This is a genomic window from Rhizobium sp. BR 315 (genome assembly GCF_050577975.1).
Lineage (GTDB): Bacteria > Pseudomonadota > Alphaproteobacteria > Rhizobiales > Rhizobiaceae > Rhizobium > Rhizobium miluonense.
Genome location: NZ_JARWKZ010000037.1, coordinates 1 through 56,263 on the forward strand (window position 1 = coordinate 1; position 56,263 = coordinate 56,263).

Here is a 56,263-nt window from a genome sequence, read left to right on the forward strand (position 1 = left end):
GATGCGAAAGCGTCGATGCACCGCAGAACATCCGTTCGGCACCATCAAACGGATGATGGCAGGCGGACGTTTCCTGACCAGAAACCTCAAGGGCACCAGAACCGAAATGGCCCTCTCGGTGCTCGCCTACAACATCAGGCGCACCATAAACATAACATCAAAACCCGCATAGACCCAGAAACCAAAAGAGGCCCCGGTCAAACCGGAGCCTCCAAACGTTTCCACACAGGCTGCCGAGAGCCGCCCTTCGTCAATTCCGGATGTCGGATTGAACAGTCGCAATAAGGCTAAGGCCTTATCACATCATGTCCATGCCGCCACTTCAGGCCGCTTGGCGGCCTGAAGCACTAAAAGTGCATGGGCGAAGCTTTATGGACATTCCTGTGATTAGGCCRTTGRCCTATCACATCATGTCCATGCCGCCCATGCCGCCCATGCCGCCCGGCATGCCGCCAGGAGCGTCCTTCTTCGGCAGCTCGGCGATCATGGCTTCGGTGGTGATCAGCAGCGAAGCAACCGAAGCTGCGTCCTGGAGAGCCGTGCGAACGACCTTGACCGGGTCGACGATGCCCATGGCGATCATGTCGCCGTAGACGCCCGTCTGAGCGTTATAGCCGAAGTTGTCTTCGTTCTTGTCGAGGATCTTGCCAACAACGATGGAGGCTTCGTCACCAGCGTTTTCAGCGATCTGGCGGCAAGGAGCCTGCAGAGCGCGGCGAACGATGTTGACGCCGGCTTCCTGATCGTCGTTTTCACCCTTGACGGTGATCTTGACGGAGGAGCGCAGCAGAGCCGTGCCGCCGCCCGGTACGATGCCTTCCTGAACAGCAGCGCGCGTCGCGTTGAGAGCGTCGTCGATGCGGTCCTTCTTTTCCTTGACTTCAACTTCCGTCGAGCCGCCAACGCGGATAACGGCAACGCCGCCAGCGAGCTTGGCAAGACGTTCCTGCAGCTTTTCGCGGTCGTAGTCAGAGGTGGTTTCTTCGATCTGAGCCTTGATCTGGGCAACGCGGCCTTCGATGTCGGACTTCTGGCCAGCGCCGTCGACGATCGTGGTGTTTTCCTTGGAGATCGAAACCTTCTTGGAACGGCCGAGCATGTCGAGCGTAACCGACTCGAGCTTGATGCCGAGGTCTTCGGAGATGACAGTGCCGCCCGTCAGGATGGCGATGTCTTCCAGCATGGCCTTGCGGCGATCGCCGAAGCCCGGAGCCTTGACAGCAGCGATCTTCAGGCCGCCGCGCAGCTTGTTGACGACGAGCGTAGCAAGAGCTTCGCCTTCGACGTCTTCAGCGATGATGAGGAGCGGCTTGCCGGTCTGAACGACGGCTTCGAGAACCGGGAGCATGGCCTGCAGGTTCGAGAGCTTCTTCTCGTGCAGGAGGATGAACGCGTCTTCGAGATCGGCGATCATCTTTTCCGGGTTGGTCACGAAGTAGGGGCTGAGGTAGCCGCGGTCGAACTGCATGCCTTCGACGACTTCGAGTTCGGTTTCGGCGGTCTTGGCTTCTTCAACCGTGATAACGCCTTCGTTGCCGACCTTCTGCATGGCTTCAGCAATATCGAGACCGATCTGCTTTTCGCCGTTTGCCGAGATCGTGCCGACCTGAGCGACTTCTTCCGACGTGTTGATCTTCTTAGCCTTGGCCTGGAGATCCTTGACGACTTCAGCAACGGCGAGATCGATGCCGCGCTTCAGGTCCATCGGGTTCATGCCGGCTGCAACTGCCTTGGCGCCTTCGCGAACGATGGCCTGGGCGAGAACGGTTGCAGTCGTGGTGCCGTCGCCGGCGATGTCGTTGGTCTTCGAAGCAACTTCGCGGACCATCTGGGCGCCCATGTTTTCGAACTTGTCTTCGAGTTCGATTTCCTTGGCGACGGTGACGCCGTCCTTGGTGATGCGCGGAGCGCCGAAGGACTTGTCGATAACGACGTTACGACCCTTCGGGCCGAGCGTTACCTTGACTGCGTCGGCGAGGATATCGACGCCACGAAGCATCTTTTCGCGGGCGTTGCGGCCGAATTTTACTTCTTTAGCTGCCATGTCTAAAAACTCCTGAATTCGCATTGTCCGGGTTTATGGCCCGTCAGCTGTATCGGAAAAGGGAAAACCGGCTGGATTAGCCGATGATGCCCATGATGTCGGCTTCCTTCATGATGAGAAGGTCTTCGCCGTCAAGCTTGACTTCGGTGCCCGACCACTTGCCGAACAGGATGCGGTCGCCAGCCTTGACGTCGAGCGGGATGACCTTGCCGGATTCATCACGAACGCCGGAACCGACGGCGACGATTTCGCCTTCCTGCGGCTTTTCCTTGGCGGTATCGGGAATGATGATACCACCCTTGGTCTTTGCTTCGGACTCAACGCGACGAACGACGACGCGGTCATGAAGGGGGCGGAAATTGGTGCTTGCCATTGTCTAATCCCTCGATCAAATGACATTCACGGATCAGCGGGGATCCGTATGGACTTTGTTAGCACTCAGCATTGGCGAGTGCTAGCGACCGTGATTTAGGGGTGGCTACAGGGCGAGTCAAGAACAGCACTGTGAAATTTTTGCGGCGCCGTTCGGCTTGTTTCGAGGATGATTAACGGCCAAGGCCACCCTGCATAGCATGCCGTTGCAAAGACTCTCCCGTTCTGATCTCGTGCAGAAGGATGTGGCAACGCCCTTTCTCGCTCGTTCCGCCGAGGTTTCCGCCCCGTCGTTTTCGCTGATTGCCGGCGCTGCTTTCGCTTGTCCCTCGAGCCTTGTGCGGCGCAAAAACCTTGTGTGCCGCTCTTGTAATTTGCCGGCCGGTTTGCGATGTCAGCCCGTGATTTATTTGATGCGAGGACGGCATGGGCAAACGGATCGAAAGCTTTCGCGACATCGGCGGACTTTATGACGTTGCGCTCTGCGATGTCTGGGGCGTGCTTCACAACGGCGTCACCGCCTACAAGGAAGCCTCGATCGCGCTCGAAGCTGCCCGCGCCGAAGGGCTGACCGTCGTCCTCATCACTAATTCCCCGCGCGTCGCTCCCAAGGTGGTCGAGCAATTGCGGGCGATCGGTGTTCCCGACAGCGTCTACGACCGCATCATCACCTCGGGCGACGTAACGCGCAAGCTGATCGCCGAAGGCCCGAAGAAGGTATTTCTCCTCGGCCCCGAGCGGGATATTGGTATCCTTGAAGGACTCGATGTGCAACGTGTCGACGTCGGCGAGGCCGAAAGCATTGTCTGCACCGGCTTTTTCGATGACGAGACGGAGACGCCGGACGACTATACGGACATGCTGATGGCGTGGTCCGCCCGCGAGGTGCCGCTCATCTGCGCCAATCCGGATCTCGTGGTCGAGCGCGGCCATCGGATGATCCCATGCGCTGGCGCCATGGCCGCCTATTACGAGCGCCTCGGCGGCCGGACGCGGATTGCTGGCAAGCCGCATCAGCCGATTTATGAGGCGGCACTCGCAGCAGCCCGCGAGGTGAAGAGCGAATTCCCGCTGTCGCGCGTCGTCGCCATCGGCGACGGCATGCCGACCGACGTGCGCGGCGCGCTCGATTACGGTCTCGATCTTCTTTATATCAGCCATGGCATCCACGCCCGCGAATATGTTGTCGACGGGCACACCGACGAAGCTGCACTCGGCGCGTTCCTTGCGCGCGAGCAGGCATCGCCGAAGTGGTGGATGCCGCGCCTTGCCTGAGGAGAGTGGCAGACGATGACCGTTTTCCATCGCAATGAGACGCGCGAACCGCTTCCAGACGCTCTCAAGGGCGGGGTCGTCGCCATCGGCAATTTTGACGGCGTGCATCGCGGCCATCAATCGGTGCTCAATCGCGCGCTGGAGATTGCCAGAGAGCGCGGCGTTCCGGCCCTGGTGCTGACCTTCGAACCGCATCCGCGCACAGTGTTCAAGCCGGATCATCCGGTCTTCCGCCTGACGCCGGCGCCGCTGAAGGCCCGCCTGCTGGAAGCTCTCGGCTTCAACGCCGTCATAGAATATCCGTTCGACCGCGCCTTCTCCCAGCGCTCCGCTGATGAGTTCGTCCATTCGATCCTCATCGATTGGCTGCACGCCTCCGAAGTCGTCACCGGTTTCGATTTCCATTTTGGTCACGACCGTCAGGGCGGCCCGGCCTTCCTGATGAATGCCGGCAGCCACAACGGCTTCGGCGTGACGCTCATCGACGCTTTCCGCGACGAAAATACCGAGGTCATCTCATCGAGCCGTATTCGCACGCTTTTGGCCGAAGGGGAGGTGGCCCAGGTCGCCGGTTTGCTCGGCTATCGCTATACCGTTGAAGCTCCCATCATCGGTGGCGAGAAGCTCGGCCGCACGCTCGGCTTCCCGACGGCCAACATGCAGCTTCCGCCGGAAATATCGCTGAAGGCCGGCATTTATGCCGTCAGGTTCCGTGCAGCCGATGGCGTCATTCGCGACGCCGTCGCGAGCTATGGCCGCCGTCCGACGGTGACCGACAACGGTGCGCCGTTGCTCGAGACCTTCGTCTTCGATTTCAGCGGCGATCTCTACGGCCAAAACTGTTCGGTTTCCTTCTTCGGCTATCTTCGCCCCGAACTGAAGTTCGATGGCCTGGATCCGCTGGTCGCGCAGATCCGCAAGGATGAGGACGAGGCGCGTACATTGCTCGCTGGCGTCCGGCCGCTCGGCGACCTCGATCGGGTCATCGCCTTTAGCTGATTTCATCCAGCAATCGCGCGCGGAGATTGCGGCAGTGCGGTATCTTTTTGCCTTGAGCGGGTAGGCAGATACTGCAATGCTCGTGCTGTAGGGCGCGAGTCGCCGCGCCCGTTTTCCGAAAGGCGCACGGGATGGATAAACGTTTCGGAACGGCGGCCTGCTGGCTGCTCGTCATTCCATATATCGGCTTGCTTTGGGTCCCCTTCTATAACGGTCACGATCCGGTCCTGCTCGGGTTTCCCTTCTTCTATTGGTATCAGCTCGCCTGGGTGCCGGTCACGGCCACCCTGACGTGGATCGCCTATCGGAGCATGCGCAATGATGACTGAGATCGATACGACCGCACTCGCCGTCTTCATCTTCTTTTTGGCGCTCGTGACCGTCATGGGCTTTGTAGCCGCCCGTTGGCGCAGGCCGAAGACCCTTGCCCATATCGACGAATGGGGCCTTGGCGGACGCACCTTCGGCACCTGGATCACCTGGTTCCTCGTCGGCGGCGACTTCTATACCGCCTATACCGTGATCGCCGTCCCGGCCCTTGTCTACACGGTCGGTGCCTATGGCTTTTTCGCGCTGCCTTATACGATCGTCGTCTATCCCTTCGTCTTCATGGTCATGCCGCTTCTGTGGAGGCGCGCGAAGGATCATGGCTACGTTACGGCGGGCGATATCGTGCACGGCCAATACGGCTCGCGTGCGCTCGAATTGGCAGTTGCGCTCACCGGTGTCATCGCCACCATGCCCTACATCGCTTTGCAACTCGTCGGCATGACGGTGGTGTTCAAGGCCCTGGGGCTTCATGGAGAATTGCCGCTTGCCGTCGCTTTCATCATCCTGGCGCTCTACACCTATTCGGCAGGTCTTCGTGCCCCGGCGCTGATCGCCTTCGTCAAGGATATCATGATCTATATCGTGGTGATCGCCGCCATTGCGCTCATTCCGGCGAAGCTTGGTGGCTACGCCAATGTCTTTGCAGCGGCCGATGCGGATTTCAAAGCCAAGGGGGCGGGCAGCTTGCTGCTCGGCGGCAACCAGTACGTCGCTTATGCGACTCTGGCGCTCGGCTCGGCGCTTGCGGCATTCATGTATCCGCATACGCTCACCGGCATCTTCGCCTCCAACAGCGGCAACACCATTCGCAAGAATGCCGTGCTGCTGCCGGCCTATACGCTGCTGCTCGGTCTGTTGGCTCTGCTCGGCTATATGGGCCACGCGGCAAATCTGAAGCTGGACAGCCCGAATGATGTCGTTCCGGCGCTGTTCCAGACATTGTTCCCAAGCTGGTTTGCGGGCTTCGCCTTCGCAGCCATCGCCATCGGCGCCCTCGTTCCCGCCGCTGTGATGAGCATCGGCGCCGCCAATCTCTTCACCCGTAATTTCTGGAAGGCTTACATCGATCCGCAGGTTTCCGATGCTGGCGAGGCAAAGGTCGCCAAGATGACCTCGCTCGTCGTCAAGGTCGGCGCGCTTCTCGTCATCATTTTCTTGCCGACGCAATTCGCGCTCGATCTCCAGCTTCTGGGCGGGATCTGGATACTGCAGACCCTGCCGGCTCTGGTCTTCGGCCTCTATACCAAATGGTTCCGCGCGCCTGCGCTGCTTGCCGGCTGGTTCGTCGGCTTCTTCGGCGGCACCTATCTCGTCTGGGATGCCGGCTGGAAGCCGCTGCATATGGTTCCCCTCGGAGAAGCTGGTTTCACCGTCTATACGGGGCTGCTGGCGCTCGCAGCAAATATCGTTGTATCTGTAGTCCTCAACGCGGTCATGCCGGCTCGCGCGACGGCGCGCGCCTGATCCGAACAGTGCCCTATTGGCCGCGGGCGGAAACGTCCGCGGCCTTTCTATATGTCGCTGGCGTTGTTTCCTCTTCCTTTCCTTGGAAAAAACGCCTATGAACCGGCGGCTATGACCCAATTTCGGCTGAGCCTATCGATACGAATTATTGGCCCGGCCTTCCGCGCGCTTTGAGCTGCCGGAAGGTCCGGGTTTCCGGCGCCCGTTCCCAGGGTGCTTTCAGCCGCCGAAAATCCCCATATGGCTGCGCCAGATGAGGCGCAAGACGCCCGAGACACCGAGGCAATTGTCACGACTATGACCGATACCGCTGAAAAGATGGACTATTCCAAGACCCTTTACCTGCCGGAAACCGATTTTCCGATGCGCGCCGGATTGCCGCAGAAGGAGCCGGAGCTGGTAAAGCGCTGGCAGGAGATGGATCTCTATAAGAAACTGCGCGCTTCTGCTGCCGGCCGCGAAAAATTCGTCCTGCATGACGGCCCGCCCTACGCCAACGGTCACATCCACATCGGCCATGCGCTGAACAAAATCCTCAAGGACGTCATCACCCGCTCGTTCCAGATGCGCGGCTATGACAGCAACTATGTTCCCGGCTGGGATTGCCACGGCCTGCCGATCGAATGGAAGATCGAGGAAAAATACCGCGAGAAGGGCAAGAACAAGGACGAGGTTCCGGTGAACGAGTTTCGCCAGGAATGCCGCGACTTTGCCGCCGGCTGGATCAAGATCCAGTCCGAAGAGTTCAAGCGCCTCGGCATCACGGGCGATTTCGACAATCCCTATTTGACCATGAATTTTCATGCGGAATCCCGCATCGCCGGCGAACTGCTGAAGATCGCCCGCACCGGCCAGCTTTACCGTGGTTCGAAGCCCGTCATGTGGTCGGTGGTCGAGCGTACGGCTCTGGCTGAAGCCGAAGTCGAATATGCTGACGTCGACAGCGACATGATCTGGGTGAAATTCCCGGTGGCCGAAGGTTCGGCTCATCTTGCCGGCGCCTTCGTCGTCATCTGGACGACCACGCCTTGGACGATCCCCGGCAACCGGGCGATCGCTTATTCGTCGCGCGTGTCCTACGGGCTTTACGAAGTCACGGGAGCTGCCAATGACTTCGGTCCGCGCCCCGGCGAAAAGCTGATCTTCGCAGACAGGCTCGCCGAGGAATCTTTTGCCAAGGCAAAGCTCCAGTACAAGCGCCTCAGCGACGTGAGCGCAGCCGATATGGCTGCGGTCATCTGCGCCCATCCGCTGGCCTCGCTCGGCTATGATTTCAAGGTGCCGCTGCTCGACGGCGACCATGTCACCGACGATGCCGGCACGGGCTTCGTGCATACCGCACCCAGCCACGGCCGCGAGGACTTCGACGCCTGGATGTCGCATGCACGCCACCTCGAAGCGCGTGGCATCTCGTCCACCATCCCGTTCCCGGTCGATGATGCCGGCTTCTACACCGCCGATGCCCCTGGCTTCGAGGGTGGCCGCGTCATGGACGACAACGGTAAGAAGGGCAATGCCAACGATCTGGTCATCAAGGCTTTGATCGAGACGAACATGCTGTTTGCGCGCGGCAGGCTGAAGCATTCCTATCCGCATTCCTGGCGGTCGAAGAAACCGGTCATCTTCCGCAATACGCCGCAGTGGTTCGTCTACATGGACAAGGACTTTGCGGACGGCTCGACGCTGCGTTCGCGTGCCCTGAGGGCCATCGACGATACCCGCTTCGTACCCGCCGCCGGCCAGAACCGCCTGCGCGCCATGATCGAGCAGCGCCCGGATTGGGTTTTGTCGCGTCAGCGCGCCTGGGGCGTGCCGATCTGCATCTTCGTCGACGAGCACGGTAACATCCTGCAGGACGACGCTGTGAACGCCCGCATCCTCGAGGCTTTCGAGCAGGAAGGTGCCGATGCCTGGTTTGCCGAAGGCGCACGCGAGCGCTTCCTCGGTGAGAAGGCCAACGAGCCCTGGACGCAGGTCATGGATATCCTCGACGTGTGGTTCGATTCCGGTTCGACCCACTCCTTCACGCTCGAAGATCGTCCGGACCTGAAATGGCCGGCAGACGTCTATCTCGAAGGCTCCGACCAGCATCGCGGCTGGTTCCATTCGTCGCTGCTCGAAAGTGCCGCGACCCGTGGCCGCGCGCCATACGACACGGTCGTTACGCACGGCTTCACCATGGACGAGCAGGGCCGCAAGCAGTCGAAGTCGCTCGGCAACGTCGTCGCCCCGCAGGACGTGATGAAGGACGCCGGCGCCGATATCCTGCGCCTCTGGGTCATGACCACGGACTACTGGGAAGACCAGCGCCTCGGCAAGGCCATCATCCAGACCAATGTTGATGCCTATCGCAAGCTGCGCAACACCATCCGCTGGATGCTCGGCACGCTGGCGCACGACAAGGGCGAAGTGATCGCCTATGCCGACATGCCGGAGCTGGAGCGGCTGATGCTGCATCGCCTCGCCGAACTCGACGAGCTGGTGCGTGAAAGCTACGATGCCTTCGATTTCAAGCGCATTGCCCGCGCCCTCATTGATTTCGCCAATGTCGAGCTTTCGGCCTTCTATTTCGATGTCCGCAAGGATGCGCTCTATTGTGATGCCCCGTCGAGCCTGCGCCGCCGCGCCTCGCTCGCCGTCATCCGCACGATCTTCGATTGCATGGTGACGTGGCTGGCGCCGATGCTGCCCTTCACCACGGAAGAAGCGTGGTTGTCACGCAATCCGTCGGCAACCTCGGTTCATCTCGAGCAGTTCGTAACCGTTCCCACCGAATGGAAGAACGAAGCGCTGGCCGAGAAGTGGAAGAAGATCCGTGCCGTGCGCAGCGTCGTCACCGGCGCTTTGGAAATCGAACGCAAGGACAAGCGCATCGGCTCCTCGCTGGAAGCTGCCCCGGTCGTCTACATCGCCGATCCGGAGCTGCTGAAGGTGCTCGAAGGGCAGGATTTCTCGGAAATCTGCATCACGTCCGGCATTGCCATCGAGGGCGGCGAAGGCCCCGCCGACGCATTCCGTCTTGACGATGCCGCCAAGGTCAGCGTCCTGCCGAAGCTTGCCGAAGGCCGCAAATGCGCCCGCTCCTGGCGCATCACCACCGATGTCGGCTCGGACCCGGAATACCCGGATGTGTCGGCGCGTGACGCCTTGGCACTGCGCGAACTCGCGGCTGTAAACTGAAGAATATTACCGGGTGAATTGCCTTTGCGGCACTCATCCGGTAAAAGCTGCCTGAAAATGGCCTGATTTTTACGGCAGTTGCCGTCAAATGGGGTCCTGTTAAGTTTATTCCGGCATAGCTGGGAAGGGTTTTCATGAGAGCGATGCATAGCGTTCGTGTCGGCGTCAGCTTGACGGCACTTGTGATTGGCTGTGGCGTGATGTCCGGTTGCCTCAGCAGCCCGACTTACGGCACTGACAAGACGGCTGGCGTGCAGCTCCTGGACGATATCGGGGACATGGCTTCCATCTCGGCCGCAACGGCCAAGGACAAGGGCGTTAAGTATCCGAATCGCCCCGGTCTGGTTGTGGGGGGCGACAAGGACAATCTGACCGCGCCGCAGCAGTCGCTGGCAAGCAAGGACAATCCGGCTTGGTTGGAATCGCCTGAAGAGGCCCGCAAGCGTCTTGCCTCAGAAGCTGACCAGAAGAAAAACGACGTCAACTATCGCTCGCCGCTGGCTCAGGCCGATAGCGTCAAGAACCACATGACCGAAGCGCAGCAGACGGCGGCCTATCGCGCCGCGCGCCAGGATCAGGCAGGCACCTACATCGACCAGCGCCGTTATCTGATCGACCCGCCGCAGCAATATCGTCAGGTTTCCGATCAGGCAGCCCTCAACGACGTCGGCACCCCCGAATCGAAGAAGGAAAAGAAGCGCAAGAAGGATGCGGAAGCTGCGCAGCAGTCCACCAACAGCAGCTGGTGGAAGCCCTTCCAATAAGCAATTTGCAAAGCGGCAGCATCAACTGCTGCTTTTCAGTCTTCGGAGCGTTTCGCTTGAAAGAAATCTCTGAGGATGCCGGCGGATGCCGTTTCCCCGATGCCTGAGTAGACTTCCGGTGCGTGATGGCAGGTCGTTTGATTGTAAAAGCGCACGCCATTGTCGACAGCGCCGCCCTTTGGATCCTCGGCGCCGTAATAGAGGCGGCGGATGCGCGCAAAAGAAATGGCCGCGGCGCACATGGTGCAGGGCTCCAGCGTAACGTAGAGATCGGCACCGGTAAGACGCTCTTGCCCCAGTTCCTCACAGGCCAGGCGGATGGCGACGATTTCGGCATGGGCGGTAACGTCGTTGAGCTCGCGAGTGCGGTTGCCGGCCTTGGCGATGATGGTGTTGTCAAGCACGAGAACAGCGCCGATCGGCACTTCGCCACGCTTGCCGGCGCTGCGTGCTTCGGCCAAAGCAAGCTCCATGAAATGATTTGTAGCCGCCATTCAAGATTTTCCACTTAACCGCAGGGGCGCGACCTGATAGGAACACGCCTTAAAAATTCAGGCAAACAACAAATGACAATGGATGACAAGCCCAAGCGGCCTGGGCCGAAACCCTTTAGCGGCGACAAGAAGACGATAAAGCGCGATGGCGCGAAACCGGCAAAGGCCTCTGCCGCCGGTGTGGCGGATGAGGCGGCGGCCGGAGATGGAAAGGCCGAGCGTATTTCCAAGGTGATGGCACGCGCCGGCGTGGCTTCGCGCCGCGACATCGAGCGCATGATCATGGACGGCCGTGTCACGCTGAACGGCGTGCTGCTCGATACGCCCGTGGTCAACGTGACCCTTTCCGACAAGATTGAGGTCGATGGCGTGCCGATCCGCGGCATCGAACGCACGCGTCTGTGGCTCTATCACAAGCCGGCCGGTCTGGTGACCACCAATGCCGATCCGGAAGGGCGCCCGACCGTTTTCGACAATCTGCCGGAAGACCTGCCGCGTGTCATGTCGATTGGCCGCCTCGACATCAATACCGAAGGTCTGCTGCTGCTGACCAATGACGGTGGCCTGGCCCGCGTTCTCGAATTGCCGACGACCGGCTGGCTGCGCCGTTATCGCGTCCGCGCCCATGGCGAGATCGATCAGGAAGCGCTCGACAAGCTGAAGGAAGGCATTGCCGTCGACGGCGTGCTCTATGGCTCGATCGAAGCGACGCTCGACCGCACGCAGGGGTCCAACGTCTGGATCACCATGGGCCTGCGCGAAGGCAAGAACCGCGAAATCAAGAACGTGCTTGGTGCGCTTGGCCTTGAGGTCAATCGCCTGATCCGCATTTCCTACGGCCCGTTCCAGCTCGGCGAGCTGCCGGAAGGCCGTGTACTCGAGGTGCGCGGCCGCACGCTGCGCGATCAGCTCGGTCCGCGCCTGGTCGAAGATGCCAAGGCGAATTTTGACGCGCCGCTCTATAATGCTCCGGCTGTTGCCGATGCAGAAGAGGCGGAGGTGAAGCCTGTGCGCGCGGCCAAGGAGGAGCGCCCGCGTCGCGAGCGTCCCGAAGACAAGCGCGAGCGCGCCCTGAGCCGCCTGGACACCAAGCGTGACGACCGTCGAGATGAGGGGCGCCGCGAAGGCGGCCGCAAGGATGATGATCGGCCGAAGCATCAGCCGGTTGGCCCCCGCCGCAGCGCAAACGTCTGGATGGCGCCCGGCGCCCGTCCGCTCGGCGAAAAGGCAGCTGCAAAGGCTGCCAAGAATGCAAGGACCGCCACAAAGCGCGGCGAAACGGAGCGCCCGCAGCGCAGCGGCTTCGATCGCTCCGACGAAGGCCCTCGCGTCCGCATCAATCGCGTCGACGAAGGCGATGGCGAATGGATCCGTTCGAGCGAAGAAGCCCCGCGCAGATCGCGTGGCGATGACGAGGGCTTCGATCGCAAGCGCTCCCGCGGCGATCGCCCGCAAGGCGACCGGCCTGCTCGTGGGGATCGTCCGTCTGGCGATCGTCCCCGCGGTGATCGAGCGTTTAGCGATCGTCCGCGTGGCGAACGTGGCTCGCGTCCTGAGGGTGGTGATCGCCCTCGTGCGAAGTCCTTCCAGGGTGAAGCCCGTTCCGAACGCTCATTCGGGGATCGCCCGTCGCGCGGCGATCGGCCTTTCGGCGACAAACCGCACGGTGATCGTCCGTTTGGAGACAAGCCCCGTGGCGACCGGCGTCCGCGTGCCGAGGGAGACGAGCGTCCCCGCGGCAAATCTTTCGGCGGCGAACAGCGCTCCGAACGTCCTCGCGGCGATCGCCCGTTTGGGGATCGTCCACCCCGTGGCGACAGGCCCTTTGGTGATCGTCCGCAGGGCGAGCGCTCTTCCGGTGATCGGCCGGCCGGCAAACCATTCGGCAAAAAGCCGGGCGGCGGCAAATCCTTTGGCGGCAAGCCGGGTGGTAAGCCCGGCGGCTCGCGCGGCTTTGGCGGCAAGCCAGGTGGCGCAGGCCGTCCGTCCGGTGGCCCCGGTCGCGGTGGTCCCGGTCGTGGTGGCGCCGGCAGAGGCGGTCCCAAGGGTGGAAGGGGTTAACGCGCTGTGAGGATCGTCGGCGGTGAGTTTCGCGGTCGTTCGCTGGCAGCGCCGAAGTCGAACGACATTCGGCCGACGGCGGACCGCACGCGCGAAAGCCTGTTCAATATCCTGAACCATGCCTTTCCGGGATCGATCGACGGCACCCGGATGATGGACGTGTTCGCCGGCACCGGCGCGGTCGGGCTGGAAGCGGCCTCGCGCGGCTGCCGCCATGTGCTTTTCGTGGAAAGCAGCGTCGAGGGCAGGGGCCTTCTCTGGGAAAATATCGACGCGCTCGGCCTGCACGGCCGCACGCGCATGTTGCGGCGTGATGCGACCGATCTCGGCAGCGTCGGCAACCTCGAGCCTTTCGAGTTTCTCTTTGCCGATCCGCCCTATGGCAAAGGTCTGGGCGAAAAGGCTTTTGCGGCTGCCGCCGCCGGAGGCTGGCTGGTTCCTGGCGCTCTGGCGATCCTCGAAGAGCGTGCCGACGTGACTGTTTCCGTGCCGTCGGATTTCCTGTTTCTCGAAGTGCGCACCTTCGGCGACAGCAAGATGCATTTCTTCCGCTATCAGCCGCAAACGGCTTAACGGTGGAAGGAGAAGGATATGGGCGATTATGCTGATTTCGTCGGCAGCGACTATCCGCTTGCTGCCTCCAGCACGCCGAGCGTCGCAGTCGCTTTCGGCTGCGGCGGCGCCCGCGGTCTTGCCCATATCCATATCATAGAAGCTCTGGACGAACTCGGCATCCGCCCGGTTGCGATCGCAGGCGCCTCCATCGGCTCGATCATGGGTGCGGCCATGGCGGTCGGCATGAGCGGCGCCGAAATCCGCGATCATACGCTTGCAACCGTCGGCAATCGCCCCGCAGTGCTCAACAAGATCTGGAGCTTGCGGCCGATCAGCATGCGGAGCATCCGTTTCGGCCAGTTCAATCTCGAACGCATCCTGCGCACCTTCCTGCCGACCACATTTCCGGAGAATTTTTCGGAATTGCACATACCGCTGAAGGTGGTGACGACGGATTACTACGATCAGGCCGAGGTCGTGATCGAAAAGGGCGAGCTCTTTCCGGTGCTTGCCGCCTCCGCCGCCATTCCCGCCGTGTTCATGCCGGTCAGGCTCGGCGAGCGCGTGATGATCGACGGCGGCATCATGAACCCGGTCCCCTACGAGCATCTGGCCGGGCTTGCCGATATCATCATCGGCGTCGACGTCGTCGGCGGCCCTGAAGGTGGCGGCCGGCATATTCCCAATCGCATCGAAAGCCTGTTTGGTGCCGGTCAGCTGACGATGCAGTCCAACATCGCGCTGAAGCTGCGCCTGCAGGCGCCGCAGATCTTCCTGCGCCCGGCCGTCGGCCGCACCGGCGTCCTCGATTTCCTGAAGGCGCGCGATATTCTCGCCATGTCGGCCGGCGTCAAGGACGAGCTGAAATTCGCCCTCGACCGCGTTATCACGGCAAAGAACTGAGAACATTCAACCGGAGCCTTGCCTTTCGCCTTTCGCCCCGGCGCTGCGCAACCGATAGGGGCTAAGCCCGCTCCGGTTCCTCCTGCGGCAAGGCCACGAGATCGTCGGCATCGCTGTAGGTGTCGGCTGCGCGCTTCGGCTTGACCAGCGGTTCCGGCTTGACCGGACGCGAATAGAGCATGTCGGTTCCGGCCTGCAGCCCCTCGCTCACCTGCAGCACGAGCCGCTGCTCGTCACGCTTGCGGATATCCTCGCCGATGTCATAGGCTTCGGTCTCGCTGACGCCGAGCGCCTCCAGGGTGCGGCGGCCGAAGAGCAGGCCGGATTCCAGCGTTTCGCGCAGCTCGTAGTCGACGCCCTTGTGGCGCAGTTCGATCGAATGAACGCGGTCATACGAGCGGACGAAGATGCGCGCGTGCGGATAATCCGTCTGCACGAGCTCGACGATCTTGTCCGTCACCTCGCGCAGATGCGTGCTGACGACGACGATCTTCGCGCGATCGATACCGGCGGAGCGCAGCACGTCCTTGCGGGTGCCGTCGCCGAAATAGATGCGGAAACCGAAGCTTGATGCCTGGCGGATGCGGTCGGCGGAGAAGTCGATGACGGTCACGTCCCGTCCGCTGGCAAGCAGGATCTGCGCGGCGATCTGGCCGAAACGCGAGAAGCCGATCATCAGCACATCGGAGCCGGCGCCTTCGAAATCCTCGTCCAGCTCCTCCTGCGCATCACCTTTCACCAACCGCTTCGAGAGCGCCGAGCCAAGCGGCGTCAGCGCCATCGATAGCGTGACGATCGCGATCAGCATCGATGCCGTGCTGGCCGAAAACAGGCCGCCGCTGGCGCTGGCCGCACTGAACAAGACGAAGCCGAACTCCCCGCCTTGCGGCAGCAGTCCGGCAATGCGCACGGCGTCATTGTACGATGAGCCTGCCACGCGGCAGAGCGCATAGATGACGACAGCCTTGATGATCATCACGACCGGGACGGCGAGCAGGATCAGCAACCAGTTGTCCAGGATGACATCGAGCTTCAGCGACAGGCCGACGGCGATGAAGAAAATGGCGAGCAGCACGCCGCGGAAGGGCTCGATATCGGCTTCCAGCTCATGACGGTAAGAGGATTCTGCCAGCATCACGCCGGAAAGAAACGCGCCCATCGCCATTGAGAGGCCGGCAAGCTGCATCAAGGTCGCCGATCCCATGACGACGAACAGGGCGGCGGCAATCATCGCCTCGCGTGCGCCGGTGCGGGCGATCACCTGGAACAGCGGCGTCAACAGGTAGCGGCCGGCAATGACCATAGCCGCAACCGCACCGAGGGCGATGGCAAGGTCCGGCAAAGGATTTGAGGTTTCCTTCGCGCCGTCGAGAACGGTGATGAGCGCCAGCAGCGGCACGATGGCAAGATCCTGCAGCAGCAGCATGGAGAACGAGCGCTGGCCGTATTTCGTGTTGACGTCGCCTTGTTGCTCCAGGATCTGCATTGCAAAGGCCGTGGAGGAGAGCGCCAGGCCGAAACCGACGATGATGCTGCCCTTCCAGCCGGCAATATTGCCGAGATAGGCGGCAAGCGTCAGAGCCAAGCCGCTCAGGATGACCTGCGCCGTGCCGAGGCCGAAAATATCGCGCCGCATCTGCCAAAGCCGCGATGGCTTGAGCTCAAGGCCGATGATGAACAAGAGGAAGACGACGCCCAGTTCCGCAACCGCAAGCACGGCCTCGCTATCGCCGATGCCATGCAGGATCGGCCCGATCACGACGCCTGCCGCCAGGTAGCCGAGCACTGTGCCCAGGCCTAGCTTCTTGAAGATCGGCGCGGTGACGACAGTGCCTCCGAGCAGCATCAGGGTTTCGGTGAAGAGACTATTGGGGGCGGACATCGTCTGTTTCTTTCCGTAGAGCAGGCGGTATTGCGACACATGGCCATCGTAAACAACCAGGCGTGAAGGGATTAGAACAAGAATCGGCTTTGCCGCCCTTGATGCTTCATGTAGTGCACAATAAATGGAACGCGAAGGAAAGGCCAAATCATGACCTCAGAAATCGATTCCGCCACTCTGCTTTCCCGCGCCAGCCAGTTGATCGATCTCGCCCGGAAAGCCGGGGCGGATGCGGCCGATGCCGTCGTCGTGCGATCGCGCGCCCATTCCGTCAGCGTGCGCCTCGGCAAGGTCGAGGGCACCGAGTCCTCCGAGAGCGACGACTTCTCGCTCAGGGTCTTCGTCGGCAATCGCGTCGCCAGCGTTTCGGCCAATCCCGGCTTCGACCTGAACGCCCTTGCCGAGCGCGCCGTGGCCATGGCCAAGGTCTCGCCGGAGGATCCCTTTGCCTGTCTGGCCGATGAGGCGGATCTGGCCAAGAGCTACCCCGATCTCGAACTGTTCGACCCGACCGAGGTTTCCACGGAGCAGCTTCGCGAAGCGGCCTTGGCGACCGAAGCGGCAGCGCTCGCCATTTCCGGCGTCACCAATTCTTCCGGGGCCGGTGCTTCGGCCGGCATGGGCGGCCTGGTGCTCGTCACGTCGCATGGCTTTGCCGGCCACTATATGGGCTCGCGCTTCGGGCGCTCCGTCAGCGTGATTGCCGGCGAGGGCACCGGCATGGAGCGCGATTACGATTTTGACAGCCGCCTCTATTTCGCCGATCTGGACACGGCTGAGGAGATAGGGCGCCGCGCCGGCGAGCGTGTGGTCAAGCGCGTCAATCCGCGCCAGGTTCCGACAGACAAGAATGTCACCGTCGTTTTCGATCCGCGCGTCGCGCGCGGCTTCGTCGGCCATATCGCCGGCGCCATCAACGGTGCCTCCGTCGCCCGCAAGACCAGCTTCCTGCGCGACAAGATGGGGCAGCAGGTATTGAAGGCCGGGCTTTCGATCACCGACGATCCGTTGGTCGTGCGCGGTCCGGCTTCGCGCCCCTTCGATGGCGAAGGCGTGTCGGGCAAGCGGCTCGTCATGATCGAGGACGGCGTGCTGAAATCATGGTTCCTCTCCACCTCGGCGGCGCGCGAGATCGGCGGTGGCCTGAAGACCAACGGCCGCGGCGTGCGCGGCGGCACGGCCGTATCGCCATCCTCCACCAATCTGGCGCTGGAACCCGGCGATATATCCCCGGAAGAACTGATCCGCAGTGTCGGAACCGGCTTCTACGTCACCGAGCTGATCGGCCAGGGCGTCAACATGATCACTGGCGAATACAGCCGCGGCGCCACCGGTTTCTGGATCGAGAACGGCGAATTGACCTTCCCGGTTTCGGAGGTGACGATTGCCTCCAACCTGAAGGAGATGTTCATGCGCGTGACGCCGGCCAACGATATCGACCGCGATTTCGGCGTTGCCGCCCCGACGCTCGCTATCGAAGGCATGACGCTGGCCGGACGTTGAGGAACAAGCTGAGATTGGAAGTTGTGAATGAGCGATAGCCAGAAGGCCGGCCGGCCGAGCGATGTGGACCTGATTGTCGAGGCCGCGCTCGAGGCAGGCAGGATCGCTCTCGGCTTCTTCCGGCAATCGCCGGAGGTCTGGTGGAAGAACAACGGCCAGTCGCCCGTGAGCGCGGCCGATTTTGCCGCCAATGAAAGCCTGGCGGCCGCTCTGCGTTTGGCGCGGCCCGACTATGGCTGGCTTTCCGAGGAAACCGATGACGATGCCGAACGGTTGTCGCACGCGACCGTCTTCGTCGTCGATCCGATCGACGGCACCAGGGGCTTCCTCTCGGGATCGGATTTGTGGTGCGTCAGCGTCGCCGTCGTGACCGACGGCCGGCCGGTGGCAGGCGTCCTTTATGCCCCTGCGCTGGATGAACTCTTCGTCGCGACCGCTGGCGGCCAGGCGCTGAAGAACGGCAAGCCCATCAACGTGTCTCAAAGGCTTGGCGACGATCTTCAACGGCTGGCGACCGGCGAAGATATGCTCAAGGGGTTCGATCCCGACTTCCGCAAGACCGTCGAGCGGGTCAAACACATTCCTTCGCTCGCCTATCGCTTGGCCATGGTGGCGGATGGCAGGCTGGAGGCGACGCTCGTCAAGCGCAACTCGCACGACTGGGATCTCGCCGCTGCCGATCTCATTCTGGAGCGGGCAGGCGGAGCACTCGTGGACCTCTCGGGCGATGCCTTGCTCTATAATCGCCCGGAAGTCTCGCATGAGGAACTTTGCGGCGCCCCTGCATCGCAGCTTCCCGAATTTCTCCGCCAGCTTTCACACAGACGAGACGGTTGACCTTTCGGTCAAAATCCCTCAGATGAAGGGCGGAGGGGGACGACAGTAGAAAGAGACGAAAATGACTGATACCAGCGGCAAAAAGCAACTCCTGCACCTCGTCTTCGGCGGCGAGCTGGAAAGCCTCGAAGACGTCCAGTTTCGCAATCTCAGCGAACTCGACATCGTCGGCATGTATCCCGATTATGCGAGTGCACTGACGGCCTGGAAGTCCAAGGCGCAGCAAACCGTTGACAACGCCCACATGCGTTATTTCATCGTTCACCTGCATCGTTTGCTCGATCCGATGGAAAAAGCGGCGTCCTGAGCTGCCTAACACCGAAATTAGCGTTTGATATTCTCGTCCGGAGAGGCGTTCTCGCTTTAAAACCGGATATGAAGCAGTATCTTTGACACAATAAAAACGAAAAATCGGCCGTTTATTCGGCCGTTTGACAATCGGGATTTGGCATCGATGATGATCAGCTGGGATAGGAGTCGATCGAGATGAGCAGCCTCAGGGCGCGTCTTGCCTTGAGCGCCTATCGTCTTGGCGGCATCGCCCTTTATCCGTTTATCGGGCCGTATCTCGCCGTCCGGGCGGCGAAGGGCAAGGAAGATGGTGCGCGCAACCTGGAACGTTCCGGCTACGCGAGCGCCAACCGCCCGCAAGGACCGCTGATCTGGTTCCATGCCGCAAGCGTCGGCGAGACCTCGGCAGTCATTCCGCTGATCCGCGAAATCCGCCGCCGTGATATTCACGTCATCCTGACGACGGGCACGATCACCTCCGCCAAGGTGGCGCATGAGCGCCTCGGCGAAGAGGTGATCCATCAATACGTGCCGCTCGATCTCAAACCCGCTATCAAGCGCTTCCTGGAATACTGGCAGCCCGATTGCGCCATCTTCGCCGAATCCGAGATCTGGCCGACGACGATCACGGAGCTCGGCCGCCGTCGCATCCCGCAAATCCTCGTCAACGCCCGCATGTCGGATCGCTCCTTTGCCCGCTGGAGCAAGCATCCGTCGCTTGCCGAGGCGCTGTTCGAAAATCTTGCTTTGGTGGTCGCACAGTCAGATCTCGATGCTGAGCGTTTCCGCGATCTCGGCGCCGTGCAGGTGCTCAAGTCGGGCAACCTCAAAGTGGATACCGACGCGCCGTCTTATGACGCGCCGACGCTTGCCAGCTATATGAAGCAGATCGGCAATCGCAAGACTTGGGCCGCGGTTTCGACCTTCGAGGGCGAGGAGGGGGCTGCCGCCTCTGTCCACGCCATGCTCAAGGAGCATAACAGTCAGCTTACCATCATCGTGCCACGCCATCCCGATCGCTGTAACGCGATCGAGGCGATGCTCGTGGAGCAGGGCCTCAAGGTGGCCCGCCGAACCCGCAACGATATCCTGTCAGCGGATGTGGATGTCTTCCTCGGCGATACGATCGGCGAGATGGGGCTTTATCTGCGCATGACCGAAGTCGCCTTCATGGGCAAATCGCTGTTCAACGAGGGCGGCCAGAATCCGCTGGAGCCGGCAATGCTCGGCTGCGCGATCCTGACCGGCGGCCATGTCCAGAATTTCCGCGATGCCTATCAGGTGCTCGCCCGCCGCGGCAGCGCCCGCATGGTGCGCGATACCGAGATGCTGGCGCGGGGCGTGCATTATCTGCTGACCAACGACACGGCGCGGCGCACTATGATCGATGCCGGCTTCGTTGCCGTGCATGATATGCGCGGTGCACTGGCGGCAACCGTCAAGGGTTTGGAACCCTACATCAATCCGCTTTCGGTGAAGGCGCGGTTGATGCCGAAGACGATGGCAAACGGTTAAGAAGGAAAAGGCATGGCAGCGGTCAAGCTGGGAGCGATTGCGGGTATTCTTTTCGACAAGGACGGCACGCTGCTCGACTATGACGCGAGCTGGTTGCCGGTCAATCGCGAGCTGGCCAGAATTGCCGCCCAAGACGATCCCATTCTCGCCGATCATCTGCTTTCCGCCTGCGGCATGGATCCGATCACCGGTCACATCGTCCCCGACAGCCTGCTGGCGGCCGGCAATACCAGACAGATTTCCGAGGGCCTCGTGGCCGCCGGCTCGAAAGTGGCTGTTTCGGAGCTGGTAGGAAAGCTCGATGCACTCTTTGCGCACGCGGCGGATTTCTCCTCGCCGGTTACCGACCTCGCCTCTTTCTTTCAGAGATTGCATCAGCGAGGCTACAAACTCGGGGTGGCCTCGAGCGACAATGAACGCTCCATCCGCCAGACCGCCCGCCGCTTCGGCTTCATCGACTATCTCGATTATATCGCAGGCTACGACAGCGGTTTCGGCACCAAGCCGGAGCCGGGCATGGTACTCGGCTTCTATGCGGCAACCGGTCTTTCTCCGGCCCAGGTGGCCGTCGTCGGTGATAACAATCATGACCTCCATATGGGGCGCAATGCCGGCGTGGGCCTGACCGTCGGCGTGCTGACCGGTACCGGTTCGCGCGAGACGCTGACTGCCGCTTCCGACTATTGCCTCAACGATATTACGGAGCTGGAAAGCCTGCTCATGCCGGTCGCCCAGTTGGCGTAATCTTGGCAAAGGCTTGCTTTTTCACGCAATCTGCCCTTTCTTGCCGCCTTGCTGAAGTCGCAGGCGCGAGACGGGGTTAGAGTATGGTATCGGAAGCACCACCCTTCTGGTGGCGAAAACCGGATTGGCGTGCCTGGGGGCTCTCGCCCTTTTCCTTTCTTTATGGCCGCATTGCCGGACATCGCATGGCGCATGCCCGCCGCGCCTCCGTGCGGGTGCCGGTCATTTGCATCGGCAATTTCACTGTCGGCGGAGCCGGCAAGACGCCGACGGCGCTTGCTCTCGCCCAGGCTGCGAAAGCCAAGGGTCTGACACCGGGCTTTCTGAGCCGCGGTTATGGCGGCTCGCTCGATGTCACCACGATCGTCGATCCCGCACATCACCACGCAACGGCGGTCGGCGACGAACCGCTGCTGCTTGCCCGCGAGGCACTGACGGTCATCGCCCGTCGCCGTGCCGAAGGGGCAGAACGGCTCGTGCGTGAAGGCGCGAACCTCATCATTATGGATGACGGTTTCCAGAGCGCGCATCTCGCCATCGACTACGCCCTCGTGGTGATCGATGCCGGCCGAGGCATCGGCAACGGCTATCTCGTTCCCGCCGGCCCGGTGCGAGCGCCGCTGCGCACACAGCTTCTTTATGCCTCTGGCATATTGAAGGTCGGCGAGGGCATTGCGGCCGACCGCGTCGTGCGGCTGGCAGCGCGGGCCGGAAAGCCTTTCTTCACTGCCTCGGTCAAGGTACGTGGCCAAGAGGATCTGCGCGGCCAAAACGTCCTTGCCTTCGCCGGCATCGCCGACCCGAGCAAATTCTTCCGCACGGTTGAGGCGCTCGGGGCGAACATTGCGGTCACCCGCACTTTTGGAGATCACGAGCATCCGGGCGAGGATGAAGTGTCGGATATGCTCGACATCGCCTCCCGCGAAGGTCTGGAGATCGTCACCACATCAAAGGATTACGTCCGCTTGATCGGCCATCACGGCCGCGTCGACGAATTGCTGAGGCGTTGCAGGGTGATCGAGATCGATATGGTCTTCGAGGATCCGCAAGCGCCCGGCCTGATCATCGACAGGGCGATCGCAGCCGCCCGCGAGCGGCGTCTAGGCGAAGGAAGCAGCATAAAGACTGGCTAGAGCGCTATTGCCGTGCAATGCGGACGCGCGAAGAGAAATCAGCGCTTCTGATTGGGAAGCGCGCCGGCGCGCTTTTCGGCTTCGAGCGAGGAGATCACGTCGGCATAAGGCTCTTGGCGGGCGACGCTCCAGTAGCGCAGCTCATCCAGCGCGATGCGCTGGCCGGTCACGGCGCAAATGACATGAGAGCCGGGCATCAGGATCTGGAAATCGCCGTCGAGATAGCGAATTTTCGCCTCGCGGTTCCCATGTCCCTCGAAAAGATTCATATGCTGCCCGTCCTCGATCTCTGTCACCTGTTTGCCATACAGCGCCGGACGGGACTTTTCCAGAGCATTTCCCGGAAAAGTGCGCAGCGATTTTCCGTCTGGAATGCATGGAACACTCTACTCCCTTCGAAGCCGGCTGTCTTCAGCTGCGTCCGAAGAGCCGCTCGATGTCCGTGAGCTTCAGCTCTATATAGGTCGGCCGGCCGTGATTGCACTGGCCCGAACCCGGCGTTGCCTCCATCTGGCGCAGCAACGCGTTCATCTCCTCGGGCCGCAAGCGCCGTCCCGAGCGCACGGAACCGTGGCAGGCCATCGTCGCCGCGACATATTCGAGCTTGGCGGCAAGCCCGGAGGCCGTATCCCACTCCGCGATCTCGTCGGCCAACTGCCGGATCAGCCCTTGCGCATCGACCTCGCCGAGCAAGGCCGGCGTCTCGCGCACGGCAATCGCCCCGGGGCCAAAACGCTCGACGGCAAGACCGAGTTCGCCAAGCTCCTCTGCAAACACCATCAACCGGTCGCAATCCTCTTCCGGAAGATCGACGATCTCCGGGATCAGCAGGACCTGCGAGGACAGCCGTTTCGAGTGCAAGGCTTTACGCATCGCCTCAAATACCAGCCGCTCATGCGCAGCGTGCTGATCGACGATGACGAGGCCATTGTCCGTCTGGGCAACGATGTAATTCTCATGCAGCTGCGCCCGCGCGGCACCCAGCGGGAAGCCGGCCGCTTCTTCTGCCCGCACCGATTCAACCGGCGGGGTGGCTTCGGCGCGTGCTGTGGGCGTGATAAGTCCTTCAAAGGCAGCTTGAGACTTTTCTCCGAAACCATATCCTCCCGCGGGTGCGGGCCTCTCATAGGGGCGGGATGGCGAGGTCTCCTGCGTCCAGGGTGCAGCTGGTGGCGATGGCCGCCATCCCGGCTGGAAACCGGAACGGCCGGCGCTGAAGGCACGCAACATGCCATCCGCGCCTGTGGTCGCGGCGCGATCCCCCTCCCGTGCCAGGGCCTCGCGGACAGCGCCGATGATCAGGCCGCGCACGAGGCCGGGATCGCGGAAGCGTACGTCGGATTTCGCCGGATGCACGTTGACGTCAACCAGCGCGGGGTCGAGCGTCAGGGAGAGAACGGCGACCGGATAGCGGCCGGCGGGAATGGTTTCGGCATAGGCGCCGCGGATCGCCGACAGGATCTGCTTGTCTTGCACCGGCCTGCTGTTGACGAAAGCATATTGATGGGCCGAGTTGCCACGATTGAACGTGGGAACGCCGGCAAAGCCGGTGAGACTCACATCCTCGCGCACCGCGTCGAGCGCGATGGCATTGTCCTTGAAGTCGCTGCCGAGGATCTGCGCCATGCGGGCGAGATGATCGTCGCCGGTTGCCGGAAATTCCAGCGTCGAGCGGTCGCTGCCCGACAGCACGAAGCGCACCTGCGGGAAGGCGATTGCCATGCGCTTGACGACTTCGGTGATGGCAGCTGCTTCCGCCTTCTCGGTTTTCAGGAACTTAAGCCGGGCCGGCGTGGCGAAGAACAGGTCGCGCACCTCGACGATCGTGCCGGGATTGGCCGCTGCCGGACGCAGATGCAACACCTTGCCGCCGGCAATCGCAATCTCGGCGCCACCGGCGGCACCCGCCCTGCGGCTGGCGATCGACAGTTTCGACACGGAAGCGATGGAGGGCAGGGCCTCGCCGCGGAAGCCGAGCGTGCGGATATCGTCCAGCGTCTCGGAAATTTTCGAGGTGCAGTGTCGCCGGACCGCGAGCTCGAGGTCCGCTTCTTCCATGCCGGAGCCGTTGTCGCTCACCCGCAGCAGCGCCTTGCCGCCGCCGGCCGTCGCAATTTCGATGCGCGTCGCGCCGGCATCCAGCGCGTTTTCGATCAATTCCTTTGCGGCGCTCGCCGGGCGCTCGATGACTTCGCCGGCGGCGATCTGGTTGATCAGGGTTTCGGAAAGTTGCTTGATGGCCATGTTGTCATTCTCGTGGATTCGCGGCGGCGAGGGAAGAGGAAAGGCGGTCCGGCCGTTCTCATCCACGCGTTTCCACCCCGGACTTTGTTAAGGAATTTAATCAATGTTTAAGGGAATGATGACAGGTTGCGAGGCAATAAACTTGAAATGACTGCAGGTGGCGCGCCTCGTGCACGCTGAGGGCTCTTGATGGCAGGTTGGCGGCCATCAACTTCCACGAGCTAAGTTCCATCTGTTTCAAGTGCCCAGGCCAACATGATATTTTCATAAATTTGCCCTGCAGAGCGAGCGGCGCCCTGCCGATTTGCCATGCTGTGAAACTGGTTGAGTGTAGGAATCGAACGAATGACTGCCGAGATTGAGAAGGCAGCTTTGGCAATGATGACGGAAGATCTACCTTCCGGCAGCGTTCTGCACCCGATGTTCTTCGACGCTCTCTGTGACGGACTTTCCAGCGCCTTCTTTGCCTACGACAAGAACGATCTCCTGCTGTTTGCCAGCCGCCAGGTTCTGAACTTCTTTCCAATCCAGCCCGAGTTCCTGCAATCCTCGACGCGATTGCGCGATTTCCTGGGCGCGGTCTTCGATAGCGGTGTGCTGAGCCAGGGAAATCAAGGCAAATCTCCGGCCAACCGTGACGGCTGGATCTCGCAACGCATCGCCTCGCATTGGCGTGAGCGCGTCGAGATGACCGAACATTTCGTCGACGATCGTCGGATCCGCATCATCAATCGGCGGCTTTCGTCCGGGATCGGCTTCTGCATCCTCTCCGACGTCTCGGAAATGAAGAAGCGCGAAGAGCAGTGGCGCATCGACATGGAGCGGGTGCAGCTCACGGAAGATATTCTCGACAACTTGCCTTTCCCGCTTTTCGTCAAGGACCAGAACATGGTCTACGTCGCGGTCAACAGAGCATTTTGCGATAAATTCCAGACCGCGGCAGACGAGGTTCGCGGTCGCAAGGGCGTCGATCTGTTCTCTACTGACCTTGCCCATCGTTTCGACGAGAGCGACCGGCACGTCATCGACACCGGAGAGATGTCGATTTCGCGCCAGCGCCAGATCGCCCGTGATGGCGTCGAGCGCGATATCGTGACGCGCAAGCAACGCATCGGCAAGCCCGGCCGCTATTTCCTGGTCGGCACCATGCAGGACCTGCCGAAGGCCGGAGCCGATTTCGACGAGTTTGCGCTGGCGTCGCACATCAAGGAAAACGGCGACCGATCCTATCGGCGCGCCTATGTTCCGATGGCTGCCCTGCAGACCATTTCGCGTCGTCCCGCCGCGATGGAGACCTTCGCTCCGGAGAATTTCAGCGGTCGCAAGATTCTCGTCGTCACGTCAGATTTTGCCGCCGAGACGGCGGCGCTGAAGACTCTCGGCACATATGGTTTCGACGCCTGTGTCGTCCACGACGAGAACGAGGAGGCCGCGTTTCTGGATGTGGCAAGCGCCCACGACGTCAAGATCGATCTCGTCATCGTCGACAATCAGCTCGGCAAGCGCGGCATCGAGCTGGCGGAGCGGCAGAACGTGCCCGCCCTGTCGCTGGATGGCTCGCAGCTCACCACGGAGCTGCCGTTCCTGATCGCTCGCCATTTCAACCGCAATATTCGCGGCGAGCTCGGAGACGTCAAAGGAGCTGCGCTTGCGCAGGAGTGGCGGCACGGAAGCGGCGAAGACCGCCGCGTGCAGGTTGTGGTCGCCGAAGACAACGACATCAATCAGATCGTCTTCGCGCAGATCCTCGAAGGTCTCGGATATAGCCATGTCATTGCCGCCAGCGGCGATGACGCCGTGCGCCTCTGGCAGGAACATCGCCCCGAACTGATCCTGATGGACATCTCGTTGCCGGGCCTGAACGGGTTCGAGGCGGCAAGATTGATCCGAGGTGCGGAAAAGGGCAGCGGCTCGCATACGCCGATCATCGGCGTGCTCACCCAGGCCTTTGAGCGCGATCGCAACGAATGCGCCGATGCCGGCATGGACGATGTCATCCTGAAACCGGTCAGTCCGGATATTATCGAGACTGTATTCCAGAAATACATGCGCAATATCCGCAAGGTACAGAGCAGGTAGATGTTACGATGATACCACATTCGGCGGCGGGTTATTGTGGGCGTCGAATAACCGTCGTCTTGCCATCCTTTGTTAAGACTTCGCCTTCATGCTTTTTCCAGGGTGGAGAAAACATCGGAACCGAATATGAAATCGGCTGAAATGCTGCTTGGGCCAGTCAGTCAGGAATCGCAGGCCTTAGCTTATACCGATCCGCTGACGGGATTGGGCAATCGCCATCGCATGCGCGAACGCACGCGCCAGCTTTCGCTCGAGCGCGCCAGCGATCCCGCGCCCTTCACCGTCGGTATTGTCAATCTGGACTCCTTTAAACCGATCAACGATCTGTTCGGCGTCGAAGCCGGGGACGAAATCCTCTGTCAGGTTGCGCATCGCCTCAAGGCATGCATTCCGGATGGGGCGGCTGTAACCCGTCATGATGGCGACGAGTTCGCCTTCGTCCTGCCCCTGGTTTTCGAGCGTCTCGGCGCCGAGAAATTCGGGCAGATGATCCGCGAGGTGCTGTCGGCTCCCTATGATCTCGGCGATCGCAACGTTCGACTATCCGCCTCCTTCGGCTTCGCCATCCATCCCTTCGGAGGCGAGGAGTTCGACGATCTCCTGAAGAACGCCGAAACGGCACTCTACCGCTCCAAGCGCCGCGGCCGCGGCCAGATCACCGTCTATTCCCGCGAGATCGCCCAGGAGATGAAGCGGGCGACGCAGCTGGAGCAGGCGTTGCGAAATGCCATCATTTCCGACGCTATCGACGTGCATTTCCAGCCGATCGTTTCGCTCGCCAACAATATGGTACTCGGTTTCGAGGCTCTTGCCCGATGGAACGATCCCGATCTCGGCTTCGTTTCTCCTGCCGTCTTCGTGCCGCTCGCCGAGGAGCGCGGCTTCATCGACGCGCTGTCCGAAACGCTTCTGCGGAAGGCGGCGGAGGCGGCGCTCTCCTGGCCGCGCGAGCTTTTCCTGTCCTTCAACTTGTCTTCGGCACAGCTGATGGATCCCGGCACCAGCAGCAGCGTCCTTGCCATTCTCGCCCGCGTCGGCCTGGATCCGCATCGCCTCGAGCTCGAAATCACCGAAACCGCTGTAATGAGCTCGGCCGAAACCGCGCATCGTATCATCGCCGATCTTCGGGCTGCCGGAGTCCGCATTTCCCTCGACGATTTCGGCACCGGTCAATCGAGCCTTGGCCGTTTGCGCGAATTCATCTTCGACAAGGTGAAGATCGATCGGGCCTTCGTCTCCCGCATGAATTCCGACAGGGCCTCCGAGCACATCATCAAGGCTGTTCTTGCCATGTGCGAAGGGCTGGAGCTGCGCGTGGTCGCTGAAGGCATCGAAGAAAATTCGGAGGCCGCGAAGCTGAGGGCGCTCGGCTGCGCGATGGGGCAGGGCTACTATTTCGGCAAGCCGGCCGATAGCGCTGCGACGCTTCGCTATCTGCAAACACATTATTTCGAACTCGGCAGCGAGCGCGAGATCGCTTGAGGCGGCAAGCATGTCCAAAGAAAGCGGCGGCCGGAAAGGGTCGCCGCTTTCTTTTTGATCAGGCTAATCCTGTTACTTGCTGGTCGACGACGTCGTCATGTTGTCGGTCGCCGGCATGGTTGTCGTTCCCTCCAAACGCGCCGCCTTTTCCGAAGCCTGCATCATAAGCGTCTTGAACTCGGGCGCCGATTTCAGCGCGGCGGCCGTTTCCGTCGTCGTCAGCTTGATTGTACCATCCTGTGCATTCTGGGTGGCGTTGATCTTGCTGAACGGCACGGCGACATTCTTCTGGCCGAGGCCGAGGAAGCCACCGACGCCGACCACGGCTGCGACGACACCGCCCTGCTTCTGCAGGATCAGGTCGTTGATGCTGCCGATACTTTCATTCTGACCATTATAGACCGACTGGCCCATATAGGTCCTGGCACTGATCTGATCCGCGGACTGCGTGGTCAGATAGCCGCCCGCCTGCTCGGTGCCCGTTGAGCCTGTTGACGCAGCGGGAGCCTGAGCCTTGGTTTGCGGCGTTGGGCTATCCGGCTTTGCGGCGCCGGGCGTCGCCGGAGCGGATTGTGTCAGCGGCGCATTGCCGCTGTTGCCTGTGCCTCCGTTCGACGGCTGTTGCGCCTGTGCGAAAGCCATCGGCGAGAGCACGGATCCAGCGGCAAAGATTGCGCCTGCAGCGACGGAGGTGAAGAGTTTCCCAGTCATCGTGAACCTACCTTTCATTCTGATGGGCATGCCTAGTGACAGGCATGCATACCAGTGCGAGTGGATTTCCTGATTACTGACCATCATCGTACCGGTCGTAAGGCAAATGGCTCAGGGAAGCTTTGGTTCCGTCAAAAGTTGCAGAAAGTCGATGTCTCGAGGTTGCAAACGGGGATAATGTTATGAGAAAACAATGCGTTGATTTACCAATGCGGTCCGAAAGTTTAAACGCGTCAGCTGCGTCGAAATATGGCTGCGCCTATTTTTACGACATATAACCTGATCGCGGCGGCGCCATCCGCATAGCGGAAATCGCCTTCGCACCCGAGCGCGAAGGCGAAGGTCAATCAAAGCTTGTAGGGCGGATCGAAGACGCCCCGGACAGTCGGGCCGAGCTCCAGAAGCGCGCCGGCCTGTGGCTGCATGGAGCGCGCTTCGTCATCGAGCCCTTCCCAAGCGGTGGTCACCGCCAACCGGTCGGCATTCTTGCCGATGAAGGCGGGGCAGGAGGGCTGCATGGCAGGCACGCGATAGCGCTCGATGCGCAGTCCGTCCGGGCTGTATTTGTCGACGAAGCCGGATCCCCAGCGAGCATTCCAGATATAGCCGTCGGCATCGCAAACCGACCCATCGAGACCGCCCGGATCTTCCATACTGTCGACCATGACGATCGGCTCGCCCGCCGGAAGCCCGGTCTCCGGATCGACGAGGACGCGCATCAGCTGGCTGACGCGCGTGTCGGTAAAATAACCGATGGTGCCATCTGGTGAAAAGCAGATCGAGTTCGGGATGCTGATCTGATCGAAGATCTTGGTGACCTTGCCGCCGGCGACATGATAGATGGCGCCCGCCTGCATCTCGGCGCGCTTGCCCATGGTGCCGATCCAGAGCGAACCGGAAACATGCGTGCGTCCATCGTTGGAACGGTTTTCCGGCTTGTCGGCCTCGATTGCCGCATAGAAGCTCAATTCGCCGCTCGCGATGTCGCGGAGGAACAGGCCTTCTTCGGTGGCGATCATCTGCCGCTCCGCATCGACGCGGGCAAGCACGCTCGCCATCATCGGCAGCTCGTGGACCTGCTTCTTGCCGGTCGGCAGATGCAGCTCATGCAACTCTTTGCCGAGGATATTGAACCACCAGACAGTGTCCGTATCGGGATCGTAGGTCGGGCCTTCTCCAAGGACGGATGAGGTATTGCAGAGAATATTTCCCTGAAAATCATGAATATCGGTCATAGATCAGGCTCCTATGGCGGCGTCATAGGCGTAAATGGTGGTCTTGGCGCGTTCGGCAACCTCTGCGGCCGTCATTCCCGGCTTGTAAAGGCTGGTTCCCAAACCGAAGGCCAGGATGCCAGCTTTGGTGTAATCGGCGAAATTCTTGTCCGAAACGCCGCCGACTGCAGCGATAACAAGCTCCGGCGGCAGAACGGCGCGAATGGCTGTGATACCGGAAGCGCCGAGCACGCCGGCGGGGAAGAATTTCAGGCCGGTAGCGCCGGCACGGGCGGCCGAAAGCGCCTCGGTCGCGGTGAAGACACCGGGCATCGTCACCATGCCCTTGTCGCGCGCGCGGCTGATCACCGCGGGCTCGACATTCGGCGTCACCAGCAGCTTGCCGCCGGCGCCGTCCAGCCTGTCGACATCTTCCACAGTCAGCACCGTGCCTGCGCCGATCAGGCAACCGGCAGGCGCCATCTTGGCAGCGATTTTGATCGAGTGAAAAGCCTCGGGCGAATTCAACGGGATTTCGATGGCAGTGAAACCGGTTTCGATCAGCGCGCCGACGATATCGGCGGTTTCCTCTGGCTTGATGCCGCGGAGAATAGCAATCAGCGGGCGCTTCATGGGCGGAAAGGGGACACGGGTTGTCATCAGCTTTTGCTTTCGTTCTTGAGCCAGATCGCTTCGGCCGCAGCGGAAAGCCCGCGACGAACGGCAGCATCGGCGTCGATGGTCTGGTAGGGGAGGGACAGGCTGCGGAACGCTTCTTCATAGAGCGTCTGCAGGCGTCCGGAGGCGACGAGCGTGATGGCGGCTCCTTGCCCGGCAGAAGACAGAGCGCCGGCGATCTCGGCGCCGATCAGCGTGCCCGAGATCAGCGCCTGCGCCCCGGCCGCCGTTGTGCCGTGGAGAAGCTGGCCGGAGCGGGCGGTGAACATCAGATTGGTGACGAGCTGCGGCTTTTCGAATGCAGCCTTGAGGGCCGCTTCGAAGGCCGTGGTGTCGGCAGGCATGTCAGCGGCGCCGGCCACGGCATGCGACAGAATGCTGTGCTTGGTGATGACGTCGAAAAGTTCGCCCGTCATGAAGGTGGAAAAGCCCGTCACCCGGCCGTCGACAACGCGCACCCATTTCGAATGCGTTCCCGGCATGCAGACGATCTGCTCGCCTTTGGCATCGGCGGCAATCGCGCCGAGCAACTGCGTTTCTTCTCCACGCATGACATCCGGAGCGTCCTTGGCTCGCTGCGCCAGGCCTGGCAAAATGCGCACGTCGCGCGACTGCCCGGGAACGACAACTGCGCCCGTGAGAATAGCTGCCAGCGATGTCGGCGTATCGATGTAGCCGGCTTCGACCCAGCCCTGGCGCGCACCTGCCATGCCGCAGACGATGACAGGAAGATCCAAGGGCGCGGAGATGGCATCCAGATGCGCCTGCAAGATATTGGCGAAGCCGGCTTGAGCTGCCGTCGTCATGCCTTCGCCGCTTCGGCGTTCCGCCAGAATATTGCCGTCTTCGCCGATCAGCCACAGCCGGAAACTGCTGGTGCCCCAGTCCACCGCGATAAATGCGGGCTTAGTCATGAGAAATGCTCCAAGTCTTTCATTAGAAAATGCCGCCATCGACGATAACGGATTGTGCCGTCATCCCGCCCGAGCAGTCGGACGCAAGGAAAAGCACGGGTCCCACAAGATCCTCGGCCTTCAGCACGCGCTTGAGGCATTGCCGCTCGATGGTTTTGGCCATGCCGTCCGCCGTCAGCCACAGCTCGAGCTGTCGCTCCGTCACGATCATGCCGGGCAAGACGGCGTTGACGCGGATGTTTTCCGGACCGAAGCGACCGGCAAAACTTTTCGTCAGCCCGATAATGCCGGATTTCGCCGCTGCATAGGAAGAAAGCGCCGGCGGGTTCATCTTGAAGACGATCGAGGAGAAATTGATGATCGATCCGCCACCGGCCGACCGCATGCCGGGTGCCGCAGCCTGCGAAACGAAAAAGACCTGCTTGAGGTTGATCGACTGGCTGTTGTCCCAATATTCCTCGGTCGTCGTGTCGATATCGTGCCGGTCGTCCCAGGCCGCGTTGTTGACGAGCACGCGGATCGCACCGAGATCGGATTCCACTGCCGCAACCGTGCTCTTGATCGTGCCGACATCGCGCAGATCGGCGTGGTAGAAGGAGACGGGATGCGCCGACTGCGACGAGAGCCTCGCGGCGAGCGCCTTGCTCGGCTCCTCCGCAATGTCGATGAAGGCGACTTTCGCGCCTTGTTGGGCGAACCCTTCGACGAGTGCTGCGCCAATGCCGGAGCCGCCGCCGGTGATCAGCACCGTACGATCCTTCAGATCGGGAAATTGCGCCTGTGTCTCAGCCAAGGTGTCTCCTCCTCGGTTTGCGAATTAGTTCCATTATTTGGAACAAAATTTGACTATGTGGAATTATCTGATTACACTTCCATCGTGTCAAGGATACCGCGCCAGTGCGAGCGATAAATGAAAGGATGTGGAGCTGAGTTCGGATAGCGAAAAGGCAGATCGCCGTCGCGAGCGGGAAACCGGCACGCTGGGAAAGCTCGTCGCACTGCTCGACCTCGTTGCGCTCGCCGAAGGTCCAATGCGCTTCACCGATATTCTTTCCCTGTCCGATCAGCCGCGGGGCACGCTGCACCGGCAATTGTCGCATCTCGTCGAAGAAGGGCTCCTGGAGGTCGATCGCGATGGGCGCTACCTCATCGGCATCAGGCTCTTGAAACTGGCCTCGCGCAGTTGGGCGCGCAACGAATTTCGCGCCGTTGCCGAGCCGCATCTGCGACGCCTGCAGGAGGTCACCGGCGAAACCGTGCATCTTGGCGTCCTGCGCGGTTCGGAAGTGATCTATCTCGACAAGGTCGAGGGCCGGCAGTCCGTCCGCATGTATTCCCAGATCGGCAACGCGTCCCCGGCGTACTGCACCGGCGTCGGCAAGGCAGCCCTCTCTGCGCTCGACGATGCCAAACTTGCCGAGCGGATCGCCGACCTCGAATTTCGACCCTATACCGAGCACACGCTGCGGAGCGCCGCTGAATTGCTCGCGGATATCCGCGACATCAGAGTGCGGGGCTATGCATTCGATCGGGAAGAGCATGAGAGCGGCATATGCTGCGTTGCCGCGCCGATCTGCTCCGATGGCGATCACATGCTGGCGGGTGTCTCGGTAACCGGTCCCGCCTATCGTGTCACGTCGGGGAAACTGCAGGATTGGGCGCCCCTGGTGGTCGCAACTGCCGATTCGATTATGACTGATATGCGCAATCGGATGGGTCCGAAGCGATAATCCGGTGCCCGTTTGCCGCAGCCATCACATGAAATTCGTCAATTTATCGCTGTTCGCGCCGGACCTTAGCGAAATTGCGTATTTAACTTAAATTTGATTATTGAGATGTGCGTAAGAACTGCCATTATCCTCGCATGATTGCTGAGATCATAAAGGATTTGGCGGAATGGCAGACGGACATCGTAGTAATGAACGTTGAAGCGATCGGAATCCTGTAAATCTTATATTTGCGCAAACGCCGGTTATCCGGCGCCGGTACGATGACGTCGAGGGAAAAGGCGACAGAAGTTACTCGTTTTTTCCTCTTTTACATAAAGAAGACTAGCAAATGGCAGCATTGATGCAGGCGGGAGCGTCTCCTCGAGGCGAAGATTTTATTGAGGAAATTGGCAGGCTGAAGACACAGTTTGATGTGTTTCGTTTCATGAAGGGATTGACCGAAGCCTATCGTTGCCGGGCCTTCATGGTCGTCAACCTGCCGCCGATCACCTCCTTCGAATTGCAGAGCAATACCGTGATCAACAATTGGCCGGCAGAGCTTCTTTCGACCTACGATCAGGAGGGATTGCTGCCAACCAGCCCCGTGCTGCAGCGTCTGCGCCGCACCACGCTGCCCTTTGTCTATGACCTGGCGCTGGCCCCGAACCGCGAGGCGAGCAAATCCCAGCTCGTCATCGCCTTGTTCGAGAAGTTTCGCATGACGCGCTTCATCTGCCTGCCGACCCATGATGCATCCGGCATGCGTGGCGCGGTCTCCCTGGCCGGCGATCGCGAACCCTTTTCGCCCGAGGAGATCAAGGATCTTTGCTACGTTGCGATCCACGTTTATGACCGGCTTGCGGAGATCCGCAGCATGGATGTGCGGGTCGTCGATGCGCTCACGGATCGCGAGATCGATTGTCTCAACTGGACCGCGGCGGGCAAGACCAGTGCCGAGATCGCCGAAATCCTTGCGCTCTCGGAGCACACCGTCAATCACTACCTGAATCGAGCGACCAAGAAACTCGACACCGTCAACCGCACGCAGGCCGTCGCCAAGGCCTTGCGGGTGGGATTGATCAAGTAGCAGCCTTTCCGGCCGATAGCTTCGCTGGCGTCTTAATGGCAGAGCCCGATGATCGAGATTCGAGCAGCTTTGTGCCCGAATCTGGCATGTTGCGCATAAAATATGCGGAAGCGCCGCTCTGCGGCTGACAGGTCAAGTGGGCCGACTGCCGCCAGATGATTGAAATGCATCGATTTTCGCGGTCCTGTGAAAAGTGGCACGCTTCCTGCTTCTTAAGTGGCAGAAGTCCGGAGGGGACTTTGATAACAGCGCCGAACAACGTGCGCGGATCAAATGACCGTCGCCGATGCCCTTGTCGAAGTTTTTTCGGCGAAAAGTATCGGCGGCGGTTGTTGCTTATTTGGCACGCCGGCCGAGATCAGTGGCGCTCACTGGGCGATTTTCGCATTCTTGCCTTATTCCTTTCGGCTGCCTGCCCTATGTCCGCCCGCGAAAACGTCCTTCCCGTTTGGGAGAGTGTTGCGGCTGGTAGGGTCATAGACCCGGCGGACCTGCCGGCCGCAACCAAGACGCTTTTTAACGACTGCGCCGAATTTCGTTTGGCGAAGTCCTGCCACTCCACTATCTAAGCCAGATGGATGTCGAGAGTTTGCTGTGAATGGCGCTCTCTCGATGCAGCGCGTAGTGAGGATGGCATGGCAGACATCACCAAGGAACAGGTGCTGGAAACGTTGAAGACGGTTCGCGGCCCGGATCTCGAGCACAATATCGTCGAGCTTGGCATGGTGTCGGATGTCTTCATCTCGGACGGCAAGGTGTATTTCTCCATTACCGTCCCCGCCGAGCGAGCCAAGGATCTCGAGCCGATGCGTCTTGCGGCCGAGCGTGTGGTCAAGGACATGCCCGGTGTGAAGGGCGCCATGGTTGCTCTGACCGCCGACAAGAAAGCCGGCAGCCCGACGCCCCCTCCGCCTCCGTCGCAGGCTGCCCCTCATGCTCATGGCCATACTCATCCGCACGGTCAGCAGCAGCCGCGCGCTGCCAAGATTGGCGTTCCCGGCGTCGGCGCCATCATCGCGGTCGCTTCGGGCAAGGGCGGTGTCGGCAAGTCGACGACGGCGGCCAATCTCGCGCTCGGCTTGGTGGCCAATGGCCTGCGCGTCGGCATACTCGACGCCGACATCTACGGTCCGTCGATGCCGCGCCTGCTCAAGATCTCCGGTCGGCCGACCCAGATCGATGGCCGCATCATCAATCCCATGCAGAATTACGGCTTGAAGGTCATGTCGATGGGCTTCCTCGTCGAAGAGGAAACCGCCATGATCTGGCGCGGGCCGATGGTGCAGTCCGCACTGCTGCAGATGCTGCGCGAAGTCGCCTGGGGCGAGCTCGATGTGCTCGTCGTCGACATGCCGCCAGGCACCGGAGACGTACAGCTGACCATGGCGCAGCAGGTGCCGCTTGCCGGCGCGGTCATCGTTTCGACGCCGCAGGATCTGGCGCTCATCGATGCCCGCAAGGGGCTGAACATGTTCCGCAAGGTCGAGGTTCCCGTCCTCGGCATCGTCGAGAACATGAGCTATTTCATCGCTCCGGACACTGGCACCCGCTACGACATTTTCGGCCATGGCGGTGCGCGCAAGGAGGCCGAGCGGCTCGGCATCCCCTTCCTCGGCGAGGTGCCGTTGACCATGGGTATCCGCGAGAGCTCGGATGCGGGAACGCCGCTGGTTGCGGTCGAGCCGAACGGCGTCGTCGCCGGTATCTACCGCGAGATCGCCGCCAAGGTTTGGAAGCAAATAGCCGATACGCCGCAGCGTTCTGCCCCCTCGATCGTGTTTGAATAATTCACGGCACCTTGTCTGCTTTCTGTATAGCGACGGATTGTCTTGCCTGTATCCTGTGCTATGACTTCGCCGGATTGTGAAATCTGCGGTGAAAGCGCACGGTAAAGGGGTTGTGACTTGATTCTTTGCGAGCTTTGCTGCATATGCGCCGCCGGCGTGGAGCTGGTCGGTTATTTCCGATGATTGCCCTCCGCCGAATGGTGGTTCCGTTTCGTCCGGTCAGGCGGCTTCGCCGGGACGGACAATTGATTGGTACAGCAGCGCAGTGCAACGTGGACACGGATTCCCGGCCGGCCCGGCGGGATAAGGCCGGGGTTTTATGAGCTTTTTTCGTTGGTCATTGTTGGGATCGCGGCAGGCGTCCGTAACGCGCTTCGGCCGTCGTTCCGTCTACGCCGCGGGAGCGCGCAGTTGATCACTGCCTATTGCTCAGATTCCAAGCAGCTTGAGCTTCCCGATCTCTCGGCCGCGGCCCGATTGCCCGACAACGCCGTCTGGATCGACATGGTCGAGCCGTCCCGCGAGGAAGAAGCCAACATTGAGCGCCTGCTTGGGCTCGAAGTGCCGACGCGCGAAGACATGAAGGATATCGAGCCGTCGAGCCGCCTCTATATCGAGAACGGCTCGGTTTTCCTGACCGGCTCGTTGCTGTGGAAGGCCGATACCAATCTGCCGATGCTGACCGATGTCGCCTTCATCCTGACGGGAGATCGGCTGGTCACCATTCGCTACGCACGGCCGAAATCCTTCGCGTTGTTCATTGCAGCGCTGCAGCGAATTCCGCAGGAGCGGCGCACGGGCGTGGCGCTCCTTGCCAAGCTGCTCGAAACGATCGTCGACCGTACTGCCGAGGTTCTTGAACAGGCCGCCGCCAGCATCGATATATTGTCGGTGCATGTCTTCGGCGATCGCTTGAAGAAGATCCGCCGTCCGTCGAATTATCTGGAAGAAAAGCTCAAGGACATTGCTGGCTATCACCGTACGATCAGCAAGGTACGTGACAGCCTGAGTTCCCTGTCCCGGCTGCTGACCTTCCTTTCTACCATCCCCGCAATGCAGCAGGACACCGAGGCCAGGGAGCTCTGCCGCAATGTGTCGCGGGATGTTCAGTCTCTGTCGGAGCATGCCTCTTTCGTCGCAGGCAACATCACTTTCCTGCTGGATGCATCGCTCGGGCTGATCAATATCGAGCAGAACGCCATCATCAAGATCTTCTCGATCGCTTCCGTGGTGTTTCTGCCGCCGACGCTCGTGGCGTCCGTTTATGGCATGAATTTCGAGCGTATGCCCGAACTGCATTTCGCTTACGGCTACCCGGCTTCGTTGACGCTGATGGTCGTATCCGCCGTCGTCCCGTTTTTCTTTTTTCGCTGGAAAGGCTGGCTCTGAGAGTCTAGTGATCCTGAATGTCTAACGAAACCAATCATTCTCCCGACGGGACAATGAACGCTCGTAAGCTTGCCTACCTAGCCCTCGGTTCGATCGGTGTGGTGTATGGCGATATCGGTACGAGCCCCCTCTATGCCTTTCGCGAAGCGCTGAAACCGGTGGCTGCCGACGGGCTGACCCGCGGCGAAGTCATCAGCGTCATCTCGCTGATGTTCTGGACGCTGACGATCATCGTCACCATCAAGTATGTCCTTTTTCTGCTCCGCGCAGACAACGACGGCGAAGGCGGCACGTTGTCGCTGCTGGCCCTGTTGATGAAGACGGCGAATGGCCATACTGCCATTCTGATGCTGTTAGGCCTGCTGGGCGCGGCACTTTTCCTTGGCGACGCCATGATCACGCCGGCGCTTTCGGTTCTTTCGGCAGTCGAAGGTCTGAAACTCGTCACACCGCAACTGTCGGACTATATCGTGCCTATATCGGTCGCGATCATGGCGCTGCTTTTCGCGATCCAGTCGCACGGCACCGGCGCGGTCGCCCGCTTCTTCGGCCCGATCACCGCCCTCTGGTTCATCGTCATGGGCGTTGCGGGCATCATGCACATTTCCGATGACTACAGCATTCTGGCAGCGCTCAATCCCTGGTATGCGGTCAGCTTTCTCTTGCGTGAAGGTTTTCTGGGCGTCGTCGTGCTTGGTGCGGTGTTCCTGACCGTGACGGGTGCGGAAGCGCTCTATGCCGACCTCGGCCATTTCGGTCGCCGCCCGATCCAGTGGGCGTGGTTCGTGCTGGTGTTCCCGTCGCTGACCCTAAACTATTTCGGCCAAGGCGCCCTGGTGCTGCGCCAGCCCGAAGCCATGTCCGATCCGTTCTTCCTGATGTATCCGCATTGGGCGATCCTGCCGGTGGTCATTCTCGCCACGCTCGCGACGATCATCGCCAGCCAGGCCGTCATCACGGGTGCCTTCTCGCTCACGCGCCAAGCCATCCATCTCGGCTTCCTGCCGCGCATGGAAATCCTGTTTACCTCCGAAACCAACACCGGCCAGATCTTCCTGCCGTCGGTCAACACCGTGCTGTTCTTCGGCGTCATCTTCCTGGTGCTAAGTTTCAAGACCTCGGATGCCCTGGCGACGGCCTATGGTATTTCGGTCACCGGCGCGATGGTTGTCACCTCGATCATGGCCTTCGAATTCGTCCGTGTTCGCTGGAACTGGTCGCTGCCGATGGCGGCCGCCGTGCTAACGCCGCTGGTATTGCTGGAATTCGTCTTCCTCGGCGCCAACCTGCTGAAGATCCACGACGGCGGCTACGTTCCGGTGACGATCGCAACGGCCTTCACCGTCATCATGTGGACCTGGCGCCGCGGCACCAGGATCCTGATGGAAAAGACGCGTCACACCGATATTCCGCTGTCGTCCTTCGTCAGCTCGATCGAGCGCAAGAGTGATCATTCTCCCGCGCATGTGCCGGGCACCGCGATCTTCCTGACCAGCGATCCGGAATCGGCACCCGCCGCGCTGCTGCACAATCTGAAGCACAACCACGTTCTGCACGACAAGAACGTCATCCTGACGATCCGCACCACCAACAAGCCGCGTGTCGTCCAGGAGGATCGCTATTCGGTCGAGAAGGTTTCCGAACGCTTCTCACGCGTCGAACTGCGCTTTGGCTTCATGGAATCGCAGAACGTCTCGCAGGCATTGGCGACCCTTCGCAAGACTGGCCTGAAGTTCGACATTATGTCGACCTCCTTCTATCTGGGCCGCCGCAAGCTGGTGCCGGATGCGAAGTCTGGCATGCCGCATTGGCAAGACCGGCTCTACATCGCACTCGCCAATGCCGCGACGGATCCCTCCGACTACTTCCGCCTGCCGGCCAACCGCGTGGTGGAACTGGGCTCGCACGTCATCATCTGAGGCGGGTGCTATCGTTGTTTGTTGGAAGGCTCGGCGGATATCCGCCGAGCCTTTCCTCTGTTTAGGCCTGCCACGTTCGTGACACGTCTTCACCCGAATTAACCATCCATCAAGGTTAATGGGAGATTATTCCGGCTCCTGGTTTCGAGTGCCGTTTGGAGTTCGGTGTTGTCTCGTTCGCGTCATGTCAGTCGAAAATTGCGGTTTCTGCCGCAAAACTGGACGTCTCCAGCCGTTTTCGGGCTTTGCGCATGGCTGATCTTTCCATCGCCCGCGGCCTATGGAGATCTTGCCGGTCTGCTTGCGGGCATAGACAGGCAAGGGGCCAACTGGCGCATGGTGATGACCAATTCGCCGGCCGGTTCCACCCACCAGGCGGAACTCGCCTTCGGTGATGCAAGTGCGGCCGCAGCCATCGGCGATGGCGGCCTGCTGTTGCCGGATGGAAGCCGCGTCGCTTTCCAGTCCGAACGGAAGGGCAGCGATCCCAGGCCGGATGAGGAGCGCATCAACCGTCAGGCAACGAAGGGCCGGGTGGTTGCCGTCGCGCCGATGCTGCCGCCGAAGGATTTTTCCGCCGGTTCCGTACTGCAGCGTAACAGCATGCTGCTTCGTCCCGAATCCGAGACCGGCGAGCGTACCGCTTTCCTGAAGCCGAAGTTGGGCGGCAAGGAGATCCAGATTGCCACTGCCTTCTACAAGAAGCAGCCGCCGAAGCCGGACGGCAGCGTACCGGCCTACCTGGCTAACCTCGTTACCAATCAGAATGCCGATATTCTTGCGGCCGCCTATGCGCCGCCGACGCCGGACTACGCCCGGACCTCTCCCTTTGATTCCATCCTTGCCAAGGATCAGGACGGTGAAGGTCGTTTCGTGCCGCAGATCGGGCCGAAGGATCATTCCTGGGCCGCCAATGTCCTGCCACCCTCGGTGTTCTCCTCGGATGAGCAGCAATGTCTCGCGACAGGCATTTATTTCGAGGCGCGCGGGGAATCGGTGAAGGGGCAGGCAGCCGTTGCCCAGGTTATTCTCAATCGCGTCCGCAACCCGGCCTATCCCAAGACCATTTGCGGTGTCGTCTATCAGAATGAGGATTGGCACAATGCCTGCCAGTTTTCCTTTGCCTGCGACAACGTCAAGGAGCGGGTCAACTCGCCGGAGCACTGGCGTATCGCACGCCAGGTCGCCATGGCGGTTACCGCCGGCAAGATCTGGTTGCCCGAAGTCGGCTCAGCCACAAATTATCATGCTGTCTATGTCAGGCCGAATTGGGCGGCCGAAATGGTGAAGGTCGGCCGCATAGGCATGCACATCTTCTATAGGACCTATGGCGGCGGCTGGAGCTGAACCGTCCGGGCTTGCAGATTTCGACCTTTCGAACGCCCCGGTGGCTGACAAAAAAGCCGCAGCAACGCGTGGGCTGAAGAGGATTCTTCGGCTCAGTTTTCGCCTCTGATGGTTCTTTCAATTTAACGTCATGATTTAATTGGGCTAATTTATGGCTGGACAGATGCCGTCTACGCCTTGACTATGCTTTTTGCTAAAACTATGTTGCGCGCGACTTCAAAACGGGCCGAAAGGTGGCGAAACCTGCTGTTCGTTTGCGCGTTGACCGGGGATTGGGATAGCGCGCGACGGAAAGAGAGGACATCACCATGACGGATGACCGCGACAAAAGTCTGGAACAGCGGCGTGCGCAGCTGGATGCCGAATTGGCAAGCAAGCGCGCTGCGATGAGAGAGGATGAAGACGGGGAGGTTCGCGCCGAGGAAAGCCGTAAAGGCTATGCTCAGGCGATGAAGCTTTCCAGTGAATTCATAGCCGCTATCATCGTAGGTGCTGTTCTGGGCTACGTCTTCGATCGTTTTGTCGGTACGGCGCCGTGGGGCATGATTATCTTGCTGCTGCTCGGATTCTGTGCCGGTGTACTGAATGTGCTGCGTTCCGCAGGCAAGGTGGCGACACCGGCGCTCGAGGAACGTCGCTCGGACAAGAAATGAGCGGAAACAACGCTGCGGCGCTGTTTCCAAGTGAGAGGCATCCGCTCGCTCGAGCGGAAAAATGAAAGAGAACAAGCGGTGGCAAACGGACCTACCCATCAGTTCCTGATCTTCAAGATTATCCCGATCGATATCGGCGGAATTGATTTTTCGTTCACCAATGCCTCCCTGTTCATGGTCGCCTCTGCAGTGATCTCGGCCGGCTTCCTCTATTATGCCTGCGCACCGCGCAGCGTTATCCCGAGCCGCTCGCAGTCGGTTGCGGAAATGGCCTATGAGTTCATCGCCTCGATGCTGAAAGAAGGGGCGGGAACGAAGGGAATGAAGTTCTTCCCGTTGGTCTTCTCGCTCTTCATGTTCGTGCTGACGGCAAACCTGCTCGGCATGGTTCCCTATTTCTATACCGTCACCAGCCAGATCATCGTCACCTTCGCACTGGCGCTGCTGGTTATCCTGACGGTCATTCTCTACGGCTTCATCAAGCACGGCTTTGGCTTCCTCAAGTTGTTCGTGCCGCATGGTGTTCCGGGCATTCTTCTGCCGCTGGTGGTGGTGATTGAAATCATCTCCTTCCTGTCCCGGCCGATTTCGCTCTCCGTTCGTCTTTTCGCCAACATGCTGGCTGGTCATATCACGCTGAAGGTGTTCGCAGGCTTTGTCGCCTCGCTTGGAGCCCTCGGCGCGCTCGGCATCGGTGGCGCAATTCTTCCCCTCATCATGACCGTCGCCCTAACCGGTCTCGAGTTCCTTGTCGCCTTTCTCCAGGCCTACGTCTTCGCGGTACTGACTTGCATGTACCTCAACGACGCAGTTCACCCGGGTGGCCACTAAGGATAAAGACATTGGCGTCTAAGGGCGTCAGTCATTCACCGCACAACCATTTCAAAGGAGTTCAACATGGACGCGGAAGCAGCAAAGTTCATCGGCGCAGGTTTGGCTTGCTTTGGTATGGCCGGCACGGCTCTTGGCCTCGGCAATATCTTCGGCAGCTACCTGTCCGGCGCACTGCGCAATCCGTCTGCCGCTGACAGCCAGTTCGGCCGTCTGGTATTCGGCTTCGCCGTTACGGAAGCTCTGGGCATCTTCTCGCTGCTCATCGCTCTCCTCCTGCTCTTCGCCGTCTGATATCAGCGGCGTCATAGATCACGGTTCGCGGGTAGCGAGCCGTGATTCTTTGTATTTGCAGACCACCTGGAGGTGAGCATGTTTGTGACCCCGGCATATGCTGACGAAGCACCGCCGGCCGCCGGTGCGGTGCACACGGCAACGGGTGCGCCGAATGAAGGCCATCACGCCGGCGTTTTCCCGCCGTTCGACCATACGACGTATCCGTCACAGCTGCTTTGGCTGGTGATCACCTTCGTTATCTTCTACGTGGCCATGCAGAAGATCGTCATTCCGCGCGTTGGCAATATTCTGGAGAGCCGGCATGACCGTATCGCCCAGGATATCCAGGAAGCCTCTCATTTGAAGGCTGAGGCCGATGCAGCCGTGGCGACCTACGAAAGCGAATTGGCCGCTGCACGCGCCAAGGCAAATTCAATCGGCGCGACCGCTCGCGATGCTGCCAAGGTAAAGGCTGAGGAAGATCGTAAGACCATCGAAGCAAGCCTTTCCGAAAAGCTCAAGGCCGCTGAAGCTCGCATCGCCGAGATCAAGGCGAAGGCATTTGGCGATGTCGGCGCGATTGCGGAAGAAACGGCTTCGGCCGTTGTCGAGCAGCTCGTTGGCAATGTCGCTGGCAAGGCAGATGTCGCATCGGCCGTTGCTGCAGCATCCGCGAAGCAGGAGGGTTGATCCATGACATTCGGTCTTGACGAAACTTTCTTCGCTTTTGTTGCTCTCATCATCTTCCTTGGCCTGATCGTCTATCTCAAGGTTCCGGGCATGATGGCAAAGTCGCTGGACGACCGCGCCGACCAGATCCGCAACGAACTGGCGGAAGCCAAGCGCCTGCGCGAAGAGGCCCAGCACCTGTTGGCCGAATACCAACGCAAGCGCAAGGAAGCGGAGGCAGAGGCAGCGAATATCGTTGCTGCCGCAGAGCGCGAAGCTGAGATGCTGACGACTGAAGCCCGCAAGAAGACAGAGGAATTCGTCGCCAACCGCACGGCTCTGTCAGAGCAGAAGATCAAGCAGGCTGAAGCCGATGCGATGAAGGCGGTTCGTTCCGCAGCCGTCGATCTGGCGATCGCAGCTGCTGAGACCGTGCTTGCGAAGAAGGCTGATGGAAGCGTTCAATCCGGTCTCTTCAACGACGCAGTCAATGAAGTGAAGACCCGCCTGAACTAAGCGTGTGAGAGATCATGCTTCGAAAGCCCCGCCTCGGCGGGGTTTTTTGTTTTCGCATGCTGCCTTTTGGCGTTTGACGAAGGGGCTTCGCACGCGTAGATCCCGTCATGGGGTTGGGGGCGGTAGATGCAGGCATCGAACGATCTGGGACCATTTCGCGAGGGCGACAGCGTCCTGCGGCCGGTTCGCCCATGGACAGCGAGCATTCACGCTTTGCTGGCCGCCCTGCGGCGGCATGGATTTGCTGCGGCGCCTCTGCCTCAGGGATTTGATGAGGTCTGGGAGAGGGTAGCCTATCTGCCCGGGACGACCGGCGACCTCGACGACAATGAAGAAATGCGCTCCGAACGGGCTCTGCGATCTGCAGCATCGCTCCTTCGGCGTTACCACGATTGCTCCAGGCTGCCTCTGCGCGACCTCGCGGTCGATGGCCTATGGCAATTGCCGGCCCGCGCGCCGGCGGAGGTCATCTGCCACGGGGATTTCGCACCCTACAATGTCGTTTTGAACGATGGCGAGGTGACCGGCATCATCGATTTCGAGACGGCTCATCCTGGCCCGCGATGCTGGGATCTGGCCTATGCCGTCTATCGCTGGGCGCCGTTGTCCTCGGAGAGCCGCGTGGAGGGTCTGAGCAGGCTGGATGATCAGATCCGGCGCGCCCGCATCCTTCTCGATGCCTATGGCTTGCCCGTCGCCGAACGCAGCCTCATGCCGGACACCATCATCGCGCGATTGGAAGCACTGCTGACCTTCATGGAGCAAGAGGCGGCCCGCGGTGTCGAGAGATATCGCCGTGACTTGCAGGACGGGCACGATAACATTTACCGTCTCGACATTGCCTATGTGTCGAAATGGTCGCCGGAGATCATTGCGGGGCTCTGCGAATGAGGCGCTGCCTCAGGCGCTGTCCTTCTTCAGAGGGCGAAAGCTCATGCGATGCAGGGAGCAGGGGCCATGCTGGGCGATGCCGGCGCGATGCCGGGCAGTACCATAGCCGGCATGCGCTGCGAAACCATAATCGGGAAACACAATGCCCGCGCGCGTCATCATCCGGTCGCGCGTCACCTTGGCGACGATCGAAGCGGCGGCGATCGAGAAGGAGCGTGCGTCACCCTTGACCACGGCCTTTCCGGGGCAGGCGAGACCAGCGGGCACATCGAGGCCATCGGTCAGCACATAGCTTGCCGGCATCGCCAGGCTGCAAATCGCACGGCGCATCGCATCGAGGCTTGCTTTGCGGATGTCGGTCCTATCGATGCTGGTGGCGCTTGAGGAGGCGATGGACACCGTCGCCGTTGCGAGAATTTCGGTAAACAGCGCTTCTCGCTTGGCGGCGGTCAGCTGCTTCGAATCGTTTAATCCCTGCGGAATACGGTCGGGATCGAGGATAACCGCCGCTGCCACGACAGGCCCCGCGAGCGGCCCGCGGCCAGCCTCGTCGGCACCGGCAACCGGCCAATGGCCGGCGCGTCGGGCGATCAGCTCCAGCTCGAAGGTCGGAACGATCGGCCCCTCGTCAAAGAGCATGGGAGAATCGGGTGATGTGCGGCGTGGCATGCGGCGAAGCTCGCACACCACCCGATCTCCTGCAAGCCCCCGGTGGATCAGAGCGGCGAACCAGGGGGCTTTTCCGGCGGGTACAGGGAAAACCCGCGAGGAAGGTCAGAGCATGTCGCGCAAAAGCGTGCAGCGGTTTTGCGATGACGACATGCGAGAAATCAAAGACCTAAAGCGCAAGAAGCGAATCTGAAAAATCGCGATGCGCTTTAGAGCAGCGACAGCTGGACGCCGCTGCCGTCGGGCGGCACGAACATGTCGTCGCGCAATGCAATGTTGCGCCTCACAAGCTCGAGCCGCCGCGTCGCCATTTCGAAGCGTCGGCTGATCTGCCAGGCATAGGGTCCGGCACCCTTCATGCGTTTGCCGAATTCGGCATCGTAATCCTTGCCGCCGCGCATCGAGCGGATCAGCGACATGACGTGGCGATAGCGGTCCGGATAGTGCTGCAGCAGCCAGTCGCGAAACAGCGGGCTTACCTCCAGCGGCAGCCGCAGGATCACATAGCTTGCCTCCTGCGCGCCGGCGGCCTTGCCGGCATCGAGGATACGTTCGATCTCATGGTCGTTGAGAGCAGGAATGATCGGCGCCACCATGATCGAGGTTCGGATGCCCGCCTCGTTCAGGGCCTGGATCGCCTCCAGCCGCCGCGGCGGCGTCGCAGCACGCGGTTCCATGGCGCGCGCCAGCTTGCGGTCGAGCGTCGTCACCGACAATCCCACCCGCACCAGGTTCTTGGCAGCCATCTCCTTCAGGATGTCGATATCGCGCATGACCAGCGCCGATTTGGTGACGATGGCAACCGGATGGTTCGCCCTGTTCAGCACCTCGAGAATCTGGCGCATGATCCGCCATTCCTTCTCGATCGGCTGATAGGGGTCCGTATTGGTGCCGATGGCGATGACGCGCGGCTTGTAGCCGGGCTTTGCCAACTCGCGTTCCAACAGCTTCGCCGCATCCGGCTTGGCAAATAGCTTCGATTCGAAATCGAGCCCCGCAGACAGGCCCATATAGGCATGCGTCGGCCGCGCGAAGCAGTAGATGCAGCCATGCTCGCAGCCGCGATAAGGGTTGATGGATCGGTCGAAAGGAATATCGGGCGATTCGTTGCGCGTGATTGCGGTGCGCGGCTTTTCCACCTGCACCTCGGTCTTGAACGGCGGGAGCTCCTCCCAGTTTTGCCAGCCGTCGTCGATGGCTTCGCGCTGCTGCGGTTCGAACCGGCCGCTCGGATTCAATCCGGCGCCGCGCCCGCGTCGGCGTTCGGCCTCGACCCTGAGGCCGGCATCGGCGATCAAGGCGTTGGCAACGTCTGCCGTATTGGCAGGCGCAAATGCGGCCTGCCCTGCAAGGGACTGCTCGTTCATCGGTAGCTCCAGGGCGATTCATGCCATTGCATGCCGCGTCTAAGATGATTAAATTCCTATCCGACAAACGAGAACATTGCAAGAACAAAATCTCGAACCAAGCGGCTGCGGCGCAACATCCTCCGAGATTTAAGGTGGCCGTGGAGGCGCTTCATATCCGTCCATAAGCCCTCGCTCAAACAGTCGGGGTGACGGCTTATACGCTGGCAATAAATTGTGCGTCGCTCTATAAATGGGCAATGTTGACGGTAATCATCGAATGCCAGGATCACGAACCCGAGCTGGCGCAGACATTGGCGGCATTGGTGGCAGGCGCGGTCGAGGGGCTGGTCAGCGATGTGGTCGTGCTCGATCACGGCAGCAGCGACGGCACGTCGCAGGTCGCGGATGCAGCGGGATGTCGCTTCCATTCGCAATGGGATATCGAGGACATATTGCGTTCGGCGCGTGGCGAATGGCTGCTGCTGGTCGAGCCGGGCGCGCGGCCGCAGGCGGGCTGGATCGATGAGATCGCCGAATATGTCTCTCTGAACAAGGTCCCGGCGCGATTCACCGCTTCACGAGGCTATCGCCGGCCCCTCCTGCAGAGAATCGGCCGCAGCACTCCGCCGCTGGAACTCGGCCTGTTGCTTTCCAAACATCAGGCTATCTCCGTCGCCAGAAGCGGCATGCGGCTGGCGGAGTTCGCCAAGGGACAGAAGGGACGGCGGCTTTCAAGCGAGCTCATTCCCTCCTGGGTGGCGCGCGCGGCACGGTAAGGCGCCTTGCCCGATCCGAGATTTCATTTGAAAAGTTACAAATAGCTGCGATAATTCTTCTGTGGCGGCACCTTTCGCGTGTCGCGTCAGGCAACCGACCATGAAATGCCGATATGCGGCGGAATAGGTCAGCAAAACACTCCTTGTCTGCCGGGATACCGGCGAAAGGAGGTGCGTCATGAAACGCACGATGCTCACACGCCTCGCGGCAATGGTCCTTGTAGCAACAGCAATCCTTTACCCCGGCGTAGCCGCTTCCCAGGCGATACTCGCTTGCGCCAAGCGTGTCGATATCGTTGTCTTCCTCAGAGACCACCTCTCGGAACGGCTTTCGGCCGTCGGTAAGCTCGATCCCAACACGATCGTTGAAATCTATGCTGCCGATAGTGGCAACTGGACGCTGATGCTCAGCGACGCTTCCGGCCGTAGCTGCATCATCCTCAGCGGCGAGGGCTGGGAATCAATTCCTGTTTTGCCGGGGGAGAAGGCATAGCGTCCTGGTAAGCATTGCGAACCAGCGAGGCCTACTTGGGGCCGGCGCCGCGCCTCAGATGCTCGTCAAGGCGCGGCATGATCTCAACAAAATTGCAGGGCATGTGGCGATAGTCGAGCTGCGCCTTGAGGATGCCGTCCCAGGCATCCTTGCAAGCGCCGGGGGAGCCCGGCAGCACGAAGATGAAGGTGGCGTTGGCGACGCCGCCGGTTGCCCGCGACTGGATCGTCGCCGTGCCGATCTTGTCGTAGGAGATGCGATGAAAAACCTCGGAAAAGCCGTCCATGCGTTTTTCGAACAGAGGCTCCAGCGCCTCGGGCGTGACATCGCGGCCGGTAAAGCCCGTCCCGCCGGTGGTGATTACGACGTCGATGGCATCGTCCTTCGTCCAGGCTTCCACCTGCGCGCGGATGCGCTCCTTGTCGTCGGAAACGATGGCGCGGGCGGCAAGCCTGTGGCCGGCGTCCGCGATGCGCGCAACCAGCGTGTCGCCGGATTTGTCGTCGGCCAGCGTGCGCGTATCGGAAACGGTCAGCACGGCGATGCCGACGGGAATGAAGGATCTTTCACTGACTGAACCTGCCATCATACGTCTCCCGCAATCGTCTCCGTCACCTGGAAATACCAGTCCGGCTTCAGTCCGTGAAGCGAAGCGGCCGCTTCCTTTGCCTGTTCGACGTCAACGAAGATGCCGAAGCATGTCGCGCCGGAGCCCGACATGCGCGTCACGATCGGAGACTGGCTTTCGATCAGGCCGGAAAGCACCGAAATCTCGCCGCAGATCGAGCGCGCCGGTGGTTCGAGGTCGTTGCGCAGGTTTCGGATCGTGTCGATCCATTCGCCGTATCCCTGCGGCATCTGCGATGGAAACAGCAATGGTGGATTGTCCTTGCGGACCAGCTGACGGAAGACCTCCGGCGTGGAGACGCCGACGAGCGGATTGCCGAGAACAATGGCAAAAGAGGGAAATGCCGGCAGCAACTCGATCGCCTCGCCGATTCCGCGCGCTATCAACGGCTGGCTGGCAAGGCACATCGGCACATCGGCGCCAAGTTTCAAGGCGATGGCGTTGATCTTCTCTTCCGGCAAGACGAAGCGCCAGAGCCGCATCAGCCCGCGCAACGTCGCGGCCGCATCCGCCGAGCCGCCGCCGATGCCCGAGGCGATCGGCAGGTTCTTTTCCAGATGGATATGGGCAGCGGGCGCATCGAAGCCGGACGCGTGAGCTGCCTGTCGCAGAAGATCGCGCGCTTTGAGCACGAGATTGTCGCCAGCCTCGGCGTCGGCGGAAAGAAGCGGGCCGAAGCGTCCGGATAGACTGAATTCATCATGCTCGTCTGCGCGAAAGCCAAGGCGGTCGCCGTGACGGGTAAAGCTCACCAGCATGTCGAGCAAATGATAGCCGTCGGCGCGGCGACCGGTGACATGCAGCGCAAGATTGATCTTTGCGGGCGCCTCCTCCGTGAGGTCGAATTCGCCCGTTGCCAAGATCGCGTTCATGAGAAGTTTTAGGACTTCTTGTCGACCGGAGCCGGCGCTTTCGAATCAGGCGCGGGAGCCGGCACCGGATCGGGCTGCTTGCTCTTGTCGACGGTCTTCGGGTCGGTGTCGAGCGCAGGCAGGCCCTTCTCGATCTTTTCCTTGATCTTCGGGATCTCGGCTTCTTCCGGCTTCGAGGCCAAGGCCCGGTTCCACTGGTAAACGGCTTCCAGCTTGCGGTTGACGCGCCAGTAGGCATCGCCGAGGTGGTCGTTGATCGTGGGGTCGCCGGCCTTGAGCTGCGCTGCTCGCTCCAGCTCGTTCACCGCGTCGTCGAAGCGGTTGAGACGGAAATAGGCCCAGCCGAGCGAATCGACGATGTAGCCGTCATCCGGCTTCAGATCGACGGCCTTGCGGATCATGTCGAGACCCTGGTCGAGGTTCATGTTCATGTCGACCCAGGAATAGCCGAGATAGTTCAGCACCTGCGGCTGATCCGGGTTCAGCTCGAGGGCCTTCTTGAAGTTTGGCTCGGCCTCGGGCCACTTCTTCAGCCGCTCGTAGGCGATGCCGCGCTGGAAGAACACGGCCCAGTCGCTGCGCCTCGGCGCGGGGCCGATGATCTGCACGGCCTTGTCGTAGTTCTCGGCCATGGCCTGGAAGTCCTTGGCATCGGAAAGGACGCTGCCATAGGCGAGATAGCTGCGGACATCGTTGGGATCGGAATCGATCAGCGCCTTCAGATGCTTGCGCGCATCGTCGACCTTGCCGGATTGGGCGAGCGCAAGGCCGAGCTGAAGCTCGGAGATGCGGGCCATCGGCGAATTGTCCGGCACTTTCTTGTAGAAGGCGATGGCGCGATCGGTCTGTTCCTGCTTTTCGGCCAGCCCGCCGAGCAGAACCAGCGTATCGGCAGCCTTCGGGTCCAGCGAATTGGCAATCTGCAGGTAGAGCGAGACGACATCTTCGGCGCCGTCGCGGTTCAGCGCCGCGCCGATGCTAAAGAGCACTGCGGCTGCCCCTTCGCTGGCGTTGGTCACCTGCTGGTCGGGCGTATCGCCCTTGCTGATGCTCGCACGGAGCGCATTGAGCGGCGCATAATTGCTGACGAGATTGTCGCCGACCGAAATCGCGTCGAGGGCCTTCTGCTTGTCGCCGGCCTTGGCTTCAAGGCGTGCGAGCGCCATGACGGCGCGCATGAAGGTGTCCGGAGCGGTGGCGCCGCCGGTCTTATCGAGGACCGCGTCGTTCAGGTGCGAGCGCGCCGATTTATTATCGCCGATCGTCAGGGCGATGGCGGCGGCATGATAGTTCTTGAAGATGTTGAACCAGTCAGGGCCCTTCATCTTGTCGACCATCGAGATCGCTTCCTTGCCGCGGCCGGCGCCGGCGCGGGCCCAGGCCGAAAGCAGGTTGGTCATCATCCGGTCGAGATCGTTCGGACCGTTATATTTCAGGATGTCCTGCGCTGCCCGGTATTCGTGGCGGCGAATGGCGTCCATGCCGCGCACGATCGTGGTGACGCGCTCGACGGAGGGATCGCTTTTCAGCTCGTTGGCGTATTTGACGCCCTCCTCGAGATTGCCGTTCAAAAGCAGCGAGATCATCAGCCGCTGACGAATTTCCGGATTGCCCGGGTCGATCATCAGCGCCTTCTTGTAGAGCGCGATGGCAGTATCGTAGTCGTGATCGACATCGGCCGTGCGGGCAGCCAGGAAAGCCCCTGCGAAAGTATCGACACTATCCGGATCGAAGGCAACCGGGGCGCTGACCTCCGGCTTTGCCGGCTTGTCCTCAGCCCGCGCGACACTCAGGGCGGACACCGAAAGGACCGCCGCCAAGGCTACGCCCGAGAGGAAACGGATGGCAAGTCTTTGCCGCATTAGAAAGCCTTTCATCGAGGGACGGCCAGCGAAGTCGCCGGCGGCATAACGCATTCGTGTCAACTGATTCACAACAGGATGGCTTTTTTGAAGCGGCCCTGCAACAAATTCGGGCGCCGCTATCAATTAACGCGTTCGATGCAGAAATCGATCACTTCCAGAAGTGCCGATTTCCAGGGCGTTTCCGGCAATGGTGCCAAGGCGTCGCGGGCGATGGTGCCGTAGTGGACGGCACGGGCTATCGTGTCGGCCAGCGCGCCGTATTTCGTGATCAGCCCGAGGGCCTTTTCGAGATTCTCGTCGCTGTTGTTGCCGGATTCGATGGCGTCGCGCCAGAAGGCGCGCTCCTTCTCGGTGCCGCGGCGATAGGCGAGGATCACCGGAAGCGTGATCTTGCCTTCGCGGAAATCGTCGCCGACATTCTTGCCAAGATCGGCAGCCTTGCCGCCGTAATCGAGCGCATCGTCGACGAGCTGGAAGGCGAGGCCGAGATTGGTGCCGTAGGATTTCAGCGCATTGCGCTCGGCTTTGCCGGCATTGGCGACGATCGGGCCGACCTCGGCCGCGGCGGCAAAAAGCGCTGCGGTCTTGGCGCGAATGACCGAGAGATAATCGTCCTCAGTCGTTTCCATGTTCTTGGAAACCGAGAGCTGAAGCACCTCGCCCTCGGCGATGACGCAGGCGGCCGACGACAATACGTCGAGCGCTTCGAGCGAGCCGACTTCCACCATCATGCGGAAGGCCTGGCCGAGCAGGAAGTCGCCGACCAGAACGCTTGCCTGGTTGCCCCAGATCATGCGGGCGGTGGACCTGCCGCGACGCAGATCGCTTTCATCGACCACATCGTCATGTAGCAGCGTAGCCGTGTGCAGGAATTCGACAGATGTCGCGAGTTTGATATGATTGTCGCCCTGATAGCCGTAAAGTGCGGCGGAAGCGATAGTCAGCATCGGCCGCAGGCGCTTGCCGCCGGAGGAGATGAGATGCTCCGCAACCTCGGGGATCATCTGCACATCGGAGCCGGCCTTCGACAGGATGAGCTGATTGACGCGTTCCATGTCCGCCTTGGTCAGATCCACCAATGGCTTGATGGATGCCAGTTTATTCTTGCTTTCTTCCAGCGGTATCACGACGCCCAACGATCCGGACTCCTGTTCATTTTCTGCAAAGCACAATAAGAAGGGGCGAAACAAGCGGCAAGAGGCGAAATGTCTCGTCGCATAAATTTGACAGGAATTCTAAGGCTTATGCACGAGCTGATCCGCACCAACGACCCGGTCATCCTCTCATTTGCGGAGAGTCTGATGAAGGATGCTGGGATTCACTGCTTCGTTGCGGATCAGGCCATGAGCATCCTTGAGGGCTCGCTCGGCATGCTGCCGCGCCGTTTTCTGGTGGAAGAAGCGCGCGCTGATCAGGCGCGGCGTATCCTCATCGATGCCGGTCTCGGCGACGAGTTGCGCCCGGCGAAGACTTGAGATCCGCCATGGTCGTCAGCCCCTCCGAAACGATAGATGCCTTCCATCGCGGCGCCTTCCATGTCGTCCAGCCGAAGGGCAGGGGGCATCGTTCGGGCATGGATGCCATGCTGCTCGCAGCGCTCGTGGCGGACGAGCGCACGATCAGGGTCGCCGATCTCGGCGCGGGAGCAGGGGCGGCTGGAATGGCAGTAGCGTCCAGGCTCGCTCGTGCGGAGGTCGTACTTTTCGAACGTTCGCCCGATATGGCTGAGTTCGCCCGCAAAAGTCTTTTGCTGTCGGAAAATGCCCGTTTCGCCGAGCGTGTCTCAGTTATCGAGGCCGACGTGACGCTGACCGGCAAGGATCGCAACGAGGCGGGCCTGGTCGACGACAGCTTCCATCACGTCATCATGAACCCGCCTTTCAACGACGCCAGCGACCGGCTGACGCCCGATGCGCTGAAGGCCGAGGCGCATGCCATGACCGAGGGGCTGTTCGAGCGCTGGATACGCACGGCGGGCGCCATCATGATCCCCGGCGGCCAGCTTTCGCTGATTGCACGACCGGAATCGATCGGCGAGATCATCGCCGCCTGCGGCCGACGCTTCGGCGGTATCGAGATTACATCGATCCATCCGCGCGAAGGCGAAAATGCGGTGCGCATTCTGGTGACGGCGATCAAGGGGTCGAGGGCGAGATTGGTGCTGCGCGCGCCGTTGACGATGCACGGCGAAGGAACGCATAAATTCACCGATTTCGTCGATGACATGAACAATGGCCGCGCCCCATATCCGCGCCGATAGCGTCCTGCCCACATAAATCCAGACGTGAAATGCGATCCGCAATGTTGCGTTTGCCGTTTCCATGCATACATCACGGAGCAGCAAATATCATGATTCAGGGATGACGAATGGTTGGGTTCTTGAGACGTATGCTTCCGAAGCGCTTCCGCAAGGAACGAGTGATCGTACCCGTCGTTCGTCTGAGCGGCGTCATCTCGTCCGGCGGCGGCCCGCTGCGACAATCGCTGAATCTGGCGGGCGTATCCCAGGCGCTTGAAAAGGCCTTCGAGATAAAGGCCGCGCCAGCCGTTGCCATCGTCGTCAACTCGCCGGGGGGCTCTCCGGTGCAGTCCCGGATGATCTACAATCGCATTCGCGATCTTGCCGCCGAGAAAAAGAAGAAGGTTCTGGTCTTCGTCGAGGATGTCGCTGCATCCGGCGGCTATATGATTGCACTGGCAGGCGATGAGATCATTGCCGACGCCACCTCCATTGTCGGTTCGATCGGCGTCGTCTCCGGCGGCTTCGGTTTTCCGGAACTGTTGAAGAAGATTGGCGTCGAGCGCCGCGTCTATACCGCTGGCGAGAACAAGGTGATTCTCGATCCGTTCAAGCCGGAGAAAGAGAAGGACATTGAATATCTGAAGAGCCTGCAGCTCGAGATCCACAAGGTCTTCATCGACATGGTGCGCGAACGTCGGGCGGGAAAGCTGACATCGGACGAAACCGTGTTCTCCGGTCTGTTCTGGACGGGCGGACGCGGGCTGGAGCTCGGCCTAATCGATGGCCTCGGCGATATGCGTCAGGAATTGAGGAAGCGTTTCGGCGACAAGGTCAAGCTTACGCTGGTCACCACCCCTCGCAGCCTTTTCGGCCGCAAGGCTCCGGGCATTTCGCTTGGCGGCATGGACGGTCTCGGCGCCGGTCTTGCGTCCGGGCTTGCGGAAGCGGCAGAGGAAAAGGCATTGTGGGGAAGGTACGGATTGTAATCGGGAGCGCTGGGTAATGCCCCAGATCATCTTCTTCATCATCGCCGTCGGCGGCATCTGGTTCTTGTATCGGCGCTTCGTGCGCGATGCCCAAAAGCTCGCCGAAAAATCCCGCCGCGCCGAAACGGAACGCCGCACCGGTGCCATGGGAACGCTGGTTAAGGATCCGAAGACCGGCGAGTATCATGTGAAGCGCGACGACGAGTGAGCATTTGCAGCCGCCGCGGGGCGGACAACGGCTAGGCGACAGTTTGCGCGCCGAAGTCTTGACCCTTTCGTCCCGCCGTGGCACCTGTCCGCCAAACAACTCGCTAGCAGAAGAAATCAGCTCTCATGACTGCCAACGTGCCCGACCATATGAACCCGAAGCGCTCCTTTCAGGCGCTGATTCTGACGCTGCACAATTACTGGGCCGACAAGGGTTGCGCGGTTCTGCAGCCCTACGACATGGAAGTCGGCGCCGGCACGTTCCATCCCGCGACCACGCTGCGTGCGCTGGGTCCGAAGCCTTGGCGAGCCGCCTATGTCCAGCCGTCCCGCCGCCCATCCGATGGCCGCTATGGCGAGAACCCGAACCGCCTGCAGCACTATTATCAGTATCAGGTCATCCTGAAGCCCAATCCGCCGAACCTGCAGGAGCTTTATCTTGGTTCGCTGAAGGCGATCGGTCTCGATCCGCTTCTGCACGATATCCGCTTCGTCGAGGACGACTGGGAAAGCCCGACGCTCGGCGCATGGGGCCTCGGCTGGGAATGCTGGTGCGACGGCATGGAAGTCTCGCAGTTCACCTATTTCCAGCAGGTCTGCGGCATCGAATGCGCGCCGGTCGCCGGCGAGCTGACCTATGGTCTGGAGCGTCTGGCGACTTACGTTCAGGGTGTCGACAGCGTCTACGATCTGAACTTCAACGGCCTCGAAGGCGAAGACAAGATCACCTACGGCGATGTCTTCCTGCAGGCCGAGCAGGAATATTCCAGGCATAATTTCGAATATGCCAATACCGAGATGCTGCATCGCCATTTCATCGATGCCGAGAAGGAATGCCTGGCCTTGCTGGCAGCCGGCGCCCCCGGCGACAGCGATAACCGGCGCCTGCACAAGTGCGTCTTCCCGGCCTACGACCAGTGCATCAAGGCGAGCCACGTCTTCAACCTGCTCGACGCCCGCGGCGTCATTTCGGTGACGGAACGCCAGAGCTACATCCTGCGCGTGCGCACGCTGGCCAAGGCCTGCGGCGAGGCCTTCTTGCTGACGGATGCCGGCGGCATCAACTGGAACCAGCAGGCCGCCTGAGTCTGAAATGCGGCCGAAGAGGGCGGCGTGTTCGCGCTCCCTAAAGCCATGATGATGTCTGGCAATTCCGGCACGGCTTTCCCCGGGATTGGGCTAAGCTGGCCTGATCTTGCTTCTGTTGTCGCTAAAGCCGGGTGACATTGCCGGCAAATCTGCCTAGTGTCCCCATGGTTGCAGTCGCCATGGGGATTCGAGATGTTTATTCTTCTAGCGATTATAGTGCTGGCCGCGCTCTATGTCGTCTTCATCTATAACGGGCTCGTTCGCGCACGCCAGGTCGCGGAAGAAGCGTGGTCCGGTATCGACGTGCAGCTGAAGCGTCGCGCCGATCTCATTCCCAATCTGGTA

The 56,263-nt window shown here is 60.8% G+C and carries 55 protein-coding genes (1 of these 55 cut by a window edge); 38 read left to right on the forward strand and 17 right to left on the reverse strand.

Annotation, left to right across the window (positions count from 1 at the left end; all coding sequences use genetic code 11):
• A partial coding sequence (locus QD409_RS25830) for a transposase (RefSeq protein ID WP_430764040.1) occupies positions 1 to 172 on the forward strand: 172 nt, incomplete at its 5' end.
• A gap of 231 nt (positions 173 to 403) precedes the next feature.
• On the opposite strand, the gene groL is transcribed toward QD409_RS25830, so the two are convergent.
• On the reverse strand, positions 404 to 2,044 hold the full coding sequence (groL, locus tag QD409_RS25835) for a chaperonin GroEL (protein ID WP_092846898.1): 1,641 nt from the start codon (positions 2,042 to 2,044) through the stop codon (positions 404 to 406).
• Positions 2,045 to 2,120: 76 nt separating this feature from the next.
• Positions 2,121 to 2,417 (reverse strand): co-chaperone GroES, encoded by a 297-nt coding sequence (gene groES, locus QD409_RS25840; RefSeq protein ID WP_092846900.1) that lies wholly within the window; start codon positions 2,415 to 2,417, stop codon positions 2,121 to 2,123.
• 425 nt (positions 2,418 to 2,842) lie between these two features.
• Between groES and QD409_RS25845 the strand changes: the two genes are divergently transcribed.
• The 6 genes from QD409_RS25845 (at position 2,843) to QD409_RS25870 (ending at position 10,428) form a co-directional block, all read left to right on the forward strand.
• Positions 2,843 to 3,691 carry a TIGR01459 family HAD-type hydrolase gene (locus QD409_RS25845; protein ID WP_092846902.1) on the forward strand — a complete coding sequence of 283 codons (849 nt, stop codon included), beginning with the start codon at positions 2,843 to 2,845 and terminating at the stop codon, positions 3,689 to 3,691.
• 15 nt (positions 3,692 to 3,706) lie between these two features.
• Entirely contained in the window at positions 3,707 to 4,690 is a 984-nt protein-coding gene (locus QD409_RS25850; RefSeq protein ID WP_092846904.1) for a bifunctional riboflavin kinase/FAD synthetase, read from the forward strand.
• A 131-nt stretch (positions 4,691 to 4,821) separates the two neighbouring features.
• Positions 4,822 to 5,019: a DUF3311 domain-containing protein gene (locus QD409_RS25855; protein ID WP_092846906.1), complete on the forward strand. Its 198-nt coding sequence runs from the start codon at positions 4,822 to 4,824 to the stop codon at positions 5,017 to 5,019.
• Entirely contained in the window at positions 5,009 to 6,484 is a 1,476-nt protein-coding gene (gene mctP, locus QD409_RS25860; RefSeq protein ID WP_092846908.1) for a monocarboxylate uptake permease MctP, read from the forward strand. Before QD409_RS25855 ends, mctP begins: the two co-directional genes overlap by 11 nt.
• Positions 6,485 to 6,781: 297 nt before the next feature.
• Complete coding sequence (gene ileS, locus QD409_RS25865) at positions 6,782 to 9,664, forward strand: isoleucine--tRNA ligase (RefSeq protein WP_430764041.1); 2,883 nt, start codon at positions 6,782 to 6,784, stop codon at positions 9,662 to 9,664.
• 134 nt (positions 9,665 to 9,798) lie between these two features.
• The gene (locus QD409_RS25870) at positions 9,799 to 10,428 is read left to right on the forward strand and encodes a hypothetical protein (RefSeq protein WP_092846912.1); all 630 of its coding nucleotides are present in this window, start codon (positions 9,799 to 9,801) and stop codon (positions 10,426 to 10,428) included.
• A 35-nt stretch (positions 10,429 to 10,463) separates the two neighbouring features.
• Here the strand turns inward: QD409_RS25870 and QD409_RS25875 are convergent, their stop codons facing one another.
• Complete coding sequence (locus QD409_RS25875) at positions 10,464 to 10,922, reverse strand: nucleoside deaminase (RefSeq protein WP_092846914.1); 459 nt, start codon at positions 10,920 to 10,922, stop codon at positions 10,464 to 10,466.
• Positions 10,923 to 10,994: 72 nt separating this feature from the next.
• On the opposite strand from QD409_RS25875, the gene QD409_RS25880 reads away from it, so the two are divergent.
• Genes QD409_RS25880 through QD409_RS25890 form a run of 3 tightly spaced genes read left to right on the forward strand, consistent with a single transcriptional unit; the run spans position 10,995 to position 14,441 of the window.
• Positions 10,995 to 12,983, forward strand: coding sequence for a pseudouridine synthase (locus tag QD409_RS25880; RefSeq protein ID WP_430764034.1), 1,989 nt, complete (start codon positions 10,995 to 10,997; stop codon positions 12,981 to 12,983).
• Between the two features lie 6 nt (positions 12,984 to 12,989).
• A complete protein-coding gene (rsmD, locus tag QD409_RS25885; protein WP_430764035.1) occupies positions 12,990 to 13,556 on the forward strand; it encodes a 16S rRNA (guanine(966)-N(2))-methyltransferase RsmD in 567 nt (188 codons plus the stop codon).
• Between the two features lie 18 nt (positions 13,557 to 13,574).
• Positions 13,575 to 14,441 carry a patatin-like phospholipase family protein gene (locus tag QD409_RS25890; protein WP_092846920.1) on the forward strand — a complete coding sequence of 289 codons (867 nt, stop codon included), beginning with the start codon at positions 13,575 to 13,577 and terminating at the stop codon, positions 14,439 to 14,441.
• A 61-nt stretch (positions 14,442 to 14,502) separates the two neighbouring features.
• Here the strand turns inward: QD409_RS25890 and QD409_RS25895 are convergent, their stop codons facing one another.
• Complete coding sequence (locus QD409_RS25895; RefSeq protein WP_092846922.1) at positions 14,503 to 16,323, reverse strand: monovalent cation:proton antiporter-2 (CPA2) family protein; 1,821 nt, start codon at positions 16,321 to 16,323, stop codon at positions 14,503 to 14,505.
• Between the two features lie 150 nt (positions 16,324 to 16,473).
• Here QD409_RS25895 and QD409_RS25900 point away from each other — a divergent pair, with 150 nt between their 5' ends.
• The 6 genes from QD409_RS25900 (at position 16,474) to lpxK (ending at position 22,346) form a co-directional block, all read left to right on the forward strand.
• Positions 16,474 to 17,826: a TldD/PmbA family protein gene (locus tag QD409_RS25900; RefSeq protein WP_092846924.1), complete on the forward strand. Its 1,353-nt coding sequence runs from the start codon at positions 16,474 to 16,476 to the stop codon at positions 17,824 to 17,826.
• A 27-nt stretch (positions 17,827 to 17,853) separates the two neighbouring features.
• Positions 17,854 to 18,663 carry a 3'(2'),5'-bisphosphate nucleotidase CysQ gene (locus QD409_RS25905; protein WP_430764036.1) on the forward strand — a complete coding sequence of 270 codons (810 nt, stop codon included), beginning with the start codon at positions 17,854 to 17,856 and terminating at the stop codon, positions 18,661 to 18,663.
• Between the two features lie 61 nt (positions 18,664 to 18,724).
• A complete protein-coding gene (locus QD409_RS25910; RefSeq protein WP_092846928.1) occupies positions 18,725 to 18,970 on the forward strand; it encodes a DUF4170 domain-containing protein in 246 nt (81 codons plus the stop codon).
• A gap of 179 nt (positions 18,971 to 19,149) precedes the next feature.
• Positions 19,150 to 20,469, forward strand: coding sequence for a lipid IV(A) 3-deoxy-D-manno-octulosonic acid transferase (waaA, locus tag QD409_RS25915; protein ID WP_430764037.1), 1,320 nt, complete (start codon positions 19,150 to 19,152; stop codon positions 20,467 to 20,469).
• A gap of 12 nt (positions 20,470 to 20,481) precedes the next feature.
• Positions 20,482 to 21,213 carry an HAD family hydrolase gene (locus QD409_RS25920; protein WP_092846932.1) on the forward strand — a complete coding sequence of 244 codons (732 nt, stop codon included), beginning with the start codon at positions 20,482 to 20,484 and terminating at the stop codon, positions 21,211 to 21,213.
• Between the two features lie 83 nt (positions 21,214 to 21,296).
• On the forward strand, positions 21,297 to 22,346 hold the full coding sequence (lpxK, locus tag QD409_RS25925; RefSeq protein WP_092846934.1) for a tetraacyldisaccharide 4'-kinase: 1,050 nt from the start codon (positions 21,297 to 21,299) through the stop codon (positions 22,344 to 22,346).
• Between the two features lie 38 nt (positions 22,347 to 22,384).
• Here lpxK and QD409_RS25930 read toward each other — a convergent pair whose 3' ends face one another.
• The gene (locus QD409_RS25930; protein ID WP_092847137.1) at positions 22,385 to 22,615 is read right to left on the reverse strand and encodes a DUF2093 domain-containing protein; all 231 of its coding nucleotides are present in this window, start codon (positions 22,613 to 22,615) and stop codon (positions 22,385 to 22,387) included.
• Between the two features lie 142 nt (positions 22,616 to 22,757).
• Complete coding sequence (mutL, locus tag QD409_RS25935; protein WP_092847139.1) at positions 22,758 to 24,590, reverse strand: DNA mismatch repair endonuclease MutL; 1,833 nt, start codon at positions 24,588 to 24,590, stop codon at positions 22,758 to 22,760.
• 345 nt (positions 24,591 to 24,935) lie between these two features.
• Here mutL and QD409_RS25940 point away from each other — a divergent pair, with 345 nt between their 5' ends.
• Both QD409_RS25940 and QD409_RS25945 read left to right on the forward strand, forming a co-directional pair.
• Positions 24,936 to 26,669: a response regulator gene (locus QD409_RS25940; protein ID WP_092846936.1), complete on the forward strand. Its 1,734-nt coding sequence runs from the start codon at positions 24,936 to 24,938 to the stop codon at positions 26,667 to 26,669.
• A gap of 126 nt (positions 26,670 to 26,795) precedes the next feature.
• Entirely contained in the window at positions 26,796 to 28,151 is a 1,356-nt protein-coding gene (locus QD409_RS25945; protein ID WP_092846938.1) for a putative bifunctional diguanylate cyclase/phosphodiesterase, read from the forward strand.
• 72 nt (positions 28,152 to 28,223) lie between these two features.
• On the opposite strand, the gene QD409_RS25950 is transcribed toward QD409_RS25945, so the two are convergent.
• The 5 genes from QD409_RS25950 to QD409_RS25970 all read right to left on the reverse strand — a co-directional run bounded on the left by QD409_RS25950 (position 28,224) and on the right by QD409_RS25970 (position 32,461).
• Positions 28,224 to 28,862: a PRC-barrel domain-containing protein gene (locus QD409_RS25950; protein WP_092846940.1), complete on the reverse strand. Its 639-nt coding sequence runs from the start codon at positions 28,860 to 28,862 to the stop codon at positions 28,224 to 28,226.
• A 347-nt stretch (positions 28,863 to 29,209) separates the two neighbouring features.
• Positions 29,210 to 30,097 (reverse strand): SMP-30/gluconolactonase/LRE family protein, encoded by an 888-nt coding sequence (locus QD409_RS25955; protein WP_092846942.1) that lies wholly within the window; start codon positions 30,095 to 30,097, stop codon positions 29,210 to 29,212.
• A gap of 3 nt (positions 30,098 to 30,100) precedes the next feature.
• A complete protein-coding gene (locus QD409_RS25960; protein ID WP_092846944.1) occupies positions 30,101 to 30,736 on the reverse strand; it encodes a 2-dehydro-3-deoxy-6-phosphogalactonate aldolase in 636 nt (211 codons plus the stop codon).
• Positions 30,736 to 31,668: a 2-dehydro-3-deoxygalactonokinase gene (locus tag QD409_RS25965; protein ID WP_092846946.1), complete on the reverse strand. Its 933-nt coding sequence runs from the start codon at positions 31,666 to 31,668 to the stop codon at positions 30,736 to 30,738. The genes QD409_RS25960 and QD409_RS25965 overlap by 1 nt, the downstream gene beginning before the upstream one ends.
• Positions 31,669 to 31,690: 22 nt before the next feature.
• Entirely contained in the window at positions 31,691 to 32,461 is a 771-nt protein-coding gene (locus QD409_RS25970) for an SDR family NAD(P)-dependent oxidoreductase (RefSeq protein WP_092846948.1), read from the reverse strand.
• A gap of 133 nt (positions 32,462 to 32,594) precedes the next feature.
• Between QD409_RS25970 and QD409_RS25975 the strand changes: the two genes are divergently transcribed.
• The 12 genes from QD409_RS25975 to QD409_RS26030 all read left to right on the forward strand — a co-directional run bounded on the left by QD409_RS25975 (position 32,595) and on the right by QD409_RS26030 (position 44,742).
• A complete protein-coding gene (locus QD409_RS25975) occupies positions 32,595 to 33,398 on the forward strand; it encodes an IclR family transcriptional regulator (RefSeq protein ID WP_092847141.1) in 804 nt (267 codons plus the stop codon).
• Between the two features lie 328 nt (positions 33,399 to 33,726).
• A complete protein-coding gene (locus QD409_RS25980; protein WP_092846950.1) occupies positions 33,727 to 34,464 on the forward strand; it encodes a LuxR family transcriptional regulator in 738 nt (245 codons plus the stop codon).
• 635 nt (positions 34,465 to 35,099) lie between these two features.
• Positions 35,100 to 36,251 (forward strand): Mrp/NBP35 family ATP-binding protein, encoded by a 1,152-nt coding sequence (locus QD409_RS25985; RefSeq protein WP_092846952.1) that lies wholly within the window; start codon positions 35,100 to 35,102, stop codon positions 36,249 to 36,251.
• Positions 36,252 to 36,662: 411 nt separating this feature from the next.
• Positions 36,663 to 37,640, forward strand: a complete 978-nt coding sequence (locus tag QD409_RS25990; RefSeq protein ID WP_092846954.1) for a magnesium transporter CorA family protein — start codon at positions 36,663 to 36,665, stop codon at positions 37,638 to 37,640.
• Positions 37,641 to 37,693: 53 nt separating this feature from the next.
• Positions 37,694 to 39,559, forward strand: a complete 1,866-nt coding sequence (locus QD409_RS25995) for a potassium transporter Kup (protein ID WP_092846956.1) — start codon at positions 37,694 to 37,696, stop codon at positions 39,557 to 39,559.
• 168 nt (positions 39,560 to 39,727) lie between these two features.
• Positions 39,728 to 40,906, forward strand: a complete 1,179-nt coding sequence (locus QD409_RS26000) for a cell wall hydrolase (RefSeq protein WP_430764038.1) — start codon at positions 39,728 to 39,730, stop codon at positions 40,904 to 40,906.
• A 308-nt stretch (positions 40,907 to 41,214) separates the two neighbouring features.
• A complete protein-coding gene (locus QD409_RS26005) occupies positions 41,215 to 41,559 on the forward strand; it encodes an AtpZ/AtpI family protein (protein WP_092846960.1) in 345 nt (114 codons plus the stop codon).
• Positions 41,560 to 41,637: 78 nt separating this feature from the next.
• Complete coding sequence (locus QD409_RS26010; protein WP_092847143.1) at positions 41,638 to 42,390, forward strand: F0F1 ATP synthase subunit A; 753 nt, start codon at positions 41,638 to 41,640, stop codon at positions 42,388 to 42,390.
• 66 nt (positions 42,391 to 42,456) lie between these two features.
• Complete coding sequence (locus tag QD409_RS26015; RefSeq protein ID WP_004109844.1) at positions 42,457 to 42,684, forward strand: F0F1 ATP synthase subunit C; 228 nt, start codon at positions 42,457 to 42,459, stop codon at positions 42,682 to 42,684.
• Between the two features lie 78 nt (positions 42,685 to 42,762).
• Positions 42,763 to 43,356 carry a F0F1 ATP synthase subunit B gene (locus tag QD409_RS26020; protein ID WP_092846962.1) on the forward strand — a complete coding sequence of 198 codons (594 nt, stop codon included), beginning with the start codon at positions 42,763 to 42,765 and terminating at the stop codon, positions 43,354 to 43,356.
• Between the two features lie 3 nt (positions 43,357 to 43,359).
• Positions 43,360 to 43,851, forward strand: a complete 492-nt coding sequence (locus QD409_RS26025) for a F0F1 ATP synthase subunit B (protein ID WP_092846964.1) — start codon at positions 43,360 to 43,362, stop codon at positions 43,849 to 43,851.
• 126 nt (positions 43,852 to 43,977) lie between these two features.
• Positions 43,978 to 44,742, forward strand: coding sequence for a phosphotransferase enzyme family protein (locus QD409_RS26030; RefSeq protein WP_430764039.1), 765 nt, complete (start codon positions 43,978 to 43,980; stop codon positions 44,740 to 44,742).
• A gap of 9 nt (positions 44,743 to 44,751) precedes the next feature.
• On the opposite strand, the gene QD409_RS26035 is transcribed toward QD409_RS26030, so the two are convergent.
• Entirely contained in the window at positions 44,752 to 45,411 is a 660-nt protein-coding gene (locus QD409_RS26035) for a ribonuclease HII (RefSeq protein WP_092847145.1), read from the reverse strand.
• Between the two features lie 209 nt (positions 45,412 to 45,620).
• On the reverse strand, positions 45,621 to 46,778 hold the full coding sequence (locus tag QD409_RS26040) for a PA0069 family radical SAM protein (protein WP_092846968.1): 1,158 nt from the start codon (positions 46,776 to 46,778) through the stop codon (positions 45,621 to 45,623).
• 239 nt (positions 46,779 to 47,017) lie between these two features.
• Here QD409_RS26040 and QD409_RS26045 point away from each other — a divergent pair, with 239 nt between their 5' ends.
• A complete protein-coding gene (locus QD409_RS26045; protein ID WP_092846970.1) occupies positions 47,018 to 47,536 on the forward strand; it encodes a glycosyl transferase in 519 nt (172 codons plus the stop codon).
• Between the two features lie 178 nt (positions 47,537 to 47,714).
• Positions 47,715 to 48,029, forward strand: a complete 315-nt coding sequence (locus QD409_RS26050) for a hypothetical protein (RefSeq protein WP_092846972.1) — start codon at positions 47,715 to 47,717, stop codon at positions 48,027 to 48,029.
• 31 nt (positions 48,030 to 48,060) lie between these two features.
• Here QD409_RS26050 and moaB read toward each other — a convergent pair whose 3' ends face one another.
• The 4 genes from moaB to QD409_RS26070 all read right to left on the reverse strand — a co-directional run bounded on the left by moaB (position 48,061) and on the right by QD409_RS26070 (position 52,530).
• Positions 48,061 to 48,615, reverse strand: a complete 555-nt coding sequence (moaB, locus tag QD409_RS26055) for a molybdenum cofactor biosynthesis protein B (protein ID WP_092846974.1) — start codon at positions 48,613 to 48,615, stop codon at positions 48,061 to 48,063.
• Entirely contained in the window at positions 48,615 to 49,529 is a 915-nt protein-coding gene (locus QD409_RS26060; RefSeq protein ID WP_092846976.1) for a 4-(cytidine 5'-diphospho)-2-C-methyl-D-erythritol kinase, read from the reverse strand. Before QD409_RS26060 ends, moaB begins: the two co-directional genes overlap by 1 nt.
• Positions 49,530 to 49,537: 8 nt before the next feature.
• Positions 49,538 to 51,391, reverse strand: a complete 1,854-nt coding sequence (locus tag QD409_RS26065; protein WP_092847150.1) for a tetratricopeptide repeat protein — start codon at positions 51,389 to 51,391, stop codon at positions 49,538 to 49,540.
• 122 nt (positions 51,392 to 51,513) lie between these two features.
• Positions 51,514 to 52,530 carry a polyprenyl synthetase family protein gene (locus tag QD409_RS26070; RefSeq protein WP_092846978.1) on the reverse strand — a complete coding sequence of 339 codons (1,017 nt, stop codon included), beginning with the start codon at positions 52,528 to 52,530 and terminating at the stop codon, positions 51,514 to 51,516.
• A 108-nt stretch (positions 52,531 to 52,638) separates the two neighbouring features.
• On the opposite strand from QD409_RS26070, the gene QD409_RS26075 reads away from it, so the two are divergent.
• The 6 genes from QD409_RS26075 to QD409_RS26100 all read left to right on the forward strand — a co-directional run.
• On the forward strand, positions 52,639 to 52,869 hold the full coding sequence (locus QD409_RS26075) for a DUF2007 domain-containing protein (protein WP_092846980.1): 231 nt from the start codon (positions 52,639 to 52,641) through the stop codon (positions 52,867 to 52,869).
• A gap of 8 nt (positions 52,870 to 52,877) precedes the next feature.
• Positions 52,878 to 53,654: a tRNA1(Val) (adenine(37)-N6)-methyltransferase gene (locus QD409_RS26080; protein ID WP_092846982.1), complete on the forward strand. Its 777-nt coding sequence runs from the start codon at positions 52,878 to 52,880 to the stop codon at positions 53,652 to 53,654.
• 107 nt (positions 53,655 to 53,761) lie between these two features.
• The gene (locus QD409_RS26085; protein ID WP_092846984.1) at positions 53,762 to 54,622 is read left to right on the forward strand and encodes a S49 family peptidase; all 861 of its coding nucleotides are present in this window, start codon (positions 53,762 to 53,764) and stop codon (positions 54,620 to 54,622) included.
• A gap of 16 nt (positions 54,623 to 54,638) precedes the next feature.
• Entirely contained in the window at positions 54,639 to 54,830 is a 192-nt protein-coding gene (locus QD409_RS26090) for a hypothetical protein (protein ID WP_092846986.1), read from the forward strand.
• A gap of 125 nt (positions 54,831 to 54,955) precedes the next feature.
• Positions 54,956 to 55,915, forward strand: coding sequence for a glycine--tRNA ligase subunit alpha (locus QD409_RS26095; protein ID WP_092846988.1), 960 nt, complete (start codon positions 54,956 to 54,958; stop codon positions 55,913 to 55,915).
• A 195-nt stretch (positions 55,916 to 56,110) separates the two neighbouring features.
• A protein-coding gene (locus tag QD409_RS26100) for a LemA family protein (RefSeq protein ID WP_092846990.1) crosses the window boundary here: on the forward strand, positions 56,111 to 56,263 show its 5' portion. It continues 399 nt past the right edge of the window; the window shows 153 of its 552 coding nt (coding positions 1-153); the start codon lies at positions 56,111 to 56,113; its stop codon lies off the right edge, out of view.

Excerpts from the sequence above, each read along its gene's own strand:
- QD409_RS25940 (WP_092846936.1), top strand. The coding sequence starts at position 24,936 with ATGACTGCCGAGATTGAGAAGGCAGCTTTGGCAATGATGACGGAAGAT.
- groL (WP_092846898.1), bottom strand. The coding sequence starts at position 2,044 with ATGGCAGCTAAAGAAGTAAAATTCGGCCGCAACGCCCGCGAAAAGATG.
- QD409_RS26080 (WP_092846982.1), top strand. The coding sequence starts at position 52,878 with ATGGTCGTCAGCCCCTCCGAAACGATAGATGCCTTCCATCGCGGCGCC.
- ileS (WP_430764041.1), top strand. The coding sequence starts at position 6,782 with ATGACCGATACCGCTGAAAAGATGGACTATTCCAAGACCCTTTACCTG.
- mutL (WP_092847139.1), bottom strand. The coding sequence starts at position 24,590 with ATGGCCATCAAGCAACTTTCCGAAACCCTGATCAACCAGATCGCCGCC.
- QD409_RS26015 (WP_004109844.1), top strand. The coding sequence starts at position 42,457 with ATGGACGCGGAAGCAGCAAAGTTCATCGGCGCAGGTTTGGCTTGCTTT.
- QD409_RS26005 (WP_092846960.1), top strand. The coding sequence starts at position 41,215 with ATGACGGATGACCGCGACAAAAGTCTGGAACAGCGGCGTGCGCAGCTG.
- QD409_RS25875 (WP_092846914.1), bottom strand. The coding sequence starts at position 10,922 with ATGGCGGCTACAAATCATTTCATGGAGCTTGCTTTGGCCGAAGCACGC.
- QD409_RS25855 (WP_092846906.1), top strand. The coding sequence starts at position 4,822 with ATGGATAAACGTTTCGGAACGGCGGCCTGCTGGCTGCTCGTCATTCCA.
- QD409_RS25850 (WP_092846904.1), top strand. The coding sequence starts at position 3,707 with ATGACCGTTTTCCATCGCAATGAGACGCGCGAACCGCTTCCAGACGCT.
- QD409_RS25845 (WP_092846902.1), top strand. The coding sequence starts at position 2,843 with ATGGGCAAACGGATCGAAAGCTTTCGCGACATCGGCGGACTTTATGAC.
- QD409_RS26040 (WP_092846968.1), bottom strand. The coding sequence starts at position 46,778 with ATGAACGAGCAGTCCCTTGCAGGGCAGGCCGCATTTGCGCCTGCCAAT.
- QD409_RS25950 (WP_092846940.1), bottom strand. The coding sequence starts at position 28,862 with ATGACTGGGAAACTCTTCACCTCCGTCGCTGCAGGCGCAATCTTTGCC.
- lpxK (WP_092846934.1), top strand. The coding sequence starts at position 21,297 with ATGGTATCGGAAGCACCACCCTTCTGGTGGCGAAAACCGGATTGGCGT.
- QD409_RS26020 (WP_092846962.1), top strand. The coding sequence starts at position 42,763 with ATGTTTGTGACCCCGGCATATGCTGACGAAGCACCGCCGGCCGCCGGT.
- moaB (WP_092846974.1), bottom strand. The coding sequence starts at position 48,615 with ATGGCAGGTTCAGTCAGTGAAAGATCCTTCATTCCCGTCGGCATCGCC.
- QD409_RS25960 (WP_092846944.1), bottom strand. The coding sequence starts at position 30,736 with ATGACAACCCGTGTCCCCTTTCCGCCCATGAAGCGCCCGCTGATTGCT.
- waaA (WP_430764037.1), top strand. The coding sequence starts at position 19,150 with ATGAGCAGCCTCAGGGCGCGTCTTGCCTTGAGCGCCTATCGTCTTGGC.
- QD409_RS25900 (WP_092846924.1), top strand. The coding sequence starts at position 16,474 with ATGACCTCAGAAATCGATTCCGCCACTCTGCTTTCCCGCGCCAGCCAG.
- QD409_RS25930 (WP_092847137.1), bottom strand. The coding sequence starts at position 22,615 with ATGAATCTTTTCGAGGGACATGGGAACCGCGAGGCGAAAATTCGCTAT.
- QD409_RS25880 (WP_430764034.1), top strand. The coding sequence starts at position 10,995 with ATGACAATGGATGACAAGCCCAAGCGGCCTGGGCCGAAACCCTTTAGC.
- QD409_RS26075 (WP_092846980.1), top strand. The coding sequence starts at position 52,639 with ATGCACGAGCTGATCCGCACCAACGACCCGGTCATCCTCTCATTTGCG.
- QD409_RS25920 (WP_092846932.1), top strand. The coding sequence starts at position 20,482 with ATGGCAGCGGTCAAGCTGGGAGCGATTGCGGGTATTCTTTTCGACAAG.
- QD409_RS26095 (WP_092846988.1), top strand. The coding sequence starts at position 54,956 with ATGACTGCCAACGTGCCCGACCATATGAACCCGAAGCGCTCCTTTCAG.
- mctP (WP_092846908.1), top strand. The coding sequence starts at position 5,009 with ATGATGACTGAGATCGATACGACCGCACTCGCCGTCTTCATCTTCTTT.
- QD409_RS26085 (WP_092846984.1), top strand. The coding sequence starts at position 53,762 with ATGGTTGGGTTCTTGAGACGTATGCTTCCGAAGCGCTTCCGCAAGGAA.
- QD409_RS25905 (WP_430764036.1), top strand. The coding sequence starts at position 17,854 with ATGAGCGATAGCCAGAAGGCCGGCCGGCCGAGCGATGTGGACCTGATT.
- QD409_RS26035 (WP_092847145.1), bottom strand. The coding sequence starts at position 45,411 with ATGCCACGCCGCACATCACCCGATTCTCCCATGCTCTTTGACGAGGGG.
- QD409_RS26060 (WP_092846976.1), bottom strand. The coding sequence starts at position 49,529 with ATGAACGCGATCTTGGCAACGGGCGAATTCGACCTCACGGAGGAGGCG.
- QD409_RS25995 (WP_092846956.1), top strand. The coding sequence starts at position 37,694 with ATGAACGCTCGTAAGCTTGCCTACCTAGCCCTCGGTTCGATCGGTGTG.
- QD409_RS26025 (WP_092846964.1), top strand. The coding sequence starts at position 43,360 with ATGACATTCGGTCTTGACGAAACTTTCTTCGCTTTTGTTGCTCTCATC.
- QD409_RS26050 (WP_092846972.1), top strand. The coding sequence starts at position 47,715 with ATGAAACGCACGATGCTCACACGCCTCGCGGCAATGGTCCTTGTAGCA.
- QD409_RS26045 (WP_092846970.1), top strand. The coding sequence starts at position 47,018 with ATGTTGACGGTAATCATCGAATGCCAGGATCACGAACCCGAGCTGGCG.
- QD409_RS25895 (WP_092846922.1), bottom strand. The coding sequence starts at position 16,323 with ATGTCCGCCCCCAATAGTCTCTTCACCGAAACCCTGATGCTGCTCGGA.
- QD409_RS25910 (WP_092846928.1), top strand. The coding sequence starts at position 18,725 with ATGACTGATACCAGCGGCAAAAAGCAACTCCTGCACCTCGTCTTCGGC.
- QD409_RS25980 (WP_092846950.1), top strand. The coding sequence starts at position 33,727 with ATGGCAGCATTGATGCAGGCGGGAGCGTCTCCTCGAGGCGAAGATTTT.
- QD409_RS25870 (WP_092846912.1), top strand. The coding sequence starts at position 9,799 with ATGAGAGCGATGCATAGCGTTCGTGTCGGCGTCAGCTTGACGGCACTT.
- QD409_RS25965 (WP_092846946.1), bottom strand. The coding sequence starts at position 31,668 with ATGACTAAGCCCGCATTTATCGCGGTGGACTGGGGCACCAGCAGTTTC.
- QD409_RS26090 (WP_092846986.1), top strand. The coding sequence starts at position 54,639 with ATGCCCCAGATCATCTTCTTCATCATCGCCGTCGGCGGCATCTGGTTC.
- groES (WP_092846900.1), bottom strand. The coding sequence starts at position 2,417 with ATGGCAAGCACCAATTTCCGCCCCCTTCATGACCGCGTCGTCGTTCGT.
- QD409_RS26030 (WP_430764039.1), top strand. The coding sequence starts at position 43,978 with ATGCAGGCATCGAACGATCTGGGACCATTTCGCGAGGGCGACAGCGTC.
- QD409_RS25955 (WP_092846942.1), bottom strand. The coding sequence starts at position 30,097 with ATGACCGATATTCATGATTTTCAGGGAAATATTCTCTGCAATACCTCA.
- QD409_RS26065 (WP_092847150.1), bottom strand. The coding sequence starts at position 51,391 with ATGCGGCAAAGACTTGCCATCCGTTTCCTCTCGGGCGTAGCCTTGGCG.
- QD409_RS25890 (WP_092846920.1), top strand. The coding sequence starts at position 13,575 with ATGGGCGATTATGCTGATTTCGTCGGCAGCGACTATCCGCTTGCTGCC.
- QD409_RS25945 (WP_092846938.1), top strand. The coding sequence starts at position 26,796 with ATGAAATCGGCTGAAATGCTGCTTGGGCCAGTCAGTCAGGAATCGCAG.
- QD409_RS25985 (WP_092846952.1), top strand. The coding sequence starts at position 35,100 with ATGGCAGACATCACCAAGGAACAGGTGCTGGAAACGTTGAAGACGGTT.